48 protein-coding genes, 1 tRNA gene, 2 pseudogenes and 1 riboswitch (2 of these 52 only partly in view) are annotated in these 57,671 nt (G+C 34.1%); of the genes and pseudogenes, 16 read left to right on the forward strand and 35 right to left on the reverse strand.

Going from position 1 to position 57,671, the window contains the following annotated elements:
* The 3 genes in view from B6C99_RS03235 to B6C99_RS03245 are tightly spaced (at most 29 nt apart) and all read left to right on the forward strand, a layout consistent with a single transcriptional unit that may run on beyond the window.
* Positions 1-202: the 3' portion of a hypothetical protein gene (locus tag B6C99_RS03235; protein WP_086358508.1), read on the forward strand. The gene continues 5 nt to the left of window position 1, outside the view; 202 of the gene's 207 nt are visible here — the last part of the coding sequence; the start codon falls outside the window, past its left edge; the stop codon is at positions 200-202.
* Positions 203-231: 29 nt separating this feature from the next.
* Positions 232-579 carry a hypothetical protein gene (locus B6C99_RS03240; protein ID WP_086358509.1) on the forward strand — a complete coding sequence of 116 codons (348 nt, stop codon included), beginning with the start codon at positions 232-234 and terminating at the stop codon, positions 577-579.
* On the forward strand, positions 576-1,133 hold the full coding sequence (locus B6C99_RS03245; RefSeq protein ID WP_086358510.1) for a MucR family transcriptional regulator: 558 nt from the start codon (positions 576-578) through the stop codon (positions 1,131-1,133). The genes B6C99_RS03240 and B6C99_RS03245 overlap by 4 nt, the downstream gene beginning before the upstream one ends.
* A gap of 130 nt (positions 1,134-1,263) precedes the next feature.
* Here the strand turns inward: B6C99_RS03245 and B6C99_RS03250 are convergent.
* The 3 genes from B6C99_RS03250 to B6C99_RS03260 all read right to left on the reverse strand — a co-directional run bounded on the left by B6C99_RS03250 (position 1,264) and on the right by B6C99_RS03260 (position 2,098).
* Positions 1,264-1,339: transfer RNA gene (locus B6C99_RS03250), tRNA-Lys, on the reverse strand.
* A 97-nt stretch (positions 1,340-1,436) separates the two neighbouring features.
* Positions 1,437-1,751, reverse strand: coding sequence for a multidrug efflux SMR transporter (locus B6C99_RS03255; protein ID WP_086358511.1), 315 nt, complete (start codon positions 1,749-1,751; stop codon positions 1,437-1,439).
* Between the two features lie 23 nt (positions 1,752-1,774).
* Complete coding sequence (locus tag B6C99_RS03260; RefSeq protein WP_086358512.1) at positions 1,775-2,098, reverse strand: multidrug efflux SMR transporter; 324 nt, start codon at positions 2,096-2,098, stop codon at positions 1,775-1,777.
* 617 nt (positions 2,099-2,715) lie between these two features.
* Here B6C99_RS03260 and B6C99_RS03265 point away from each other — a divergent pair.
* The 3 genes from B6C99_RS03265 to B6C99_RS03275 are packed head-to-tail and all read left to right on the forward strand — an operon-like array spanning position 2,716 to position 4,953.
* A complete protein-coding gene (locus tag B6C99_RS03265) occupies positions 2,716-3,372 on the forward strand; it encodes a nucleoside recognition domain-containing protein (RefSeq protein ID WP_086358513.1) in 657 nt (218 codons plus the stop codon).
* Positions 3,365-3,838, forward strand: coding sequence for a YjiG family protein (locus B6C99_RS03270; RefSeq protein WP_086358514.1), 474 nt, complete (start codon positions 3,365-3,367; stop codon positions 3,836-3,838). The genes B6C99_RS03265 and B6C99_RS03270 overlap by 8 nt, the downstream gene beginning before the upstream one ends.
* A 14-nt stretch (positions 3,839-3,852) precedes the next feature.
* Positions 3,853-4,953 carry a M20 peptidase aminoacylase family protein gene (locus B6C99_RS03275; protein ID WP_086358515.1) on the forward strand — a complete coding sequence of 367 codons (1,101 nt, stop codon included), beginning with the start codon at positions 3,853-3,855 and terminating at the stop codon, positions 4,951-4,953.
* Between the two features lie 41 nt (positions 4,954-4,994).
* Here B6C99_RS03275 and ribB read toward each other — a convergent pair whose 3' ends face one another.
* The 6 genes and pseudogenes from ribB to eco all read right to left on the reverse strand — a co-directional run bounded on the left by ribB (position 4,995) and on the right by eco (position 11,384).
* Entirely contained in the window at positions 4,995-5,633 is a 639-nt protein-coding gene (ribB, locus tag B6C99_RS03280) for a 3,4-dihydroxy-2-butanone-4-phosphate synthase (RefSeq protein ID WP_086358516.1), read from the reverse strand.
* Between the two features lie 150 nt (positions 5,634-5,783).
* Positions 5,784-5,922, reverse strand: a riboswitch (FMN riboswitch).
* Positions 5,923-6,030: 108 nt separating this feature from the next.
* Positions 6,031-6,789, reverse strand: coding sequence for an ABC transporter permease subunit (locus tag B6C99_RS03285; RefSeq protein ID WP_086358579.1), 759 nt, complete (start codon positions 6,787-6,789; stop codon positions 6,031-6,033).
* 243 nt (positions 6,790-7,032) lie between these two features.
* Positions 7,033-7,905: pseudogene (gene potH / locus B6C99_RS03290) on the reverse strand (putrescine ABC transporter permease PotH); the annotation flags it as partial.
* Positions 7,906-8,229: 324 nt separating this feature from the next.
* Entirely contained in the window at positions 8,230-9,366 is a 1,137-nt protein-coding gene (gene potG / locus B6C99_RS03295) for a putrescine ABC transporter ATP-binding subunit PotG (protein ID WP_216819367.1), read from the reverse strand.
* Between the two features lie 101 nt (positions 9,367-9,467).
* Positions 9,468-10,577 (reverse strand): extracellular solute-binding protein, encoded by a 1,110-nt coding sequence (locus tag B6C99_RS03300; protein WP_086358517.1) that lies wholly within the window; start codon positions 10,575-10,577, stop codon positions 9,468-9,470.
* 312 nt (positions 10,578-10,889) lie between these two features.
* Positions 10,890-11,384 carry a serine protease inhibitor ecotin gene (gene eco / locus B6C99_RS03305; RefSeq protein WP_086358518.1) on the reverse strand — a complete coding sequence of 165 codons (495 nt, stop codon included), beginning with the start codon at positions 11,382-11,384 and terminating at the stop codon, positions 10,890-10,892.
* A gap of 104 nt (positions 11,385-11,488) precedes the next feature.
* Here eco and ydiK point away from each other — a divergent pair, with 104 nt between their 5' ends.
* Complete coding sequence (ydiK, locus tag B6C99_RS03310; RefSeq protein WP_086358519.1) at positions 11,489-12,541, forward strand: AI-2E family transporter YdiK; 1,053 nt, start codon at positions 11,489-11,491, stop codon at positions 12,539-12,541.
* 132 nt (positions 12,542-12,673) lie between these two features.
* Positions 12,674-14,029, forward strand: a complete 1,356-nt coding sequence (gene pssA / locus B6C99_RS03315) for a CDP-diacylglycerol--serine O-phosphatidyltransferase (protein ID WP_086358520.1) — start codon at positions 12,674-12,676, stop codon at positions 14,027-14,029.
* A 68-nt stretch (positions 14,030-14,097) separates the two neighbouring features.
* Here the strand turns inward: pssA and B6C99_RS03320 are convergent, their stop codons facing one another.
* The 3 genes from B6C99_RS03320 to B6C99_RS03330 all read right to left on the reverse strand — a co-directional run bounded on the left by B6C99_RS03320 (position 14,098) and on the right by B6C99_RS03330 (position 17,828).
* Positions 14,098-15,069: a sugar-binding transcriptional regulator gene (locus B6C99_RS03320; RefSeq protein WP_086358521.1), complete on the reverse strand. Its 972-nt coding sequence runs from the start codon at positions 15,067-15,069 to the stop codon at positions 14,098-14,100.
* A gap of 288 nt (positions 15,070-15,357) precedes the next feature.
* Positions 15,358-15,699 carry a hypothetical protein gene (locus B6C99_RS03325; protein WP_086358522.1) on the reverse strand — a complete coding sequence of 114 codons (342 nt, stop codon included), beginning with the start codon at positions 15,697-15,699 and terminating at the stop codon, positions 15,358-15,360.
* Between the two features lie 140 nt (positions 15,700-15,839).
* The gene (locus tag B6C99_RS03330) at positions 15,840-17,828 is read right to left on the reverse strand and encodes a TonB-dependent receptor domain-containing protein (RefSeq protein WP_086358523.1); all 1,989 of its coding nucleotides are present in this window, start codon (positions 17,826-17,828) and stop codon (positions 15,840-15,842) included.
* A 162-nt stretch (positions 17,829-17,990) separates the two neighbouring features.
* Between B6C99_RS03330 and B6C99_RS03335 the strand changes: the two genes are divergently transcribed.
* From B6C99_RS03335 to B6C99_RS03350, 4 genes are all read left to right on the forward strand, one after another.
* Complete coding sequence (locus tag B6C99_RS03335) at positions 17,991-18,911, forward strand: siderophore ABC transporter substrate-binding protein (protein WP_086358524.1); 921 nt, start codon at positions 17,991-17,993, stop codon at positions 18,909-18,911.
* Between the two features lie 229 nt (positions 18,912-19,140).
* Positions 19,141-20,457 (forward strand): 30S ribosomal protein S12 methylthiotransferase RimO, encoded by a 1,317-nt coding sequence (gene rimO / locus B6C99_RS03340; RefSeq protein ID WP_371265812.1) that lies wholly within the window; start codon positions 19,141-19,143, stop codon positions 20,455-20,457.
* 9 nt (positions 20,458-20,466) lie between these two features.
* Positions 20,467-21,855 (forward strand): MATE family efflux transporter, encoded by a 1,389-nt coding sequence (locus tag B6C99_RS03345; protein ID WP_086358526.1) that lies wholly within the window; start codon positions 20,467-20,469, stop codon positions 21,853-21,855.
* Between the two features lie 214 nt (positions 21,856-22,069).
* Positions 22,070-23,635, forward strand: coding sequence for a phosphoethanolamine transferase (locus tag B6C99_RS03350; RefSeq protein WP_086358527.1), 1,566 nt, complete (start codon positions 22,070-22,072; stop codon positions 23,633-23,635).
* 107 nt (positions 23,636-23,742) lie between these two features.
* Here B6C99_RS03350 and B6C99_RS03355 read toward each other — a convergent pair whose 3' ends face one another.
* The 8 genes and pseudogenes from B6C99_RS03355 to B6C99_RS03390 all read right to left on the reverse strand — a co-directional run bounded on the left by B6C99_RS03355 (position 23,743) and on the right by B6C99_RS03390 (position 32,491).
* On the reverse strand, positions 23,743-24,009 hold the full coding sequence (locus B6C99_RS03355) for a PTS glucitol/sorbitol transporter subunit IIA (protein ID WP_086358528.1): 267 nt from the start codon (positions 24,007-24,009) through the stop codon (positions 23,743-23,745).
* A gap of 45 nt (positions 24,010-24,054) precedes the next feature.
* Positions 24,055-24,912: pseudogene (locus tag B6C99_RS03360) on the reverse strand (transaldolase family protein).
* A gap of 607 nt (positions 24,913-25,519) precedes the next feature.
* On the reverse strand, positions 25,520-27,526 hold the full coding sequence (tkt, locus tag B6C99_RS03365; RefSeq protein ID WP_086358529.1) for a transketolase: 2,007 nt from the start codon (positions 27,524-27,526) through the stop codon (positions 25,520-25,522).
* 116 nt (positions 27,527-27,642) lie between these two features.
* A complete protein-coding gene (gene tal, locus B6C99_RS03370; protein WP_086358530.1) occupies positions 27,643-28,593 on the reverse strand; it encodes a transaldolase in 951 nt (316 codons plus the stop codon).
* A gap of 510 nt (positions 28,594-29,103) precedes the next feature.
* The gene (locus B6C99_RS03375; protein WP_086358531.1) at positions 29,104-29,340 is read right to left on the reverse strand and encodes a FeoC-like transcriptional regulator; all 237 of its coding nucleotides are present in this window, start codon (positions 29,338-29,340) and stop codon (positions 29,104-29,106) included.
* Positions 29,341-29,358: 18 nt separating this feature from the next.
* Positions 29,359-31,677, reverse strand: a complete 2,319-nt coding sequence (gene feoB, locus B6C99_RS03380) for a Fe(2+) transporter permease subunit FeoB (RefSeq protein ID WP_086358532.1) — start codon at positions 31,675-31,677, stop codon at positions 29,359-29,361.
* Positions 31,674-31,913 carry a FeoA family protein gene (locus B6C99_RS03385; RefSeq protein ID WP_086358533.1) on the reverse strand — a complete coding sequence of 80 codons (240 nt, stop codon included), beginning with the start codon at positions 31,911-31,913 and terminating at the stop codon, positions 31,674-31,676. The genes feoB and B6C99_RS03385 overlap by 4 nt, the downstream gene beginning before the upstream one ends.
* 203 nt (positions 31,914-32,116) lie before the next feature.
* A complete protein-coding gene (locus B6C99_RS03390) occupies positions 32,117-32,491 on the reverse strand; it encodes a nitrous oxide-stimulated promoter family protein (RefSeq protein WP_086358534.1) in 375 nt (124 codons plus the stop codon).
* A gap of 72 nt (positions 32,492-32,563) precedes the next feature.
* On the opposite strand from B6C99_RS03390, the gene B6C99_RS03395 reads away from it, so the two are divergent.
* Positions 32,564-33,394, forward strand: a complete 831-nt coding sequence (locus B6C99_RS03395) for a shikimate 5-dehydrogenase (RefSeq protein ID WP_086358535.1) — start codon at positions 32,564-32,566, stop codon at positions 33,392-33,394.
* A gap of 227 nt (positions 33,395-33,621) precedes the next feature.
* Here B6C99_RS03395 and B6C99_RS03400 read toward each other — a convergent pair whose 3' ends face one another.
* The 6 genes from B6C99_RS03400 to coaE all read right to left on the reverse strand — a co-directional run bounded on the left by B6C99_RS03400 (position 33,622) and on the right by coaE (position 39,441).
* Complete coding sequence (locus B6C99_RS03400; RefSeq protein ID WP_086358536.1) at positions 33,622-34,578, reverse strand: carbohydrate kinase family protein; 957 nt, start codon at positions 34,576-34,578, stop codon at positions 33,622-33,624.
* A 451-nt stretch (positions 34,579-35,029) separates the two neighbouring features.
* Positions 35,030-36,793, reverse strand: coding sequence for a 30S ribosomal protein S12 methylthiotransferase accessory factor YcaO (gene ycaO, locus B6C99_RS03405; protein WP_086358537.1), 1,764 nt, complete (start codon positions 36,791-36,793; stop codon positions 35,030-35,032).
* A 35-nt stretch (positions 36,794-36,828) separates the two neighbouring features.
* A complete protein-coding gene (tsaD, locus tag B6C99_RS03410; RefSeq protein ID WP_086358538.1) occupies positions 36,829-37,854 on the reverse strand; it encodes a tRNA (adenosine(37)-N6)-threonylcarbamoyltransferase complex transferase subunit TsaD in 1,026 nt (341 codons plus the stop codon).
* Positions 37,854-38,072: a DNA gyrase inhibitor YacG gene (gene yacG, locus B6C99_RS03415; RefSeq protein WP_086358539.1), complete on the reverse strand. Its 219-nt coding sequence runs from the start codon at positions 38,070-38,072 to the stop codon at positions 37,854-37,856. The genes tsaD and yacG overlap by 1 nt, the downstream gene beginning before the upstream one ends.
* A 24-nt stretch (positions 38,073-38,096) precedes the next feature.
* Entirely contained in the window at positions 38,097-38,834 is a 738-nt protein-coding gene (gene zapD / locus B6C99_RS03420; RefSeq protein ID WP_158092432.1) for a cell division protein ZapD, read from the reverse strand.
* Entirely contained in the window at positions 38,827-39,441 is a 615-nt protein-coding gene (gene coaE, locus B6C99_RS03425) for a dephospho-CoA kinase (protein WP_086358541.1), read from the reverse strand. The genes zapD and coaE overlap by 8 nt, the downstream gene beginning before the upstream one ends.
* Before the next feature lie 321 nt (positions 39,442-39,762).
* Here coaE and lexA point away from each other — a divergent pair, with 321 nt between their 5' ends.
* Positions 39,763-40,389, forward strand: coding sequence for a transcriptional repressor LexA (lexA, locus tag B6C99_RS03430; protein WP_086358542.1), 627 nt, complete (start codon positions 39,763-39,765; stop codon positions 40,387-40,389).
* A gap of 50 nt (positions 40,390-40,439) precedes the next feature.
* On the forward strand, positions 40,440-40,814 hold the full coding sequence (locus B6C99_RS03435) for a hypothetical protein (RefSeq protein WP_086358543.1): 375 nt from the start codon (positions 40,440-40,442) through the stop codon (positions 40,812-40,814).
* 48 nt (positions 40,815-40,862) lie between these two features.
* Here B6C99_RS03435 and hisM read toward each other — a convergent pair whose 3' ends face one another.
* From hisM to B6C99_RS03450, 3 genes are read right to left on the reverse strand one after another with little or no spacing between them, the layout of a single operon-like run.
* Complete coding sequence (hisM, locus tag B6C99_RS03440; protein ID WP_086358544.1) at positions 40,863-41,585, reverse strand: histidine ABC transporter permease HisM; 723 nt, start codon at positions 41,583-41,585, stop codon at positions 40,863-40,865.
* A gap of 12 nt (positions 41,586-41,597) precedes the next feature.
* The gene (locus B6C99_RS03445) at positions 41,598-42,281 is read right to left on the reverse strand and encodes an ABC transporter permease (RefSeq protein ID WP_086358545.1); all 684 of its coding nucleotides are present in this window, start codon (positions 42,279-42,281) and stop codon (positions 41,598-41,600) included.
* Positions 42,282-42,284: 3 nt separating this feature from the next.
* On the reverse strand, positions 42,285-43,073 hold the full coding sequence (locus tag B6C99_RS03450) for a lysine/arginine/ornithine ABC transporter substrate-binding protein (RefSeq protein WP_086358546.1): 789 nt from the start codon (positions 43,071-43,073) through the stop codon (positions 42,285-42,287).
* Between the two features lie 289 nt (positions 43,074-43,362).
* Between B6C99_RS03450 and yccS the strand changes: the two genes are divergently transcribed.
* On the forward strand, positions 43,363-45,507 hold the full coding sequence (yccS, locus tag B6C99_RS03455; protein WP_086358547.1) for a YccS family putative transporter: 2,145 nt from the start codon (positions 43,363-43,365) through the stop codon (positions 45,505-45,507).
* A 255-nt stretch (positions 45,508-45,762) separates the two neighbouring features.
* Here the strand turns inward: yccS and B6C99_RS03460 are convergent, their stop codons facing one another.
* The 6 genes in view from B6C99_RS03460 to B6C99_RS03485 are tightly spaced (at most 11 nt apart) and all read right to left on the reverse strand, a layout consistent with a single transcriptional unit that may run on beyond the window.
* Complete coding sequence (locus B6C99_RS03460) at positions 45,763-47,877, reverse strand: SWIM zinc finger family protein (protein WP_086358548.1); 2,115 nt, start codon at positions 47,875-47,877, stop codon at positions 45,763-45,765.
* Positions 47,874-49,028: a VWA domain-containing protein gene (locus B6C99_RS03465; RefSeq protein WP_086358549.1), complete on the reverse strand. Its 1,155-nt coding sequence runs from the start codon at positions 49,026-49,028 to the stop codon at positions 47,874-47,876. The genes B6C99_RS03460 and B6C99_RS03465 overlap by 4 nt, the downstream gene beginning before the upstream one ends.
* An 8-nt stretch (positions 49,029-49,036) precedes the next feature.
* Positions 49,037-51,598 (reverse strand): DUF5682 family protein, encoded by a 2,562-nt coding sequence (locus B6C99_RS03470; RefSeq protein ID WP_086358550.1) that lies wholly within the window; start codon positions 51,596-51,598, stop codon positions 49,037-49,039.
* A 9-nt stretch (positions 51,599-51,607) separates the two neighbouring features.
* Positions 51,608-52,705, reverse strand: coding sequence for an AAA family ATPase (locus B6C99_RS03475; RefSeq protein ID WP_086358551.1), 1,098 nt, complete (start codon positions 52,703-52,705; stop codon positions 51,608-51,610).
* 11 nt (positions 52,706-52,716) lie between these two features.
* Positions 52,717-56,457, reverse strand: a complete 3,741-nt coding sequence (locus B6C99_RS03480) for a DUF4132 domain-containing protein (RefSeq protein ID WP_086358552.1) — start codon at positions 56,455-56,457, stop codon at positions 52,717-52,719.
* Positions 56,451-57,671 carry the end of a DUF4132 domain-containing protein gene (locus tag B6C99_RS03485; protein ID WP_086358553.1) on the reverse strand. The gene runs 2,517 nt beyond the window's last position, so 1,221 of the gene's 3,738 nt are visible here — the last part of the coding sequence; the start codon falls outside the window, past its right edge; the stop codon is at positions 56,451-56,453. The genes B6C99_RS03480 and B6C99_RS03485 overlap by 7 nt, the downstream gene beginning before the upstream one ends.

The raw sequence follows: 57,671 nt of genomic DNA on the forward strand, positions 1-57,671 counted from the left end.
TAACTTAAATGAAGTTTTTGGAAGAGTAAATAATGATGGAAATGTTGACATTCTATTCATCAATGATGGTGATAGAGTTACCAGATTGAATGTTGATGGTGTTTATCCAGTCAATAGCGCATTATCAACTAGATATGAGCACGCTAGCGGTATTGTATTAACAGTTGAGCAATGCAAAGCTCTTAATATTGAAATTGAATAAAAAAGCCCGAAGGGCTTTTTAGGTGACATATGAAACAAATATCAAGAAACCCAAGTTTTACACCATCGCCACAGTTGCGAAATGATTTAAATAGCAATCAAAATGGGGTTACAGCTCGTTTAAATCAAATATGGGATAGATACGAATATATTATTAGAACGCAATCATTAGAGTTATCTATTGATGAAATTCATTTATTAAATTCGATCTTAAACGGAACATTTATTGATCCTGTATTAATTGATAATTTATATTCTGAAATCATTGATAGTGATGAATATTTAGCAGGCAATGAAATAGCTAAATCACTAGCCGACAAAGTGAAATCGGCTAACTATATGCAATTATTGGCTACAGTTGAACGAATAAAAAAATGAAAAATTGGTCTAATGAAGATGTCGAAATTTTAACGTTAAATTGTCATTTGCCTATTGCAGATTTGATGAAATTATTGCCACGTAGATCATACAATGCGATATATAGCAAAATTCGCACGCTTGATGATAACAATGTAAAACCTTTGCTGGCAAAATCTTTTTTTAATAAAAAAATAACCTCTCTTACTGATGTTGATGAATATATCAAATATGATTTAATTCAATGTTTAGAGTGCGGAAAATGGTACCCGTTTTTACCCGTTCATTTAAACAGAATTCATCAAATAGATTCTATAGATTATAGAATTAAACATGATTTACCTGCACAAACTCCGTTAGCTGGAGTTAAATATAGAGAGATACATCGAGCTAAAATGAATAAATTAATTGAAGATGGGATTGTTACGCATGAGCATCTTGAAGGTGCGATTGAAAAAGCCAGAAAAACCGATCGGGGTCAAAGAGCTACTTATGAATTAGAAAGGCAACGGGAAATTATAAAAAAAAATCAAATTTGGTTGAAATCACCACGCACAAAAATCGGGCATAAGTGATGCACTAGATAGAATATAAAAGTTAACCATTCGCTTAAAATCAACCGCCATTTTACCGCCACTATGTGTATTTGGAAAATTAGCAAGAAAGAAAAATAACAGGTAAGTTATTGATTTTAATTATTTTATATGGTGGGTTGTGAGGGGATCGAACCCGCGACCAATTGATTAAGAGTCAACTGCTCTACCGACTGAGCTAACAACCCACTGGAAATTCGCATTATTCTATATAACTTTATAGAGTAATGCAATATCTTCTAGTTTGAAATTAATATAATAACTAAATTCAACACGCTTTTCTTGCTACATAGTAACATGCAAACCGACAATACCAATAACAATAACACTTAGACCAAATATTCGCGTGCAATTTTTGGGCTCATTAAATATAAACATATTAGCTAATACGGCGCCGGAAGTACCAAGTCCTACCCAAACAGGGTAAACGATACTTAAATCTAAATATTGAAGTGAAAAATAAAACAGTGTGAACGAAACGAAAAATCCACCCCAATATAGCATTAAGCGAAACAAGCTTTTTTGCTGAGAATAAAGTTTAAGACCAATAGCGCCAACAACTTCAAAAATTGCAGCTATTAAAATAAATAACCATCCCATATCTTAATCCAAATTTGAGTTAATTAGCTATCTGCTCGTTTAAGTTGCACAACACCAATAATAATTAAAGCAACAAAAAATATTTCAATAGGTTTGATTTCTTTACCAAATACAACCATATCAATAACTAATGAACCAATGGCTCCAACGCCAGAAAATATTGCATACACAGTACCAGTTGGAATGGTTTTACATGCATTAGTTAAAAACGTAAAGTCAATTACGATTATGAGTATAACAATAACCCAATGCCACCACTGATTTGCAGTAGTAAAACCAAATACCCAACACAATTCAAAAAAGCAGGTGAGAACAACAAATGCCCACTCTTTATTCCTGCTGTACATAATGACCTCATTATTTTTTTATTTCTAATTTATATTGCTTAATTTTGTCTTTTCATTAATGTGCTTAATGAAAACAAAAGACGGTTCGCAAACTAGAAGGTTTGCCACCTAAAGATTATGATGTTTATGCAGAGAAACAATTCAACTTTATATAAAATATCGATAATTCGGAAACAGATTATTGATATTTTTATTACTATTTCTTGCTATATATCTACAATTTTATAATGACGGTTGCAAAATGGCAAGTCCAGAGTTGTTGTTAATTGCATGCTTTTAAATAACTTTCTCAAATATCAAAAAAAATAGAAAGAATAATAGTGCTTTAACCCATATTTCTTATCCAACATGATCAGCTATTATTGGGTTGATTCCGCCTTTAATACCAACGATAGTTTAGCCTTATTTAGCTTCATTATTAATATGAATTAATAAATATAGGCAATTTGAATTGTAAAAAATTTGCTGAAAGGGGTTTTTTTTCAATTAAATCAATATAGAATACTTCACTTAGTGCTTTAATTCTTTTCGAAAGAAAAATAATTCAAGTACTTTAAACACAACTTATTTAATACTTTTATTAAAGGATAAGTCAGATAAATCAAAAGGAATAGACAATGTCAAAAAAATCGGACGATGAATTTAAAGTCGGCATAAAAGCTTATGTATCACTTATTGTGGCCATACTGTTTTTTTCCGGACTATTTTATAATGTAGATGGAAAGGCTTGGTTGGGGGCATTTGATTTTACCAGTTTAAGTGGTAAATTTGGCACAATGCTCCATCCAGAGAAAAATACCTTCGTTGGTGAGGGTGGAATTAGCGCCAGAGCCGGTTTTATTTTCGCTCTGTCATTAATCCCAACCGTTATGCTAGCATTAGGCGTTTTAGAAATTTTTACCCATTATGGTACGATCCGTGCTGCTCATAAATTATTAACTCCACTACTTAAACCTATCTTAGGCGTTCCGGGTAAAACGGGTTTAGCGTTAATTACGGATTTACAGAGTACTGATGCTGGCGCGGTATTAACCAAGGAATTATATGATGAGAAGCAGATCACTAAAAAAGATCTGGTCATCATTAGCGCATGGCAATATTCTGGAGCCGGGTTAATAAATAACTATTTTTCGATTGGTTCAGCACTATTCGCTTCAATGTCTGTCGCAATATTTACGCCACTCGTCATTATGATTGTATTGAAATTTGTCGGTGCAATTTTAGTCCGCCTTGTTTTAAATTCAGTTTATAAAAAGGATTTTATCAATGAGTAATTCAAGCAATCAAAAACAGACTAACAATCCATTAGACATTTTTGTCATTGGTGCGCGTAAAGGCTTTAATATTGCGATTAACAATTTAATGCCTAATATCATTATGGCATTTGTTATTACCGAAATATTAAAAAGACTTGGCTTAATGCAATTAATTGGTGAAGTATTTGCCCCGGTCATGGGACTATTTGGTTTACCGGGTGAAGCAATTACCGTTTTATTAACAGCTTGGTTATCAGCCTCGGCAGGAACGGGGGTTGCAGTAAATTTAATTAGTACTGGCACTCTTAGTGGTATGGATATCACAATTTTAGCACCAGCTATTTTCTTAATGGGTTCACAATTACAATATATGGGGCGCCTACTAGGGGTTGCTGATGTGCCTAAAAAATATTGGCCACTATTAATGGTTAATAGTATTGTTAATGCATTAATAGCTATGATCATTATGCGATTTATTGTGTGATAAAGGAGATATCTATGTCGAACGTACTCGAACACTACCACTATTTACATCAAATTCCTGAACTTGGATTTGAAGAAGTTAAAACATCCAACTATATAGCCACTAAACTGGAAGAAGCCGGTTATAAAGTCACGCGTAATATAAATAATACTACCGGAATTGTGGCTGAATATGATAGTGGTAAATCAGGCCCCGTACTGGCATTACGTGCAGATATGGACGCTTTAGGACATATTATTGATGGTCAACATTGCGCCAGACACACGTGTGGTCACGATGGCCATTCATCAATGTTATTGACCGCAGCACAAGAGCTTATTAAAGAAGGGAATATCAAAAAAGGCAAACTAAAGCTGATCTTCCAACCAGCTGAAGAGCTAGGTTCTGGTGCATTAGCTATGATTGAGGGTGGTGCAATTGACGATGTTGATATGATTATTGGTTTACATGTTCGACCTAAAGAAGAATGCCCTAAAGGTTTTGCATCTGCCGCTATGTTCTATTCGGCTTCAACCACAGTTGAAGTCAATATTCATGGTGTTCCCGCACATGGAGCGAGACCACATTTGGGTGTAAACGCTTTAGATGCCGCAACTATGGCGATTCAAGCCGTGAATACCATTCATCTAGCACCAAGTTTAACTTATAGCGTCAAAGCAACTCGTTGTATTTGTGATGCCGGTGTAACCAATGCTATTCCGTCCGAGGCTTATGTTTGTTGGGATTTACGTGCACCAACCAACCCAGCTATGGATGAATTAAAAGCCAAAACGCTTAAAGCGATTGAATTAAGTGTGGCATCTATCGGTGCTAAAGCTGATATCAAAGTATCGAAGGAAATCCCTGCTGCGGAAATTGATGATGAAGTCACGCAAATTATTGCTGAATCTATTATCGATGTACTTGGCAAAGAGGGATTGAAAGAACCGATTTTTACACCAGGTGGCGAAGACTTCTTTAATTATCCGCGTGAAAGAGATGTAAAATCTGGTTTTTGGGGATTAGGTGTCGATTTAACACCCGGTCTTCATCATCCTGATATGACTTTTGATATATCTGCATTAGAAAATGGAGTAAAAATTACTAAAACTTGTGCTTTTAAAGTTTTAGGTTAAGCAATAAATCCGCCGAATATTTCGGCGGATTATTAAAAACATTATAATAATTTACGATAAGCCACTATATCTTCAATTGTGACTACCGGTAGCTGATGCTGTTTAGCAAACGCAACAACTTGTGGCGCTCTAGCCATTGAACCATCATCATTCGTTAATTCACATATCACTGCTGCTGGTTTATAGCCCGCTAATGCCACTAAATCAACAGAGGCTTCGGTGTGTCCCCGACGGGTTAATACCCCACCCTCTTTGGCAACTAATGGAAAGACATGTCCAGGATGATTTAAATCACTTGGTTTAGCATCGTCGGCGACCGCTGCTTTTACTGTAGTGACCCTATCCGCTGCTGACACTCCGGTGGTAACACCTTTTGCCGCTTCAATAGTAATGGTAAAAGCGGTATGGTTTTTACTCGTATTATTGGCAACCATCATTGGTAGTTCCAATTTATCACAATAGGATTGCGGCATACATAAACAAACGATACCACTACCATATCGAATAGTTAGTGCCATTTGCTCTGTTGTGATTGTTTCGGCTGCCCAAATAATATCTCCTTCGTTTTCACGATCTTCATCATCTAAAACTAATACGCCAGATCCAGCTTTAATTGACGCGATTGCTCTTTTTACACGCTCAATTGGAGTTCCGAATTCATTTAAATTAAACTGATTCATGGTAGATACCTATCCTGTTTTATTAAACTAAATATATTTATTCTTAATTAACTAAATTAAATTTATTAAGCATTAAATATATTAAATACCAGAATCAGGGCAAGTGCTTGACCATAGTGATTTTGCTACAGCGCAAATATAGAAAAGATAAGCTACTCTCTTTCATCCAGACTTTAACTGTCGGCTTTGGAATCTCACCAAATCTGCTGTCCTTAATAAAATAGAATTTTACTAAGCGCTCGTGGGCTATACCACCGGTGGGGAATTGCGCCCCGCCCTGAGAATTTTGTCAGTAATCTGACTTCGCACACTATAATATAAAATGTCTAAAAAAAACACGTATATTTTTTAAGGATAAAAAAATTGCCGCAACAAGCGGCAATAATTAATAGTTAGATTATCGCATGCGAATTTCTCTTAAATGTCGTTTTTCGGCGCGACGCATCCAAAGCCATGAAATAAAACCGATGATACCCACAATTATTAAAATAATTGTCGCTAAGGCATTAACTTGTGGATCGACACCTAAACGAACTTTAGAAAACACCAGTTTTGGTAATGTCATTGCCCCCGGCCCAGTAACAAAATTAGCAATCACCACATCATCAAGTGATAAAGTAAATGCCAATAACCAACCAGAAACCAGTGCAGGTGCAATCATTGGTAAAGTAATTATGAAAAAAACTTTTAATGGGTTAGCACCGAGATCTAAAGCCGCTTCTTCGATTGACTTGTCTAACTCTCGCAATCTGGCACTGATAACAACCGTGACATACGCAGTACAAAAAGTTGCGTGAGCCATCCAAATGGTCATTGCGCCACGTTCTTTTGGCCAACCAAGCGCTTGTCCCATTCCGACAAATAGCAATAACAAGGCTAAACCAGTAATGACATCAGGCATAACTAACGGTGCCGTAGTCATGAACGAGAACAGATTAGAGCCTCGAAATCGTCTAAATCGAATGATAGTAAAAGCGGCTAAAGTACCTAGTACAATCGCTAATGAAGCAGCACCTGCTGCAATAGTTAAACTTAATCCTACTGCTTTGAGTAAAGTTTCATTATGTATTAATTCAACATACCATTTGGTTGAAAAGTCTGCCCAAACCGTTACTAGCCTTGAACTATTGAATGAATAAACAATTAGAATAATCATAGGAATATATAAAAAAGAAAATACTACTAAGAGAATTAATCCTTTTAAACATCTCACTAATAACGCAATTGTTACAATTGTTGTTAAGATAAGGCTAAATAGCAAGCATCCGACATATAAGCTAGCACTACCTAATAGCGCAAATCCTGATGCAGAGATCAAAACCGATAACACTATTGAACCGAATAATGCAGCAATAAAAACAATCAATGCTGATCGCATGACTAATGGTAAATTATTCATTTATTTACCTCCCATTTCTCGGTTCTGGAACTTATTAAAGTAGTAGATAGGTACAATTAATATCAATAACATCACTGTTGCCACTGCTGACGCGGCTGGCCAATCGTGATTATTGAAGAATTCAGTCCATAGCTGTGTACCAATCATTAGACCATCGGATGGTCCTAGTAATTCTGGGATAACATATTCACCTACCGCAGGAATGAATACCAACATACCTCCGGCAATAACACCATTTTTGGTTAACGGTACAATAATCTTGAAGAAGGTTTTAATTGGTTTACAACCAAGATCTAATGCAGCTTCAATCAGTGTTGTATCTACTTTACTTAATGAGGTATAAATTGGTAATACCACAAATGGTAAATAAGAATAGACAATACCGATATAAACCGCCAGATAGGTTTTCATTATGATTAATGGCTGATCTATAACCCCTAACCACATTAAGAAATTATTTAATAGACCATTAGGATTTAAAATCCCAATCCATGCATAAACCCGAATTAGAAACGAAGTCCATGATGGCAAAATAATTAATAGCAATAAAATATTTCTGGTTGACGGTTTACATTGTGAAATAGCCCAAGCTAAAGGGTAACCGATTAAAATACATAACAATGTGGAAATTGCAGCAACTTTTAATGATTGTAAATAAGAATCTAAATAAATAGTATCTTCGAGTAAATTAAAATAATTACCAAAGTTTAAAACAATATTTACTAGGCCATCTTCATAACTAAACAGTTCAGTATAAGGTGGAACGGCTGTAGCCACTTCGGAAAAACTGATTCGAAATACAATCAAAAACGGTAATAAAAATAGCAATAACATCCAACAATATGGAATAGCTATAACTAATAGACGACCATAGAGTGTCATCAAATCAGAATCATCACGTTGTAGTCGTAACTTACGGTAAGCATAATAGATCGCAATTAAACCTAATCCAGCAGGTATATATAAAATACTGCCGGCTATAATCAACCGATAAGCAAATTTAGATGGTTTATAATGTGCCAAATATGCGCCGACACATGATACTAATAAACTTAATACCATTGACGTAAATAACGCATCTAAAAACAGACTGTCAAATGCATTGATTGTTACAAAACGTAAATAAACACCAAGTAACACTAAGGCATTTAACAACAAACCCCATAAAATGGATCGCATCAATTTATCCTCTTGTGTTTATTCTGTCAGCACAACACAGCTATCAATTTCCCAACTTAAGTTGACAATATCACCCCAAGTTGGCATTCCTTTACGATAACGGTGTTCGTTTTGCAGTTGAGCAATAATAATCTGTCCACTTTGTAATTTAACATGGTAAATCGACAGATCACCTAAATAAGCAATTTCAACTACTTCACCCGTTGCAACATTGTAACCATTAGCAGGAATTTCATCACAAAGTTTAATTTTTTCCGGTCTTAATGCGACTTGAATTGGTACGCCTTCAACCGCCGGTGAATCGTAATCGACTTTTAATGGATGTTTAATCATCGGACAACTGATAATTAATCCATCTTCTAAGGTCTCTTGTAAAATGCCGTCAAAAACATTTACGGAACCAATAAATTCAGCACTATAACGGCTATTTGGATGTTCATAAATCTCTTCAGGCTCACCTATCTGCACAAATTGGCCTTTATTCATAATCGCAATACGGCCAGCCATAGTCATCGCTTCTTCTTGATCATGAGTAACCATTACGCAGGTTGCCCCTACCTGTTCTAGAATGCTAACGACTTCAAGTTGCATTCGATCACGAAGTTGTTTGTCCAATGCGCCCATTGGTTCGTCTAACAATAGTAATTTTGGTCTTTTCGCTAAGCTTCTGGCTAAAGCGACACGTTGTCTTTGACCTCCTGAAAGTTGATGAGGTTTACGTTTGCCAAACTGTTCCATATGCACAAGTGCCAACATCTCTTCAACTCTATGTTTAATTTCATTTTTATCTAATTTATCTTGTTTTAAACCAAAGGCAATATTTTGCTCAACCGTCATGTGAGGAAAAAGAGCATACGATTGAAACATCATATTAATTGGACGATTATAAGGTGGTACTTGTGATAAATCTTTCCCATCTAAAATAATTTGTCCAGAAGTCGGTTGTTCAAAACCGGCAAGCATCCGTAATAATGTTGATTTACCACTACCAGAAGCACCTAATAAGGCAAAAATCTCTCCGGTATAAATGGTTAAATTGACATCATCAACGGCATAATAATCATCATTAAAAACTTTGGTTAAATTTTTGATCTCCAATAATGGAGTTATCATCTTTTTTTTAGGCTGTACCTGATTTGTTGTTTTATCGTTCACGCTTTTTTCCTCATAACAACAAGCCAAAAAAAACAAGACGGAAAGATTTTAAATCTCCCCGTCTAGAATATATAAGTCAATTAATTGACATTTTCAAACGGTTATTTACCCGTTTTCAGTTTTGTCCATGTGCGAGTAATCACACGTTCAAGTTTAGGCTCTTTCACCGTTAAAGTGAATAAATTTGCCATTACTTCTGGTTTTGGATAAACCGCTGGATCGTTTCTCACTTCAGGTTTAACAAACTTATCATTAGCAACTTTATTTGGACTAGCAAAGTTAACATCATTAGTCACCTGAGCTGCAATTTCTGGCTTCAAAATGAAGTTTAAAAATTCATGTGCTTCATCAGGATTAGCTGCATCTTTTGGAATAGCAAGAGTATCAAAGAAAACCAATGCACCTTCTTTCGGGATGTTATAATTAATATGCACACCATTATTAGCTTCGTTAGCTCTGTCGCGTGCTTGTAAAATATCGCCAGCCCAACCTAAAATCACACAAATATCGCCATTTGCTAAGTCAGTAATATATTGAGATGAATGGAAATAACGAATATTAGGTCTGACGTTTGCCAATACACCATAAGCAGCTTCTGTATAATCTTTAGCATCAGTACTGTTTGGATCTTTACCTAAATATTTAAGCGCACTAGCAAAGATTTCAGTTGGTGCATCTAAGAATGCCACACCACAATCTTTAAGTTTTTCCATATTTTCAGGTTTAAAAACTAAATCCCAACTATCAACTGGGGCATTTTCACCAAGACGTTCTTTAACTTTATCAATGTTATAACCAATTCCCGTAGTCATCCATACATATGGGATTGCATACTTATTATCGGGATCATGGTTAGCCATTAACTTCATTAAATTAGGATCAAGGTTATTCCAATTAGGCAATTTACTCTTATCTAATGGTAGATAGATATCAGCTTTGATCTGTCTAGCTAAAAAACTGTCAGAAGGAGAAACCACATCGAAACCTGAATGACCGGCCATTAGTTTACCTTCAAGCGCTTCATTGGAATCATACACATCATAAACTAGTTTGATACCAGTTGATTTTTCAAAATCAGAGATTGTACTATTACCAATTTGACCTGCCCAATTATAAAAATGCACGACACGGTCTTTTGCTATAGCAGATTGAGATAGTGCTAGTGATACACCAGCGATGATTGAAAGAATTGTTTTACGTTGAGTAAACATGCTCACCACTTCTCCTCTAGTTAGGGATATTACATGTTAGACACAAGCCCATTGTGAAATACAACGGACCCCCAAATTTTACCATTATTATTGATTTAATAATATGGCGAAACCGAGGTAATCAGGCAATCACAAGTCATTAATATAATTAATGAACAAGTAGAGCTAACCTTGCATTACGTGGGATAAAATACCTTTTTTTTTACAGATGTCTACTTAAAAAATCAAATATTCAAAGATTAAGGATTGAGTGACTAGATTTTAATCAATCAACCCTTTATTAGCGAGCTATTAACAATTAATTTACTTTTTTTATTCGGCGTTAGCTTGCAAAACTTTTGCTTCCGGTTGCCATATACGATATTTAACAGTCACATCTTTTGGAACATAAAATACTAATGGTAAACGACTGTTATAATTTAATAAACCTAAATTATGATTGATTGTAACAAATTTATTCTCATTAGTACTTTCAGGACAAGCCATCATAGTAGAGATGCTACCTTTAGCTTCTTCAACTACATAGTATGAGTAACCCCAACCTTTAAGCTCTTGTTCTTTAACAATTCCACCTAAACTACGAGTATTACAATCCACATTCATCTCTTTACCAATTAGTATCTCTACTTTAGCGTTAGCTTCATCTTTTAAGTTTGGTAGATGAATGACATAACGAGTAGAGCCTGTTTTTGCATCGGGATATGGAGCAATTTCATTTAGTTTTTGTACAACTTGTGGAGCTTTTTGCGTATTTGCACAAGCTGATAATGCTACCCCCATCAATGCTAATAACATTAATTTTTTCATTTTTATTTCTCCAGTAAAATTGTATAACTTAATACATCAACGTATGATTTTTAGAATATAATGCGTATAATAACATTATTTAGATTAAAGAATTTGAGGTAAAAATGCCAGCAGAAAAAAAAACTGATGACTTACTAAAACTAATTCTAAACTTATTATTAATAGGTTTACTAATAATAGTAACTTATCGGGTAATTGAAGTATTTTTGTTTGGCTTTTTTTGGGCTGTGATGGTAGTTATTGCTACTTGGCCATTAATGATAAAAATCCAACAAAAACTGTTTAATAAACGATGGCTATCACTCTTAATCATGGCATTAATACTGGCATTTGTTTGTGTTATTCCTTTTATTCTTATCATTAGTAGTGTGGCTCAAAATGGGCATTACCTCATAGAATGGGTTAGGACACTTTCTCATAGAGAATTACCCACTCTTGACTGGTTAATAAATATTCCAATGTTTGGTGAAGAACTTCATCAAAAATGGCTTGAAATAATTAAAACAGATGGTTCACAATTAATATCAGATATACAACCTTATATTGGCACAATGATTGGTTGGCTTCTAGAGCAAGTAACTAATATTGGGGTTTTCATTTTTCATGCCTGTGTCATGATTATTTTTAGTCTATTACTATTTCTTAAAGGTGAAACTATCACTAAATATGTTTATGTTTTAGCGAATCGTTTATCTAAAAAATATGGAACAACTACCGTAACATTAGCAGGTCAATCAATACGTGCGGTGGCATTAGGGGTAGTTGTAACAGCTATTACATTAGCATTAATTGGGGGAATAAGTTTTATCTTTACCAAAATGCCATTTCCTGGCATTTTAACGTTAATATTATTTATCAGCTGTGTTGCTCAAATTGGGCCGGTTATTGTAATGTTAGGCTGTATAATTTGGCAATTTTGGTATGGTCATATTATATCGGGTATTGTATTAATTGTTGTTGCTATCATATTGACAACGCTTGATAGCGTAATGAGAGCATATTTAATTAAAAAAGGGGCAGATCTACCTTTCTTACTTATTCTATTTGGAGTAATTGGAGGTATTCTTTCTTTTGGTCTTATGGGATTATTTATTGGTCCTGTCGTACTAGCATTAAGCTATAAAATCATTCAAACTTGGGTTAATGAACAATCTTAAATATACGATTAATTGTTTGAATAAAAATAGATTAATCTAAACATAAGCTAACCTATGAAAAATAGGAGTGTTATGTTCTGACATAATTTATGATATTCTATACTTTGTGTCAGTTTTAATGATATTTAAATCATGCGAATACCATTTATAAAATATAACCATCAAAAACATCTAAATGAATTAGCTAAACTTCAGCAAAAAGCTGAAGAATACCAAATTGTATACGATCCTAAATCTTATAGAAATGCATTGCTTGAGCATATCAAAAAGGCTAAGCATCGCATCTATATTGTTGCACTTTATTTAGAAAAAGATGAAGGAGGTCGTGAAGTGCTTGATGCGCTTTACCAAGCCAAAGCAGCACGCCCCAATTTAGATATCAAGATTTTTGTTGATTGGCATCGAGCTCAGCGCGGGCGAATAGGTGAAGATAAAGCACAAACCAATGCACAATATTATTATGATTTGAAACAACAACATTCAAATGTCAATATCCCTATTTATGGTGTACCAGTTAATCGACGAGAAGTACTTGGAGTACTACACTTAAAAGGATTCATAATTGACGATATAGTAATTTATAGTGGTGCTAGTATTAATAATGTTTATTTACATAAACTTGATAAATATCGTTATGATCGATATCATTTTATCACTAATGAAGTTTTAGCTGATACTATGGTGAATTATGTTAATGACAATTTTCTTCCACTTGAGGGGGTGCAACGCTTAGACGTTAATAAACATAAAACACGAAAAGAAATCAAACAGGAAATTAAAGCATTACGACAACATCTAACCGATGCAAGTTACCAATATGTGGCAAATACAGATAACAATAAACTATCCATTTCTCCAATAGTCGGTTTAGGACGTAATAACCAACTCAATAAGATTATTCACCATTTAATAAATATCACGGAACAAAAAATCACATTTTGTACTCCTTATTTTAATCTACCTAATATATTAGTGCGTGATATTATTCGCCTCTTAAGAAAAGGTAAACAAGTTGAAATCATTATTGGTGATAAAGTAGCTAATGACTTTTATATTCCTGAAGACCAACCTTTTAATATCTCGGGTGGATTACCCTATTTGTATGAAATTAATTTAAGGCGTTTTGTTGAACGTTTACAAAACTATATAGACAAACAACTGTTGACAATTAGGTTATGGAAAGATGAAGATCAAACTTATCATTTAAAAGGTATTTGGGTTGATGATGAGTGGATGATGGTCACTGGTAATAACCTTAATCCAAGAGCTTGGCATTTAGATCTGGAAAATGCCATACTTGTACATGATCCTAAACATGAATTACAACAACAGATAAAACAAGAACTCACAACTATTCGTGAAAAAACGACAATAGTTACCCATTTCCAACAAATTCAAGCTAGCCAATTCTATCCAAAACATGTACATAAATTAATAAAACGTTTAAGTCGCATTAGAGTGGATAGAATTATTAAACGATTATTATAAATAAATTAATGTGATTTAAATAATTGAAAGCTATTTGTGATGTATTTACAAATAACTTATTGGCTAAATTAAATTTTGTTTTGTTGTAAACTTAATATAGTTCTTGCGTTTGATGCACTTGTCGCAATGATATCAATCACCCCTGAACGTAGCGCACCTAAAATTGCCGTTGCTTTACTATTTTCCGAAGCAATAGCAATAACACAAGGAATATTACGTAATTCGTCAATACTTAAGCCGATAACTCGATCATTCATGGTTGTATCGATTGGATTGCCATTTATATCAAAAAATCCATATCCGGCAATATCACCAATCACACCTTGGTTTAATGTTGCATAGGTAACTTCTTGCGGAGTAAACCATCCCAATTGCACCATATAACAGTTTTCATTCATATCACCAATTCCAACTAAAGCAATATCAGCTTTAGCCGCTCTTTCTAATGTATCTTTAATAACCCGATTTTGAATAAACGCACGTTTAAGCTCACTATTTTCCACATAAGCTGGTGCATACAAAGTTTCACTACTTGCACTAAATTTTCTTGCTAAACTTCGGCTAATATGGTCTGCATCAATAATTTCACCAACACGTTGAGTACCACCTATACCACAAATAAATTTACACTGTTTTTCAGGAAAAACACCAATATGACTAGCAATAGCAGCAACATTACGTCCTTGCCCCACAGCAACAGTCATACCATTTTTTAAAGTACTAGAGAGGTAATTCGATACCAGTGCGGCAACTTGTCTACGTTGCTCCTCTTCGTCTTGATGATCCAAAGCAATTAATGCTCGTTTTATACCAAAATGATTAACAAATTGCTGTTCGATTTGAGAACTAAATACGGGATGATATTTAACACTTATTTCAACGATTCCTTCTGCCCTAGCTTTTTTTAGCAAACGACCAACTTTAATGCGTGAAAGACCAAATCGCTGAGCGATTTCTTCTTGTGTTTGTTCATACTCATAGTATGCAACTGCAATTTCTGTAAGTAATTCCGACTCTTGTTTATCTTCAAATAAAACCATCAAGTTTACCTTTCAACACTGTAGTAACTTCTTGAGCGTTATGATAGATAGATAATATATTACAAAATCGTCTAGCATGCCATGGATTAAGACCAATAAATAATTCAATAAGATAAAATATGATATTTTATTAAGTTTGATAAGAATGGAACAAATATAAATGATTGGTTATTTATGATAATAATGAGGAAATTTCAATTTATATTAAGCTAAAAAACCCCCCTTTCCTTAAAGTTTTTATCATTAAAAAATTAGCTGAACGAATTAAATACCGATTAAGAACTGATATTACTTTTCTATTGTTTTTTTCTTCCGTGTTTTTTGTTTAGTTAATTGTTTTTTTAAGCGCATTCTTGCTCTTGACTCAGCAAATAACTGATCTCTTTCAGCTTTCTTCTGCAGCTTCTTTAGCTGTTCTTTTTTTTCCCATTGCTTAACCTTCCATGTTGACCATATTTTAAACACTTGCCATAAAACAAAAAACAAAACTACGACAAATATTGCTGCGTACGAGTCAAAGGCAAATTTAGATCTTGATAGATTAACTAGTACAATATTACTAGCATATACAGGTGAGTACGTTAAAAACAATATAACAATAAATATAATTTTACAGCCAAATTTGTACATAAATTAATTTAAAATCCTTTCTTAAATTATCATTACAAACAAACTATGATATCCTTTCGCAGCTAATTTTCAGTGTTAAAAAAGTGGCTATATTAATAGCCACTCAATGGTTATAATAGTGTTATTATTAATTAAATTAATTAGAAGTTAATTTCAGTACCAACAAAATAGCGACGACCTTCTAACGTTTTACCGAAGTCATCATTAGAAACATCTTTATCAAATAAGTTATAAATCCCACCATAAATTTTAGCATTTTTATTTATTTGGAAAGAAGTACCTACATCCCAAAATGTATAACCGGCATAAGTTACGTATTTAACTATAGTTTCTCTTCCTTGTTTTACTCTTTTAGTCGCATGTTCTTGTCCGTAATATGCCATTTTCATCCATAAATCTAATTGTTGAGTTAGATTCCAATCAAGCTGAGTATTGAATTTTTGTTTAGGTGTACGATTTAGAGCTCTACCTTTGTTTTCACCAGATTTTTGTTCAGTTTTAGTCCAAGAATAGTTAGAACTTAACAAGAAATCAGTAAATAATGGTGTTTTAAATGACAATTCAAAACCTTTTAATTCCGCTTTATCAACATTATCCCGCTCTTTAATAAAATCAAATCTCTTATTATAACTTTCTAATAAACATGATTTTGATCTCGGATCGCCACTACAAATATAAGTTGACTCAATTTTATCCTTATATTTGGTATAAAATGCTGTCGCTGAAGCATCAATACCATAATCATTGGTATAACCAATACCTATCTCAAAATTATCAGATTTTTCTGGTTTTAAATCTGGATTACCAAGAATAACTCCATCATACTCACTTCCTCCAGTTACTTGTCCCCAATCCGTCACAACATAACGTAATTGCGGTGTAGCATAACCTGTTGAATAACCGCCTTTTAAAGTAAAGTTATCATCAATATTCCAGACACTATAGATTCTTGGATTCCAGTTGTTACCATAGTTTTCATCTTTGTTATAACGTAAACCAGCTGTTATACTCCAGTTATCAAAGATTCTAATCTCATCTTCAGCAAACAGTGCATAATTCCAACGATCAATTTTTGTTATAGTTTTATCAAGTTGATTGCCTTTATCGTGTAGCTCTTGATAATTATATTTCCCCCCTACCGTTAACATATTAATGCTAAAAGGGATCGTAATACGAGAATCCACATCGGTATTACGAATTTTCATTTTTCTTTTAGGGTTATTATTTTCTTCATAAGCAACAAATGATGTCGTCGATACATCACCAAATAAGCCATTATGCGTTAAAGCAAATGAATTTCGATGATTATCTCTTAAAAAATCACCTTGTTTTTTTGTTCTAGTTTTATTTGGAGTGGCCTTACTATTTTGTAATGATTTACCAAAATCTAGATCAAAATTTTGTGTTTCAGTTACATTTAAAGATAATTTACCGTTTAAACTTCGCAATTTTTGGCCTGCATGACCATTTAAAAATTTATCTTCATGGCGATTAGAATATTGACCATATAATTGAATACCTAGAATATCATCAATAATCGGTCCCATCGTTGAAAAACTGCCTACATAGGTATTTTTTTCATCTGAACGATAAGGCATTATTGATTCGACTCTTAATCCACTATGCCAATTATTTGAGACCTTTTTAGTAATAATATTAACTACCCCCCCCATAGCATCAGAGCCATATAATGAGGACATCGGCCCACGAATAACTTCAATACGTTCAATAGCTGTTAGCGGAGGTAACCAACCTTGTTCAAAGCCAGAATTATCACCGTTCGGCCTAGTTTCACGAGTACTAACTTTTTTACCATCAATCATTAATAAAGTATATTTTGCATCCATTCCACGAATGCTAATATCTTGACCATCACCACCTCCAGATACAGTAACACCAGGAATATCTTTAAGGGCATCGGTAACATCACGATAAGGTTTTTTACTAATTTCTTCCGGAGTGATCACCGAAATTGTCGCTGGAGCCTCTTTAATTTGTTGTGAAAATCCTGATGCTGTCACCACCATAGTATCAGTATTTTTATCATCAGCCGCCATAGCTAAACCAGATAATGATAATAAAATACTTGTATTTAAGACATGTGTAGCCAACTTAAACTTCGTATTCATTGATTTAACCCTATTAATTATATTGATATTTTGCCAAACAAAGGGTCACAATAAACTATATGAGAATAATTATCAATATCCTTACAAAAAATTATTTATTACTAGACAATCATAATCCTTTAAACAATAATAGTTATCATTTGCATCATACAGGAATTAATTATGAATACTAAGAAAAAACTATTATTAAGTACCTTAGCAGCGTTAATGCTAGGTTTAACTGGCTGTCAATCATCAATTACAGTAAATCCAGATAATAAACAATCAGTTGTTGTACCTAAATCACCAAATAAAGTTGTAGTGATGAATTATGGTGCCTTAGATACATTAGACGCTTTAGGTAAAGGATCAATTGTAACAGCAACACCTCTTTCTGTACTTCCGGCTTATCTTCAACAATATAAAAATGCAACTATTACTGATACAGGTAATATGAAGGAACCAAATCTTGATGCAATCAAACAAGCTAAACCACAATTAATTATCATTGACGGCCGACAAGCAAGCCATACGGAAGAATTTACTAAAATCGCACCAGTAATTAATTTAAGCGTTGATGCAAAAAACTACCTTGAGTCGACCAAAAATCATATCAATGTATTAGCAAGTATTACTGGTACTGAAAAAACAGCTAACAATCTAATTCAATCATTAGATGCTAAAGTAAGCAATGCACAATTAGTTGCTCAAGCAAGTAATAAAAAAGCAATTGTTGCTATTCATAATGACGGTAAAATGATCCTTATCAATGCAAGCTCAAGTGCCGCATTAATTCATGATGTGCTAAAAGTAAAACGTGCGGTACCATTAGCACCACAACCGACCAACGGTATTGGTAAACCAAAACCAACCTTTATTGATAATAGTTTCATCAGTAAAGTCAAACCAGATGTTATTTATGTTGTAGACCGTAGTAAAGCAATTGGTCAGTCAGCGATGAAAGGTAACTTTTTCGACTCAAAAGTGTTAGCGAAAAACCAAACTAAAGTTGTCTACTTAACTCCAGATCTTTGGTACTTATCTGGTGGCGGTGCTGAAAGTTTAGATCTACAAATTGATGAAGTAATAGATGCATTAAAATAAGTTTTTTCTCCTGACTTAACTTCCTATAATAGTAACAGCTCTTATTGTTGTAAGAGCTTTTTTTAGATTTTATCCATATTCATCGTTCTTCATATCAAATTAAAATTTTTTATTTCGACCTGTTTAATTATGTTAGAATGCTCATCTGTTATCTTAATCTAAATTGATTCGATTTTAGATTGTCGAAAAATACCGCAATTAATTTAAAATTACTATAATTATTATGAATATGTCATCCCCTACTATTGGATTTGTGAGCCTTGGTTGTCCTAAAAATTTAGTTGACTCTGAGCGAATTTTAACCGAGCTACGTACTCAAGGTTATCAAGTTGTGCCGAGCTACGATAATGCTGATTTAGTTATTGTTAATACTTGTGGCTTTATTGATAGTGCGGTACAAGAATCATTAGAAGCCATCGGCGAAGCACTAAACGAAAATGGCAAGGTTATTGTGACTGGTTGTCTTGGCGCCAAAGAAGATCAGATCCGTAATGTGCATCCTAAAGTGCTAGAAATATCAGGGCCACACAGTTACGAAGCAGTACTTGAGCATGTAAATAAATATGCACCTAAACCGAGTTATAATCCATTTACTAGTTTAGTTCCCGAACAAGGAGTAAAACTAACACCAAAACATTATGCTTATTTGAAAATCTCAGAAGGCTGTAACCACAACTGTACGTTCTGTATCATACCTTCTTTACGAGGAGAAATGATCAGTCGTCCAATTGGTAATGTACTAGATGAAGCTAAACGTTTAGTGGATAGTGGCGTTAAAGAGCTTTTAGTGATCGCTCAAGATACCTCTGCTTATGGTGTTGATATAAAAAATCGTACCAACTTTTGGAATGGTATGCCGTTAAAAACCGATATTTATACCCTTTGTGAACAACTATCAACCCTTGGAATTTGGGTGCGTCTACATTATATGTACCCGTATCCTAGTGTCGATAATTTAATTCCATTAATGACTGAAGGAAAAATCTTACCTTATTTAGATGTGCCGTTACAGCATGCCAGCCCAACGGTTTTAAAATCAATGAAGCGCCCGGGGACAATCGAAAGAACATTAGAGCGAATTCATCATTGGCGTGAAATTTGCCCAGAAATTACTTTGCGTTCAACCTTTATTGTTGGTTATCCGGGCGAAACTGAACAAGATTTTGAGTTATTACTCGACTTTTTAGAAAAAGCGCAATTAGATCGCGTAGGTTGCTTCCCATATAGTCCTGTTGAAGGTGCCGCGGCAAATCAATTAGCAGATCAGATACCAGAAGCGATAAAACAAGAACGCTTCCATCGTTTTATGCAATTACAACAAACGATTTCGACCCAAAAACTACAAAATAAAATTGGCAAAACTTTATCTGTTTTAATTGATGAGGTTGATGAAGAGGGAGCCATCGGGCGAAGTATGGCTGATGCGCCAGAAATTGATGGTGTTGTCTATTTGAATGAAGAGAAAGATGTTAAAGTCGGCGATATTGTTCAAGTCAACATTGAACATTCAGATGAATATGATTTATGGGGTACTGTAATACAGTAAATATTTCCAATGAAGCTACATTATCGATACGAAATAAAAAACCTAATCACGTTAGCTATACCGGTCATGATTGCCCAAATATCACAAACAGCAATCACGTTTGTCGACACTATTATGGCGGGTAATTACAGCAAAACTGCTCTTTCGGGGGTAGCTATTGCTGTATCAATTTGGTTGCCTACTGTTTTGTTTGGCCAAGGATTATTAACGGTTTTAACCCCTATAATCTCTAACTTAAATGGTGCGGCCAAACGTGAACAAGTAGCCGATCAGACTCGTCAAGGGGTAGTGATTGCGTTAATTTTATCCATCATCATGATGCTAGTTTTGTACAATTCCGACAAAATAATTAGTCTAAGAAGCACAACTGATCATCCCATCGATCCAGAAATGGTTGATGTAGCCGTTTCATTCTTACGCGCAATTATGTGGGGAGTACCAGCCTTCTTATTATTTTTGGTTTATCGTAATCAATGCGAAGGCTTATCTAACACCAAACCTGCTATGGTGATTATATTTATAGCGCTACTTGCCAATATTCCGATTAATTATGTATTAATTTATGGCAAGTTTGGATTGCCTGCTTTTGGTGGTGTTGGTTGTGGTATTACGGCAGCTATAATTTTTTGGTTGATGTTTGCTTTAATTCGTTTGTATACTTTAACTACAGCTAGTCAACGTGATATTCGAAAAACACCACTAACCAAACTCATTGATTTTTCTATCATCAAAAAAATAGTTATCCTCGGCACACCACTAGCTTTAGCCTATTTTTTTGAAATGAGTTTGTTTGCGGTGGTCGCACTACTTATTGCACCACTTGGTCAAATAACCGTTGCTGCACACCAAATAATCTTCACAATCAGTAGTTTAACGTTTGCTATACCATTATCTTTAGGGGTAGCAACCAGTATTCGCGTTGGCTACTTATTGGGTAAAAATAAACCAATTCTAGCCAAGCAAACTGCCTATATAAGTTTAGCAATATCCCTCATGATAGCGGTAATCGTGGCATTAATTCTGATCATTTTTAGATTACCGATAGTAACCATATTTACTCGTGAAATCGATGTCATAACCATCTGTCTACAACTGATTATTTTACTTGCCATCTATCAAGCATCAGATTATTTGCAAGTCGTAGCAAGTAATGTATTACGTGGTTATAAAGATACTAAAAGCATCTTTTTTATTACCCTAATCTCTTATTGGGGAGTGGGATTACCGGTTGGATATATCTTAGGGTTAACCGATCTTGTTATGCAGCCAATTGGTGCTGCCGGTTTTTGGATAGGAATTATATTAGGTTTAGCTGTAGCAGCATTTTTACTTATTGCTAGAATGCTCTACATTCAAAAACTACCGCAAGATGTGATATTAATAAGAGCCTCAAGATGATAAAAGTCAAAATTCCGCGCCAAATTTATCAAAAAATATTGAAAGTTTGGCGATTATTTTATCCAAATATTAATATTTATAACTAATTATAGCTTATTGAATATCAAGATAAAAAATTAGACTTAATTTATAATAATTTCATATTGCTTAAAATTTAATTGCTTATATAATTTTGCAGCTTGTCAACTGATTGTGTTAACATGGATCTGTTCTTGTGATATTTATCAAAAAAGAGTTATTTTCGCATATTGTTTGTATCGGTCTTTCTGTATTATTGGTTTACTTATTAGGTTATCCACAACGATTTGATAGGATATTACTTACATATTTTTCTCTAATTTTTTTAGCCAGATTCACACTATTTCGTATTTTTTCTGGGTTAACATTTATTATTGCTGCATTTTATTTCCCTATAGCATTTTATTACGGATATCCAAATGTTGCTGTTATTAGCGCGGTATCAGAAACTGATTTCGATGAAGTAACAGAATTCTTGTATCAATTACCTATTTATTTTTACTTTATTCCAATTGCTCTGGTAATAGCCTTCATCTACATATTTTATAAAGTTAAATTTCCAACAGTTAACAACAAGTACATTATTATTCTATCTTTATTACTCTGCTGTTATAAACCAATTAAAGTATTTTTTAAAGACCATGCTTACTCGCTTTCAACAATATTAATTGATAATTTTAAATATCCTCCTTTTGAATTTGGTGTTGATTTATATTCAAGCTATAAGTTATATACCACTGAAAAACAAGAGCAATGTGAACAAATTAAAAAAACTAATACAATACCCATTGTTTCGGTCAATCCTCAACATAAAACTTATGTTGTTATCATTGGTGAAAGTGTTCGTAAGGATTATATGAGCGCTTATGGCTTTAAATATAACAATACCCCTTTTACAAATAATAATGCCTCATTAATTTGGGATGGATTAATCGCTCCAGCATCAAATACCCAATCATCAATCCCGCATTTAATTAGTCAGTCTAGTTATTTAGATAATCGTGAAGTCAATGCCCAATTAAATAATAATATTATTGCTATTGCTAATGATGCAGGATTTGAAACCTATTGGCTATCTAATCAAGGAAAATTAGGTAGAATGGAAATAACGGTACCGAGAATTACAGCTTATAGTAAAAATATCTTCTACACCAAAAAAGGAGAATACAATGGTAAATCATCCCGTGGTAAATACGATACTTTACTTTTACCTGAATTAGATTCCATATTAATACAACAGCATGATAAACCGAAACTTATTGTTATGCACTTAATCGGTTCCCATCCTCATTTTTGTAAAAGATTACAGTTTGATGTGCAATTTGATCTTAACAATGAAAACATATCCTGTTATGTCAGTAGCATTAAAGAAACGGATGACTTGCTAAAATCAACAATAGAGATATTAAAAAAACATAATGAAGATTATTCTGTAGTTTATTTTGCTGATCATGGGCTTTCGCACACTGAACAATATCAAGACTTAAGACACAATTGGGAATATCAAAATAGTTTTCAAGTGCCATTGATATTTTTTGATTCAGGTAAAACCAATCAGGTTAAAATTAATAAACAAATTTCAGGTTATCAATTCGTTTATTTATTAAGTCATTGGATGGGGATTCAATTGAATGTCCAACATGATTATATGCAATATGATTTGACTGATATACCTGAACAAAAGAATATTCAAATCAAAGATTGGAAGAATAAACTATATCCATTTAATAATTTGAAAAAAGATCCTAATCCATTTAATTAATCAATTTTTAGTTAAAAATCACTATACCATCACTAAATTAATAGTGATGGTTTTTTAAATTGAGTATTGTTGGAAAATAACAATATCCTTATAAATTAATCCATTAATTACCATCTATCATTCAAAAAAATATCATCACCAATATTTAATTCAGGAAAAACAGCTGGTTCAACTTCTATGGCACCAGGCAAGGTGCCATCATCACTTAATTTAAAATAGATAGAAATAAGCCCTAATTCTTCAAAGTTTCTATTAGCCTCACTACCAACCTTTTTAATAGTATATTTATGTCTACCAAGACTAAATTCTTTACCCGTAACTAATGTTTGATTAGGCTTTTTATGAAACTCATGTATCACATAAATTTCAAGCAAATAAGGGAGTTAATTATCGCCCCAGTTTAATACTAATTAGAGCAATCAGCCAATCATATCTTCAAGTTTATCCTGAGGATCGACGTCAAAAGTACCAATACCTTCAGTTTATTTTTTTAACTGCCATTGCATCACTATTGTGTTGCAATCTAAATTCAGCTTCTGTCATTAATGCTGGTCATTCAACCACAGATTGATTTGGATTTAATTTTCGCTCAATTTTTATATTGGATTGTTGCATTTCTGCCAATAAATTAGGGAAATTTGTTAAACGCTCACAACCTGCCAACGCTAATACTTGATCAACTTTACGGAAGCTTGCTCCAATCACTATCGTTTTATAACCATGTTGCTTATAATAGTTATAAATATTACGAACTGATACCACCCCAGAATCTTGATCGGCAACATAAGGCTCAATCGGTTTCTTCGCTTGCTACCAATCATAAATGCGACCAACAAATGGTGAAATAAGAAACGCATTTACTTCATCACAAGCGCGCTTGAGCAAATGAAAATAGTAAGTTTAAATTGCAGTTAATTCCCTCTTTTTCTAAAACTTCCGCTGCTTTAATTCCTTCCTAGGTGGAAGCAATTTTGATTAAAATCCATGATTTATCAATCCCTTTTTGTTGATATAGTTCAATAATTCTGCGGGCTTTTTCTATACAACCTTGTTTATCAAAAGACAATCGCGCATCGACTTCGGTTGAAATTCGACCAGGTGCGGTTTTTAATATTTCAGCACCGATATTTACTGCCACCAAGTTTTTTCGCAGTTTCAACCACAGAATCAATTAAATAACGATATTGAGGAAGTTGAGCAGCTTTTAAAACAAGAGAAGGATTGGTGGTTGCATCTTCTGGAGAAAACTGTTTAATCGAATCGATTTTTGTTATAATTTTTCATTGTTTGAAACTAACATTAAAATGATTAAACTAATTCGTTCTTTTTCGGAAGGGATATAACGTTGCTTAATTTTTTCTTGTGGTTTAAGAGCTGAAACTAATTGAAATAAAACAGGTTCAACAATAAATTGACCATTGGAACTACGATGTCTTTTTGGATAAATTTACCTCTAACCAGACATTAATTTTATTAATGTCTTCACGTTAAATTTAACCTCGCTTGCAAATCCATGCTGATTATATTGAGATGAGACAAAATCTCTTTCCGTAATTTAGTACTTCGTTCATCTAAATACATGTACGATCTTCCACATATTTGTAATTAAAAATTCTAAGATAGCTTAAAATAAAGTGATAATTGTTTAGGCTCAAATATGTGGTGTTTTGATTGTACTAAGATGGGAAAAATTTATAACCAACTAATAAACAATAGGTTATAAAATGACTTTCATTACTGGGACTAGGATATATAAATGACTATAATAATCGATAAATGCGTTTTAAAACTAAGATTAAAATTCCTAGAAATATAAAATAAACATATAAAAAAAACTTCGCTAAAGTTATTAGCGAAGTTTTATACTATTAAGCAAACTATAATTTATTTCAATAAACTTTTCGCCTGTTCCACAACATTCTCAACAGTAAAACCAAACTTAGCAAACAGTTGTTCGGCTGGGCCTGATTCACCGAAGCTTGTCATACCGATAATTTTACCGTTTAGACCAACATATTTATACCAGAAATCACTAATGCCTGCTTCAATAGCTAAACGAGCCGTTACTGATGATGGTAATACTGATTCCTTATAGGCTTGATCTTGTTTATCAAATGCATCGGTTGATGGCATTGAAACCACTCTCACTTTTCTACTCGCTGCAGTTAGTTCATGATATGCAGCGACGGCAAGTTCAACTTCTGAACCGGTAGCAATAAGGATAAGTTCAGGGGTGCCACTACAATCATTTAAGATATAACCACCACGATAAACATTGGCTAATTGCTCTTCAGTACGTTCTTGTTGTTTAAGATTTTGTCTTGAGAAGATAAGTGCAGAAGGACCATCTTTACGTTCAACCGCGTATTGCCAAGCAATAGCTGATTCAACTTGGTCACAAGGACGCCACGTACTTACATTGGGTGTCACACGTAAGCTTGCCATTTGTTCTACTGGTTGATGCGTTGGACCATCTTCACCTAAACCAATTGAGTCATGAGTATAGACAAATAAAGAACGAATCTTCATTAATGCTGCCATACGTAATGCATTACGCGCATACTCCATAAACATCAAGAAAGTTGCACCATAAGGAATAAAGCCACCATGTAAAGCAATACCATTCATGATTGCAGACATACCAAATTCGCGGACGCCATAATGAATGTAGTTACCATCTGGATTAGCTAAAATCTCTTTAGAGCCTGACCACATAGTTAAATTACTTGGTGCTAAGTCAGCTGAACCACCTAAAAATTCAGTTAACACTGGCGCAAAAGCTTCAATGGCATTTTGCGAAGCTTTACGCGTAGCAATTGTTGCTGGATTTGCTTGTAGCTTGTTAACAAAATCTTTAGCAACTTGTTGCCAATTGCTTGGTAAATCACCATTCATGCGGCGTTTAAATTCTTTGGCTAAATCTGGATAAGCTTTAGCATACGCATCAAAACGTACATTCCATTCGTCTTCACGTTGTTTACCTTTTGCTTTCGCATCCCACGCGTCATAATACTCTTTTGGAATGTCAAATGCAGGATAAGACCAACCTAATGCTTTACGAGTTGCTTCTATTTCAGCATCACCAAGTGGTGCGCCATGGCAATCATGACTTCCTGCTTTGTTTGGTGAACCAAAGCCGATAACTGTTTTACACATTAATAATGATGGTTTATCAGTCACTGCTTGTGCTTGTTCAATAGCTTCAGCTAATGCCTTAGCATCATGGCCATCAATACCACGAATCACATGCCAACCATATGCTTCAAATCGTTTAGCTGTATCGTCGGTAAACCAACCTTCAACTTCACCATCAATTGAAATACCATTATCATCATAAAAAGCAATCAGTTTGCCTAATTTAAGTGTACCTGCTAATGAACATACTTCATGAGAGATTCCTTCCATCATACAACCATCACCCATAAATACGTAAGTATGGTGATCAACAATAGTATGACCTGATTTATTAAATTGCGCAGCTAATGTTCTTTCAGCAATAGCCATACCGACAGCATTAGCAATACCTTGACCTAATGGACCTGTGGTTGTTTCAATGCCCGGAAGGTGGCCATATTCAGGATGACCTGCGGTTTTAGCATTTAATTGACGAAAGTTTTTTATGTCATCAAGTGTTACGTTATAACCGGTCAAATGTAATAAGCTATAAATTAACATTGATGCATGACCATTTGATAATACAAATCTATCCCGATCAGCCCAATTAGGATTGGTTGGATTATGTTTTAAAAATCCACGCCAAAGTACTTCGGCCATATCAGCCATCCCCATCGGTGCACCAGGGTGGCCTGATTTTGCTTTTTGCACGCCATCCATACTTAATGCTCTTATCGCATTTGCTAGTTCGCGGTGGGATAGTGTGGTTGCATTCATGATAATAATCTCCAAAATAAATTAAAAATTCATTGATTGCCTGTTGCCAACAGACGAATAAAACAGGTTATAGTAAAATTAAAAAGGGGAACTATCTCCCCCTCTTTTATTGCTAATTAAAGCAAGGCGCCGATCATATCTTCAAGTTTACCCTGATCGACAGCAAAAGCACGAATTCCTTCAGCTAGTTTTTCCACTGCCATTGCATCACTGTTGTGTTGCCATCTAAATTCAGCTTCTGTCATTAATGCTGGACGTTCAACCACAGTTTGATTTGGATTTAATTTTCGCTCAACTGGTGCATTGGATTGTTGCATTTCTGCCAATAAATTAGGGGAAATTGTTAAACGGTCACAACCCGCCAACGCTAATATTTGATCAACTTTACGGAAGCTTGCTCCCATCACTATCGTTTTATAACCATGTTGCTTATAATAGTTATAAATATTACGAACAGATACCACTCCAGGATCTTGATCGGCAACATAAGGCTCAATCGGTTTCTTCGCTTGATACCAATCATAAATACGACCAACAAATGGTGAAATAAGAAATGCATTTACTTCAGCACAAGCGCGCGCTTGTGCAAATGAAAACAGTAAGGTTAAATTGCAGTTAATTCCCTCTTTTTCTAACACTTCTGCCGCTTTAATTCCTTCCCAAGTGGAAGCAATTTTGATTAAAATCCGTGATTTATCAATCCCTTTTTGTTGATATAGTTCAATAATTCTGCGGGCTTTTTCTATACAACCTTGTTTATCAAACGACAATCGCGCATCGACTTCGGTTGAAATTCGACCCGGTACAGTTTTTAATATTTCAGCACCGATATTTACTGCTACTTGATCACAGGCATTAACTAATTGTTGTTCTTTATTGCCACCAAGTTTTTTCGCAGTTTCAACAGCAGAATCAATTAAATAACGATATTGAGGAAGTTGAGCAGCTTTTAAAACAAGAGAGGGATTGGTGGTTGCATCTTCTGGAGAAAACTGTTTAATTGAATCTATATCACCAGTATCGGCAACCACAACGGTTAACTTTTTAAATTCATCTAATTGACTCATACTTCTAATTCCTCTACTACATGTTTTTTAAACATTGTTATAATAACATCTATTAAATAATAAAACGACAGGACAACGTCGTTTCAGTTAAGACTATTTTTACCAAATAATATAAACAAAATCTTAAATTAATAAGAGCAAACAAGCTAAAATATTTATAAATATCTTTATGATGGGGTATAAATAATGCATTTAATAATACCCTAATTAAGTTAAATGCAGTAATTTCTTTAAGCAATCTACCAAGGTTTATTATCTCTCCATAATTATTTACAAATGAACATAAGTTCATATTAATATCATTTGTTGTTTTGAGGTATAGATAAATTCAATTTTGTGATGTAGATCTCAAAATTTATTCACAATTCATACTAACTAAAATTTTAATCTAGATAATATATACTCATCTAACTATTAAAATTGACAGAGTATAATCAAAAGTTAAAATTAAGTACATTTGATTCAATAAAGGAAACAACTGATTGATTAATGCTATTAAAAGAAGATAACTTATTGAACCCAAACATAATTAGGATAAACGGTCAAATTACAACTAATGCATGCCGAACACTGCTTACCTGCACATGTGAATAAATCATTATTAACTAATTTAATCACTCCTTTTTTCACCCAAAAATTAAGCATAGGTTCCGTGGCGCTTTCCGATAAACGAAAGTGACGAGCCACATCTTGTAAATTGACTCGTCCTTTTAACTGAACATAATCGCGGATAGATATTATTAACATATTAATGAATATTTAACACTACTCACAACAAGCCGATTGTTTATGTGATTTTGGTGTAGGTAGCTGGTAATGATTAAAGCATGACAAACGTCCAAGTTTACGCATAACGATAAATACACAAATAACCAATAAACCAATACCAGTTAGCCAATAGATTGCTGATGACGATTGGCCTAATAAACTAAATTGGTAATATACCGTTGCACATAACCAACCGATTACAAATGTCCAAACCGCAACAAACATCATCCATTTAAACCCGGCCTCACGATAAATTGTGCCCAATGCTGCTGCACACGGAGTATAAAGTAAAACAAAAATAAGATAAGCAATAGCAGATGTCGAAGTAACAAATGAACTGCTTATTTTAGATATCGTATTTGAATCGACGGACAATTGATTTTGTACGCTTTTTACATCTTGATTGACACTAGACAAACCAAGCGGATCACCTATTGAACTGACTAAATCGATAAGATGGTTGGGAATGGTGGCAAAAGCTGACTTAATCCCACCATAAAACGAAAAATCTTCCTGTTCATGATGATCCATTGAATAAAGGGAATTTAACGTAGCAACCACCGATTCTTTAGCAAAAATCCCAGTAAAAATACCAACGGTAGCTGGCCAATTTTGTTTATCGATTCCCATTGGGATAAATGCTGGTGTAACTTTCTGACCAATAGCTGATAACACCGAATCATTGGAGTTTTCATGCCCAAAAGAGCCATCAACACCCCATGAATTTAAGACACTCAATATTGTCACCATTATCACTATCGCTTTTCCTGCTCGTAAAACAAAGCTTTTCAAGCGTTGACAAGTAATTCGCAACATACTGCGTAGAGTTGGAATACGGTAAACAGGCATTTCCATAATAAATGGCGTTAATTCACCTTGAAGTAAGGTATTTTTTAAGATGAATCCCGTGAGCATCGCCACAAAAATCCCTAACAGATACAACATAAAAACCACGGTTGATGCATAATTAGGGAAAAAAACGACAGCAAACAAAGCATAAATCGGTAAGCGTGCGCTGCAAGACATAAAAGGGATTAAACAAATAGATAAAATACGATCACGTGGGCTATCTAATGTTCTCGTTCCCATAATTGCTGGCACGCCACAACCAAACCCCATTAACATCGGCACAAAAGCTTTACCTGGTAATCCAATACATCGCATAAAACGATCAACAATCATCGCAGCACGAGCTAAATAACCTGAATCCTCTAAGAACGACAAAACAAAAAACATCGCCGCAATCACAGGAATAAATGTCGACACTGTCGTAATACCATTGCCCAGTCCGTCTGCTAAAATGGCCGTCAACCATGCCGGTGCATGTAACATATTTAAAAGATAAGCAAAACCATCAACGAAAATGGTACTAAATATACCATCAAAAAAATCGACAAAAACCGTACCAAAATTAATCGCAACTAAAAACATGGTATACATTGCCAACAAAAATAATGGAATTCCAGTTATTCGTCCTAGAGCCAATTTATCTAATTTCTCAGTGATATTAATACTCGCCTCTCGCGGTTTATCGATCACCATTTTGTAAACAACGTCAATTGTATCGTAACGCGCGCTGGCAATAGCGACATCTATTTGATTATCGAAATTGACCGATAACAAACGACGACAAGTATCTAACTTTTCGTTTTCGACTAAATCTAATGAAGAATCAATACTATTAAGCAATGCTTCTATCAATTGCCAACGATTGAATTGACGAATCGCACTTGTCGCAGGTAACTCAGTTAAATAACGATTAAAAATGGCTTGTGAATCAGAACTCAAGGTATCTATTGTTGGTGTTGCGGCTTTTAAATCCTGAGTACTAATTTCGATTTGCTGATAAAACTGAGTTAATCCCATCTTTTGTGTCGATGAAATCGCCACAACCGGACAACCTAATACTTTGGCTAATCTTGTAATATTTAACTTCTCACCCATAGCTTGCAATGCATCAACCATATTAAGCACAATTATCATCGGTACTTGCATATCAATTAACTGAAAAGTTAAATACAAGCTACGTTGCAAATTAGTGGCATCAATAACATTAACAATCAAGCTATTCTTATCAGTTAACAAAAACTGACGAGTAATAAATTCATCTTGCGCAACACCTGTGGGATCTGGCTCAACTGAATAAGTCCCCGGCAAATCCACAATATCATAATGTTTATTTTGATAGTCAAACGTACCAGACTTATGCTCTACCGTCACGCCCGGCCAATTTCCAACACGCTGTTTTGAACCAGTTAACAAATTAAATAATGTGGTTTTACCACAGTTGGGGTTACCAATTAAGGCAATTTTCATGCAGTTACCTCCACTTCAATAGCCGCAGCCTCATGACGACGCAAACAAAGCAAAAAACCACGAAGATTTATTTCAATTGGATCACCCAATGGCGCAATTCGCATAACAGTCAACTGACATCCGGGTGTCATGCCCATAGCTAAAAGTTTACGACGAAAAGGTAACGATTCAGGTAACAAGCGTTTAATAACAGCCTCTCGTCCTGATGAAAGGTGATCAAGCGTAAATACAGACATCATACTTCCTATCAAATACGGTTGTATTTCAATAAATGCGACATTTTAAAAGATAATCATTCGCGTTTTTAGCACTTAACTGCGAATAATGTGCAAAAAAAATCTAAAATAACCGAAAATTATCAAATCAATAGGAAAAATCAAATATAACACTATAGAAAATTAAAAAATGGATAGATTGAGAGACTCAAAAACTCCTTTCTTCAACTTTTTTTATCTTTTGCAAAAGGCTCTTGTCTAAATCTCTTCAAAATAGTTTTAAAATTTTTATTAAGATGTTTAACTGCCATTATTGGATGGTAGATCATCATCCTTGGACCTGAATAGCGCATGACTTCTTTGATTCTTTGTTTGTAATCTTTGCGATAGCAATGTTTTGGACAAAGTTCGCAGGTAGTTTTTTTTTCTCCAAATCGGCACATGGTTAAACGCTGCATGGCATATTGTAATAAATCATTACATTCATCACATAACTGATTTTTCGTGGCATGGTGATTTTGGTGACAATAAAGGTTTATCATCACCTTTACAGTGGCTTTCTCTTGAGTTATTTTGGGTCCAGTATTGTTTGCAACCATAATCAAATATACGTCGATTAAAAAAATGTTAGAATACGAATGTATTTAATATGATCACAAGGATTTTGACTAATGGCAAGAATTATCAATAAAGATACAACCCTTTGTATGTCACTTTCAGCAAGACCAAGTAATTTTGGTACTCGCTTTCATAATTATTTATATGAAAAATTAGACTTAAATTATGTCTATAAAGCATTCACCACCAATAATTTAAAAGATGCAATTTATGGCATCAAAGCACTATCGATTCGTGGTTGTGCAATTTCAATGCCTTATAAACAAGCTTGTATTGAATTTATTGACGAATTGGATGTATCAGTACAATCTATTCAAGCGGTCAATACCATTGTTAATACCGACCACTATCTGAAAGCCTATAACACTGATTATATTGCTGTTGAGAAGCTGATTAAAGCCAATCATATTAGTAACAATACACCATTTGTTTTAAAAGGTAGCGGTGGGATGGCAAATGCTGTAATTGGTGCTTTTTATGATGCTGGTTTTAAGCATGGAATTGTCTGTGCGCGAAATCAGCAGAAAGGCCAAGCTTTAGCTGAGCGTTATCATTACAAATGGCTCAAGGATGAATCAACCATTACTCCTGAACAAGCAAAATTAATTATCAATGTTACCCCAATTGGTATGCAAGGGGGTATTGAGGCTGACCAGCTATCGTTTAGTGAAGCAATGATTAATCAAGCGGATATTATATTTGATGTAGTCGCCCTACCGGTTGAGACACCACTGATAAAATATGCCAAAAAGTTAAATAAAACCATTATTTCTGGGGCTGATGTTGCTATATTACAAGCGGTTGAACAATTTATTTTATACACTGGAGTAATACCTAGTGATGAATTAATCAAGCAAGCAGGTGAATTTGCTAGACAAGGGTAATTCAAATTAGTGATAAATGTCTAATTTACAAAAAGGGTTATTGCGAACCCTTTCGTTAGCACGTTATTTCACGACAAAAAATTAAAATATCCAAACAAACTTGAATAAGTTTAATATCCCAAAAAGTGAGTCAATCTCTTTTTAGTTCAAACCAAATTAAGGAATGTGGTTTTCAACAATTCAAATTACTAAAAAATAATCTAAGCTATTAGATTCTAGTTTATTGATTAAAAATATTGATAAAAATCCTTATTAAAAATTTTACCTGCTCGACTAATATCAACCAAGTTTGGCATTGCGCTTCGCCCTCTTTTTTGCTTATTCTTAGCTGCAACAGATAAGTTGGCAAACAATAAAGTCTTTTGTAATGGCCAACCATAACTAATCCCATAAGCAAAAGCGCCTTGAAAAATATCACTTTCGGTCGTCTTATCAAACGATTGATTTTTAAAATTTGGAATAATGATTAACTGCTTATGATCAAGATATGCACATCCTTTTTCTCTTAAACGGATAATAATGATACCTTTAGTTAAATTGCGTAATTTTTTTATTGCCCTTTTAATTTCTTCGCTGTTAGCAAACTTTTTTAATTTTAAAAAAGCACATGCGAATCGTTCGGTAACAATTAGATAATCTACATGTTGAGCTAGGTATAGGCTAGAATCAGACAAACTATCCATACTCATTATCACCTTAGTTTTAGGTAAATGGTTGATGATGTACTCACTTAATTCAGCTTCGTACTCATCCATTAAAACAACAATATCGTGTTTATAGCCACTAACGGTTTGTATAAAACAATTTAGTTTATTCTTTTCAGTTTCAGTCAACTTTGGCGGTTTTGTTAACTTATGAGATATAACTGTCTGCGCTCCTGTCTGTTCATCAATGGTGATAGCTTCTAAGGGCGTAATCATTTTTTCAGAAAAAATAAATTGCTCAGTATTCACACCTGCATCTGTAAGTTCACACACAATTTGATTAGCATATGTATCGTCGTTTAAATGACTAATGTGATAAATACTTTCACCCCATAGTGCAAGCAAATAGGCTGTATTAGCACAAGAACCACCCCCACAACGGACAATTTTGTCGGACGGGATGGTACCACTTTGCTCAAAGTCAGATGAAGTAAAACAAACTAGATCTAAACAAGTAAAACCAACAGTAAGAATTGTCATCTTTTAGCCTCGATAAATAAATTAACTTAAAAAAACTAAAAATTGAAAAGGAGCAGCTATTTTTGATTTAATTTTGTTCGGTTAGGTTTAATTAATTATGCTAGCGATAAAACTATTAGAGAGAAAATGAATAACAATAAAGGAATTTCGCATATTGCTTTAATTTAAGAAATAATGCCTTCAAAGCCTTTATTATGCTAAAAAGATCTATTATTTGGCTCACTAAATATAGAATAATCCGATTAAAGAATTATTTTATAACAAGTAAATTACTTAATTTTGGTAACAAAGAATTTAAATTCTGCATCATATGCTTCAAATATAGCCCTTTTATTACTAAATATCAAATCCAAATCAGAATTAAAACATCAACAATAATGATTTTATTTCATTACTGATGATGAATATTAACACTTTAAATAATGATTGATCGTAATAAAAAGCAATTATTTTACATAGTTTGTTGTAATTTTTGATAGACTGATAAAAGTTTACTATGCATTACAAATTGATCCATTGGATTTCTGTCATTATGTTCTATGTTTATTAAATCAGATAACCCAAAAAATTGTTTTTTGGTAGTAGCATATAACCACATTTCATCAACACAAGCTTTTCCATACATTTTATTAAATGCAATTTGATAATCATTAAATTTATTATCACCCCGTTCAATAATAAAATTAACTAAAGTTTGTAAACAACGATAAGCGCGATTGCGTTCAGGCGTGAAGATAGATTCATTCATTTCAATCGTCCAATCAATCCATAGTCTTGCTTGTGGTAAATCACCTGCACCTAACGCTAACATGGCTTTTAACTCACCAATTCTTAAAGTTGACCATGCATTATCTTTACCCGTTGCAATACCCAGTAATTCACGTACTCTAGCAAAATCATCCAAACCTTCATCGTCAAATTGTTCAATAATCGCAAGTAATTGTTTTGCCGATCGTTTTTGATTAGGAAGCGATAAGATCAGCTCGCGTAGATGAATAGCCATATTGTTGTTGGCGATCAATAGATCTTCAGGCGGATAGATTTCTGACATTCCAACCGCTAAAATACGGCAAGCATAAACTCCAAGATGCTGATAATCCATGATAAGAACTTCGATTTGATGACGTTTAAAAATGGCCATTAAATTGGCAAATTCATGTTCAGTCGTACCCGAAAAATCCCAATCCACAAATTCATAATCCGATTTTTCATTAAACATATCCCACGAAATTAAGCCACTTGAATCAATAAAATGGGTTTCTAAGTTACTTAAATCCGCTACATCAGCATTATCAAAACTTGGTGGTGAAAACACATCCAAATCTTTCAGGCTTCGGCCTTGTAATAGTTCAGTAACAGTTCGTTCGAGCGCCACACCAAAGTTGGGATGCGCTCCGAACGAAGCATAACTAGTTCCATTTTGTGGATTAAATAATACTACACAAATAACAGGAAATTGACCGCCCAATGACGCATCAAAACAGTAAATCGGAAAACCTTCTTGTTCAAGCGCATCAATTGCTGCTAACACAGATGGGTAGCGATTAAGCACCTCGGGAGGAATAGTTGGCAAACTGATTGCTTCGGCTATAATCTTATTTTTTGTGTAACGCTCGAATATCTCTGACAAAGCTTGCACACGCGCTTCGTTTGGTGTATTCCCTGCTGACATTCCGTTGGAAGCATATAAATTAGCAATTAAGTTAACTGGCACATAAATAGTTTTACCATCGGATTGTTGCACAAATGGTAATGCACAAATTCCACGTTCACCATTACTTGATTGTAGATCGATTAAGTCGGTCGCGGTTAATTCGTTATCAGGATCATAAAACTTCATTAACTTTGGCGATAACAATCCTTTTGGCAAGCTGTTATCTTTCGGTATCGCAAACCATCTTTCAGATGGATAATGAACAAATTCACCATTGGCGACTTTTTCTCCTAAATAAAAATCAGAAAAAAAGTAGTTAGTTGAAAGTCTTTCAAAATACTCACCAAGTGCCGATGCTAATGCAGCTTTTTTGCTGGCACCTTTACCATTCGCAAAACAGAGTGGGCATTTAATATTTTGTATATGTACTGACCATACGTTAGGAACAGGATTAAGCCACGATGCCTCTTTAACAGATAAATCGTATTTATCCAGTTGTTGTTGAAAGTAGTTAATCGAATCTTCAAGTGCTGCATCTTTACCAGGAATGAATGTTTTCATTTAAATAAAACCTTCTTTAATATAATTTGAAAAATTTATTTGCTATTAAGTTCACTTAGTGGCCATCTAGGTTTAACCTCAATAGCTAGATCGACAAATTGGGATGCTTTAAGATGAATCATACCAGCATAAGCTATCATCGCACCATTATCAGTACAAAATTCTAAACGTGGATAATAAACTTGTCCTTTACGTTGAGCCATAAGCTCAGCGAGTTGGCGACGTAAAGTTTTATTAGCACTCACTCCACCAGCAATAACCAATCGATTAAAGCCTGTTTGATCTAAAGCTCGACGTGACTTTATTAATAAAGTATCAACTAAAGCATCTTCAAATGCCTTAGCTATATCGGCTCTGGTTTGATCATCAAGATCCTGACCACAACTCTGTTGATGAATGGTATTTGCTGCAGCTGTTTTAAGCCCTGAAAAGCTAAAATCTAAGCCGGGTCTATCTGTCATCGGTCTAGAAAAACGGAACCGTGTTGCATCACCAAGTTCAGCTAATTTCGATAATTTGGCTCCACCGGGATAATCAAGACCTAACAATTTAGCTGTTTTATCAAATGCTTCCCCAGCAGCATCATCAATTGATTCACCCAGTAATTGATATTGGCCAACACCCGTTACTTTAATTAACTGAGTATGTCCGCCTGACACTAACAAAGCTACAAATGGAAACTCGGGAGGATTATCTTCTAGCATAGGAGCTAATAAGTGACCTTCCATGTGATGCACAGCAATAGCTGGTACGCCCCATGCATAAGCTAGTGAACGTCCAATAGATGCACCAACCATTAAAGCGCCAATCAAACCAGGACCTGCAGTATACGCCACACCATCAATATCACTGGCACGTAAATTAGCCTCTTTTAGTGCAGCTTGTATCAATGGTACAGTTTTACGAATATGATCTCGAGAAGCCAGTTCTGGTACAACCCCACCATAATCAGCGTGTAATTTAATTTGCGAATAGAGCTGATTGGCAATAAGTCCATGCTTATCATCATAAATAGCAATGCCAGTTTCATCGCACGATGTTTCAATACCTAAAATCTTCATTAATGTTTACTCACTAAATCGGCAAGATCATCTTCACTCCAAAGATCTTGTTCACTCAGTTCCTTATCCGCAATGCGATGCTCTTCGGCAGCCCAATCACCTAAATCAATTAATTGACAGCGTTTACTACAAAATGGTCGATATAAACTCTTTTCAGACCATTCAACATTTTTTTGACAGGTTGGACACTTTACGATAGTAACAGTATTTTTATTCATCTAAACACTCTTAAATTAATTGGGCTAACAACAAGCAAGTTCAAATTCAATTGCATCAATATTACTATTATCGCCAGCATAAAGGGGTAAAAAACGAATACTATAACGAGACATATGACCAGAAACTTGTGGGTAAACATTTTTATCGAAAGCAACACGAATTCGAATCAAATTCACATCACCATTAGTTTCTTGAAAAAAATTATTAGTACAGATAAAAGTTTTAAATTCACCTAGTTGCCTAATAAACTGTAAACATGCTTTTAACGTTTCATCAAGTATTGTAATATTCTGCAACCAGTTATCAACTTGCATATTACGTTTTTCTTGCGGTTGATTTAACCACAAATGGAAAGATGGTAAATCAAAACTACAACATCCACCTGGAATCATCAAACGCTGACGAATTGCCATGATAAATCGATCATCTTTTAGGGGCTGTCCTAAACGTAAACTTGAATTAAATTTAGTTAAAAACAATTCATATTTGTTAATCATGTCACCAAGTAATTCTTTATCAACACCATCAATATCAATCCAAGAAAGTAATTTTTGCTTTTGCGATTCAATCTCTTTAATCAAATCTCCTTTAACATCATTTCGTTCAATAATTTCGAGTAATTCAGATAAAGCATGAAAAAACAATAAAGCATTATTTTGCTCGAAATGATGATGCGTTTTTAATTGATTAAGTAAAAATTCAAGTCGTAACCAGGTACGCATTTTTTCATTTAATGGATGTTCAAAAACAATATTATTCATAGCTATTCTTAATTTTAGAGTTATGCAAATATTTTTCATGTAAATCATCTACTTGCATTTTTAATGACACCAAATTACCGTCATTAACAATAATATCATCCGCAAATGCTAAACGATCACTTAATGAAACTTGTGAATCAATCATTCTCTTGGCTAATGACTCACTTATTTTATCACGATCGATTAATCGCTCTAGTTGTAACGTCTCTGGAGTATCAATTATTAACACCTGATCAGCTAATTGATGTAGATTATTTTCAATTAACAATGGTACGACCCAAATAATATAAGGAGCTGTTTGTTTTGCAATCTGCTTTTGGGTTTCTTGTGCAATAATCGGATGCAGTAAATTGTTCAACCATAACCGTTCATGATCATTGTTGAAAATAATTTCTCTTAATTGACTTCGATCTAACTCTCCATTTTCTAACAAGATCTCTTGACTAAAATGCTTTACAATCTGTGTTAGAGCAAAGGAACCTGTAGCAACAACTTTACGAGCAATTACATCAGCGTCAATAATTGGTGTACCTAATTGCGCAAATAGATTGGCAATGGTACTTTTACCACTGGCAATACCACCACTAAGTGCAACAATATAAGACATACACTACTTCCAATAAATAATCATTTTAATAATAATTATATCATACAACTATTAAACAGAATACATGGCAATAAATTGCTAAATTGTCCATTAAATTTACGCTAAGCATTACTTTGTTAACAAAGTAGATTATCTGTAGCATAAAATTTTTTTTTAAATAGTTTTATGAAAATTTTCCATACTATTATGTGATTTAGATAGAAAATCTAACTTTAGTTACCATTTTTATCCATTATTCTAAAAAAAATAGATAAAACAGTTGTTTTGTTTTTTTAGCTGTATATAATCACATATATCTGTATATAAAAACAGGAATTTGCCATGAGACCATTAACCGAACGACAACAACAAATTTATGATTTGATTAAAGAAAACATTCAAACCACTGGAATGCCACCAACGCGAGCAGAAATTGCCCAAAAATTAGGATTTCGTTCAGCTAACGCAGCTGAAGAACATCTTAAAGCTTTAGCTAAAAAAGGGGCTATTGAAATGATTGCCGGTTCATCACGTGGAATTCGTTTATTATTAGAACAACCTGATGATCCTAATGAACTTGAAGGTTTACCGCTAATTGGTAAGGTCGCTGCCGGATCGCCAATTTTAGCGCAAGAACATATCGAAAGTCATTATCAAGTATCGCCAAGTTTATTTAAACCTCAAGCCGATTTTTTATTAAGAGTTGAGGGTATGTCGATGAAAGATATTGGTATATTAGATGGTGATTTATTAGCAGTTCACAAAACGCAAAATGTTAAAAATGGCCAAGTTGTTGTTGCGCGAATCGATGATGAAGTAACTGTTAAAAGATTATCGCAAAAAGGTCGTCACGTTAAATTATTAGCTGAAAATGCGGAGTTTGCTCCCATTGATGTCGACTTAGAACAACAAAGTTTTGCTATTGAAGGAATTGCTGTTGGTATTATTCGCAATGGTTCATGGATGTAAATTTAAAGATAGTATAGAATACTAAGTACTGTTGCTTAGGAGTTAACCATATGTGGCTATTTTGGTTGTATGAATTTTTGGGATTTGTTGGCGTTATACTATTAATTTTTGCTTATTGCCATTTCAGTAAAAAAGGGTTTTGGTCTTTCTTATGGCGTAATTTGAAATGGGTCGCATGGAGCGTTGTTGGCGTTTGGCTATTAATCGCTATACTTTGTCGAGGCGATTTATATAATGCAGCCCGTTGTTATTTCCGTGGCGAAAGTATGCATGCAAATACAAAATACTCAATCTTTTGGAGTGAATGTCAAATCGAAACAACAAATGGTAGTTATTTACCTATTGATCGTACTCGTGCATTACCTGGTTCAAAAGATCATGACAGCAATGATAATGGAATTCCTGCTGATAATTTAATTAATTAATTTTATTCATATATCTTCAGGCAATATTGAATATTGCCTGTTACTATTTTAACAAATCTTTGAATTACTAACATTCATATAAAGCAAGTAATGTTTTTCAAGTTGTCTAAAACCAAAAATCAAAACAAAACTTATAAATAAATAGATCACCGCTGCAATACCAAAAGCATGGAACGGTTGATAAGTTTCGGCATAGATATCACGTGCAATTTTCATCACATCTTGGACTGTCACCGTAAAAGCTAAAGCTGTCGAATGCAACATAAAAATGACTTCATTACTATAAGCAGGTAATGCAATTCGGAAGGCTCTAGGTAAAATAATGTATCGATATAATTGACAACGGTTAAAACCAAGTGCCGTAGCAGCTTCAATTTCACCATTAGGAACGTTGCGAATAGCACCCGCAAACACCTCTGTAGTATAAGCACAAGTATTTAAAGCAAAGGCTAAAATAGTACAATTTAATCCACTTTGGAAAAAGTCATTTAAAGATTGATGTTGATTAACAAAACTTAATGTATATATACCCGTGTAAATAATTAATAACTGTACATATAATGGTGTTCCACGAAAAATATAAGTAAATAACCAAATAGGCCATTTTATAAAAAAATGTTTTGAATTACGGCCAATCGCTAACACTAATGCAAATAATCCACCTAAAGATACAGATAAAATCAAGATCCACAATGTCATTGCTAATCCAGTAATATGATTGCCATCTGACCATAATAATGCTTTCCAATAATCTTGAAGGATTTCTAACATAACATTGCTCGTTTATAATTTAGCTTTAGTGATACCGATGGAATAATGCTTTTCAAGCCACCATAAAATAATATTTGAAATAGAGGTGAAAAATAGATAAAAAGCGCCAGCTATAAGTGCAAAAAATAGCGGTTGATATGTTGCTTCACCAGCTGTTTTGGTGGCTTTAACAAGGTCAAATAATCCCAACAATGATACTAATGCTGTTGCTTTTAAAATCACTAACCAATTATTAGCAATGCCAGGTAAAGCAAAACGCATCATTAATGGGAACCTGACATATATAAAGGTGTGGCATTTATTCATACCTAATGCTGTTGCAGCGTCAATTAATGTTTTTGGAACAGCTTGAAATGCACCGCGAAACGTCTCAGTAAAATAGGCACCATAAATAAAACCTAACGTAATAATGCCTGCCACAAATGGATCAATTTCCAGCATATCTATATCAAAAAAATCGGTAATATTATTTAATAAAAATTGAAGGCCAAAAAAGATCAACATCATTAAAACCAAATCAGGTACACCGCGAATCAATGATGTATAAGCCTGACAAGCTAGTCGTAATGCCGACCTTTTTGATAATTTACCGAGTGCACAAATAACACCAATAATAATGGCAAGAATTAGCGAAAAAATCGCTAATTCAATAGTGATCAAGGCACCTTGTAATATTAGAGAACGATAACCTTGCATGAACTATTTTTTATTACTATAAACGTTGAAGTCAAAATATTTGTTATTTATTTTTTGATAAGTACCGTCATTTAAAATTTCCACTAGTGCTTTATTGAAAGCTTCACGCAGTTCATCATCTTTTTTACGGAATCCTAAACCGACACCAACATCAAAATAGCCTTTATCGCTTAAGATTTCTCCGGCAAAAGCAAAATCTTTTCCTTGTGGTTGTTTTAAAAATGCGTAACTTCCCGTTACTTCATCTTGTAATGCAGCATCTAAACGACCTGCTACTAAATCTGAGAATACCTGTAATTGATTTTGATATGGCACAATGATAACGCCATTTGGTCGCCATTTGTCATTAACAAAGTGTTCCTGTGAAGTACCTTGTTCTACCCCTACTCTTTTGCCTTTTAATGACTCAACATTTGGTAATAAATTAGCACCTTGTTTAGTAATTAATCGAGAATTGGTAAGAAAAATTTCATCTGAAAAAGCAATTTGTTTTTTGCGTTTTTCAGTCATCATTAATGATGATGAAATCATATCTATTTTACGTGACAATAAAGAAGGAATTAATGCATCGAAATCAGTCGATTGAAATTCACACTTAATATTAGCTTTTTCACAAAGTGCTTTGGTAATTTCAATATTAAAACCAGTAATTTCACCATTTTTATCTATAAAATCAAATGGAGCATAAGATGTATCCGAACCAACTTTGATTGATTCTGGTAATTTAGCATCACTTAGACAAGCACAACTTAGCAATGCTAACCCCGATACCACTTTAAACAAGTTTTTCATGTTTTCATCCCACAATAATTTTTGAAGGCATAATATAACGTTTTCTTAAATTAATTTATAATAAAAAAAAATTATCAGACTATCTGATTTACTTATGCCGTGATTATAATTACAGCAGTTAAATTAATAGATAATATAAAGTTAATTCTATTTTAAATAAGATAGATAGTTAAAACAGTAAACTACTAATTTAAATAATTATTATCGTCATACTTATTTGCTTTCGCTAAAGATAACAATATAGTATCCTTACTATTATTATGACAACTCAATTCAAACACTAAACAACGTGCATTCATTTATCCTATCCTTACGCAAAGTTTTTTATAGCAGTAATTTACTGTTTAGTATTCGTATGCTGGTTAGTTTGACTGGATCTACATTAGTACCATGGTACTTTGATTCAGTACCTTTAGTGATCCCACTCACATTGGGAGTAGTTGCAGCAGGATTGACAGAGATCGATACACGCTTATTAAGTCGTTGTATTAATATATTATTAACACTAATTTGTTTTGCAATTGCGACATTTTCGGTCGAATTTCTATTCCATGATCCACTATTGTTTATTATTGGCTTAGTTACCTCAACGTTTCTATTTATTATGCTCGGTTCATTGGGGCAACGTTATGGTGTTATTGCCTTTGGCTCCTTGTTAATTGCAGCTTATACCATGCTCGGACATAATTTATTTGCTGATAATTACACTCTTCCTTGTTTTTTATTGTTAGGTGCACTTTGGTATAACCTTGTTTCACTAATTGAATCAATTGTGCAACCTATCCGCACTACACAACAAACTTTAGCCAATTGTTTTATAAAATTAAGTTTTTATCTTGATGCAAAAGCAGCAATGTTCGATCCTGATGAAACAGATGGGTTTAAGCGACAAACTCTTGAGCTAACGACCTGTAATACTGAGGTTATTAATGTATTCAATGATGCTAAACGTTCATTATTTAATCGACTAAAAGGTTTTCGTGGACAAGGCTATATTAGAAAGATGCTTAGTTACTATTTTGTCGCTCAAGATATTCATGAACGAGCCAGTTCATCACATGGCGATTATAAAGCGTTAAGCCACCATTTTAAACATAGTGATCTTTTATTTCGCTTTGCCAGAATCTTAAATTTACAAGCTAAAGCCTGTGCTAAATTGGCTCTGTCAATTAAGTTAAATCAAACTTACCAACATGATCCATTATTTGCTCGCTACTTTGCCTATCTTGAAGAAGCAATAGATGAATATCAACAACAAAATAAGGCTAATTTATTACTCATCAAATCATTACAAAATTTATATCAAAATCTGCTAGCGATCGATTTATTATTAGCCCATATCGATACAGAACAACATTTATCGAAAATCCAAGATGATAACCAATTAATTGATGAAGAACTCACCCGTTTTCATGATATTTTTGCCAAAATTAAGCAAAACTTAACCATCAAATCGTCACTCTTTCGACACGCCATTCGTATGAGTATTGTGTTATTTGTTGGATATATGGTGATTTATTTTTCTAACCTTTCACATGGTTATTGGATTATTTTAACCAGCTTATTTGTTTGCCAACCAAACTATTCAACTACGAAATATCGCTTAAAATTGCGTGTTTTTGGTACTATTTTAGGAATAATTGCCGGTATTCCTTTAACTTACTTGTTTCCTAGTATTGAAGCGCAATTAGTATTGATCATTATAACTGGATGGTTATTTTTCCTATTCAAAAACTCACAATATGCTTATGCCACTGCCTTTATTACCTTATTAGTATTTTTCAGTTTTAGTTTAATCGGTGAAAGCAGTATCTCTGTTGCTATTTCACGCATTATAGCTACCTTAATTGGCTGTTTTATTGCTTGGTTTGCTGTAAGTTTTATCTGGCCTGATTGGAAGTTTAGAAATTTACCTAAATTACTTGATAGAGTCTGTCACGAAGATAGCCACTATTTAGCAGTAATAGGTAGTCAATATGTCTCAGGTAAAACTAATGATCCCAAATACCGTGTCGCACGACGCGCAGCTCATGATAGTAATGCAGATTTATCCTCCTTAATCAGCTTAATGACTAAAGAGCCACATGTTAAACAAGATGTGATTGACCAAGGTTTTAGATTATTGACCCTTAATCACACTTTAATCAGTTATCTATCCACTTTGGGAGCGCATCGCGATAAAAGTATTTCACCGCATACTTTGGAAATTTTTGATGATATATCGGTTTATATAATTACTATGCTAAGTGACCAAAAAATCGATTCTGAATATCAACCATTGAAAAAAGTGGTTGCTGATTATATTGAATCACTATCAACCAATGATGACCAAAGCAATAATGATCTGCTGGTTATGCAGCAATTAGCCTTAATCTTAGATATATTGCCTGAAATAATTTCTCTTATTTGTGAATTGAATAATAAAACTGCTTAATATGATTGTTTTAAACGGTTATTATCTTTTGTAATGAAATAAACAACCTTATATTAAGGTAATTTTCCATTATAACTATTAAATCAGATAACTTGTGAAAATATTAAGGAGTCTATACCATCATAATATTATTTGTGAATGATTTTAGATAATTACCTTCTATGTTATTAATTAAAAACTCAATAACAGTATTATTTGCTAAGCTATTTTGTTTGGTTGTAATCATTTTATTAGTTGGCGTTAGTTGATTTTTGTCTATTCCTCATTCTCTGTTATTACAATTGGCAATTGATAGTGGGTTTCATTCATGAAATGACAAAGATAAGCCGTTTGTAGAATATGCTTAATTTTGATTGGTTGGTTTTGCGTTAGTTTGTTTAAAGTGTGGCTTAAAGTATTTAAACCAAGAGTGTCACATTGGTATTGTAATTGGGTTATTTTTTGTTTATCAGCGCTAGATAAGATCAATCGTCCCGAGCTGGTAATTGCTTCAAGTAATGTCATCGTCGGTTTTAAGATAAATGTCGCTATAGGATCTTGTTGGTAAGTAATTTGCGCTATCTGTCTCTTTAAACTTGACTCTGTAGATGTGTCAAAGGCTTTATAAGCTTTTTCTTTTGAATATAACTCTTCATAATCAAAATCCAAATTGCTAATATTAATTTGGTTGGTTTTTGACTCTTTATAAATCAGAGCAAAAGGTTCTAGATCTAAATTACTGTCATTTTTAATACATTTTACCAACACTGTTAACGGTTGATGAGCAGTTTTCAGAATAAAATTTAACATATCAAGGCGTTGAGTATGAATCCCATCCCAAAAAAGGCGTAAGAACAGTTGATTATTTTGATTATCTTTTATACACCAAGTTAAACTCTGTTTAATTTCATCTAATACAGGTTTGTGTGAATTGGTAATATGAATAGCAATTACCTGCTCAAACAAGTTATCACTGGTATCACTATTCTGTAAATAACTACTCAGTTCTTTCCAGTTTCGAAAACCGCTAGATGCTCGAAAATCTTCATAATCCCGCTCATTCCACCCTGTCGATTTTAGCTCCACACTCGGCCCATTGTTGGATAAATTATTGTTTTCGGCAATGAGAAGATTATGAAGAGAGAAACGTCTTTTCATCAACATATTTGGCATTGATTGCCATAATGAAATAGTGTGCCATATGGAATATCTATTAAAGTTATTATCAGCCTTATTGGATCTGGCTAGCGTTGTTTGATAATACTGCTTGTACTGAGGTTGCCAAAAGTAGAAAGTGGCACCTTGCGCACCCGTTTTACTTTGCCACCAATAAGCACCTAATGGCAATAAATCTAACACTTTTTGTTCGGCTTGATATTGACGTTTTTGATTTCCTCTTAAATTGGTAAGTTGTTGACCTTCGCTATTTAATAGTTTTTGCAAATGAACTGTTATGCGAGCTAAAAGCAAGATAATATCTCGTTCCTCAATAGCAAAATGTCGCTTAGCTTGCATTTCAACTAATTGACACAGTTGCCTAAGCATAGCTGCCAACTTTGCTAAACCTTGTGCTCTAGCTGACATATTAAGCAATTGTAATTGATTGGCTTGGCTAGCACTTACATGCGATAACCCATGAGTTATTAAAGTGTTGATTTGACTTTGTATCTGTCTTATCAAGTTACTTTCATCATCAGTAAGTTGATCTTGTTTATTCTTTTGTTGATGTTGTGAAATAATCTGTTCAGGCCATAACCAATTTTTTTGATTTTGTTGGAATAGATAAGCTACAACCGCTAAGTGTACGGCTTGTTTTTGTTTATCCGGCAGTTCTGAGATGATACCAGCAAAACCAGTGCCAGCCGTGTAGATAATAGGTGTAGCACTTTGTGGAACGAGAATACGAAGTTGAACATCCTGCGTTTGCACAGTTACAACATCGTTTTGTAACCAATCAAACAATAATTGATAAGCTAGTCGTATATTGGCTTTGCCCACTATTTTAAATAACTGGCTACTATCAATTGCTAATAGTTCAGCTAACGGATCGCAATGTTGTCTAGAGGATTCAAATGATTGATTGAGTGTGTCACTAATCGATTTAACTTCAACATTCTCAATAATTGCATTTTCATGCAGCCAAAAAACAGCAGCAATTATGTGTTTACAATGATCACTGGCAGGACAACTACAATTTGCCGCTTGAATGCCTTGAGGTGTCAGTTTTACTTTCTGATTATCTACATCAAAAAGTAAATATGACTGATTATGTTCAATTAATTTTACTTTATTAGCTTGAATATCTTTAATTGCACGGCGAACTACGCCAACATTAGCATAAACAGCTAAAGCATCTTGGTCATAATTTAAATAGATTTGAGACCAACTCATTGCATCACCTCTGCTAACCAATTGGCAAAATGTTCCGGTGTTAAAGCAGCAATTTGCATGCCCCGATTAGCGAGTTCTTGAGATGTTTGTAGATCATAAACAGGGGTTGCAGAGTAATCTAAGGCCGCTAAACCGAGCATTTTAACCCTATTAGCATTAAGGCGTGCAACGGTATTATAGAGATTGGTTAAATTCACACCTTCATAAAAATCACTTACCACAACCATGATGGTACGAGTTGGATTGATTATTCTTTGTTCTGCATAATTTAGTGCATAGCCAATATTTGTACCACCACCGAGTTGTACTGTCATGAGTATTTCAACTGGATCACTTACTAAATGGCTTAAATCCACCACTTGAGTATCAAAAACAAATAAATGTAACTTAACTGCAGGCAATTGAGTTATGATACTGGCACACACAGCCGAGTAAATAATAGAGCTATCCATTGAACCACTTTGGTCAACACATAAAATGATATCCCAAGGAAGTTGACGTTTAGCGCGAGAGTTAAATATGGCTTTCTCAATAACGATTCGTTGTTGGTCATGGTCAAAATGTTTTAAATTAGCTTTAATGGTTGTTCGCCAATCAAAATTTTGGCTGTTTTTAAGTAATGACCGTCTAAAGCGATTTTTTTTACCTGTCATGGTATTAATAAAACTGGTTTGAATTTTTTGCAGAATTTCATCCACCACCTTTTTAATAAGCGCTTTTACCTCATCTTGAACACTGTTACTGAGTTTACCTCGTAATCTCATTAAAAGCCGTACAGAATTAAAATTGGGTTGTAATTCTTTCACTGCATTAGGATCATTTAAAATACCTTGGAGATTATAACGTTCAAGCGCTTGGTTCTGCATTCGTTCAAAAGTACTTTTAGGAAACAGTTTTCGTGATTGTCGTAGCCAATTTACCGTATTATAAACTGATCCATCTTTTCCACCTGAACGGTTTTTGCCTTCAGTTAACAAACCACGAGCAAGATATTCATGTTGATAAAGGTAATCTAAAGCTTGATCAATTTGCTGCTCATATGAATCTAACTTATTATTTAGATTGTCATCGGCGTATTGACCTAATATCAAACGCCAACGCTTAACTTGTTGGTCTGTGTTACTATTTTTGGTTTGTTTATTGTTAATCATACCAATGCCTAATATTTGAACCAATCACTAAGATGTTGCTGTTTTATATGTTTCATAATTAACAATTCCAGCGAAAGTGCTTTTTGTAGCTGATTTTCACTAAACTGATGCTGTTGAAAGTGCAAATCAGCATCAACAATATGATACTTTTGGGCAATTTTTTCGCCTAGCGAAGCAATTTGTTTAGGATTTAATTGAGCAAAAACATAACGTAAATCTGGTAGTATTTCGATAAATTGCTCAGGAGACCATTCAAGTAGCAATTGATCTAAACTATCCAATAAAATCGATGAATGTATAACTAATTCAGGTGTACATTGCATGATGCCAATAAAATAGCTAATCGCTTGTTCATTTTGAGTACCTAAACTAAAGTTGATTTTAATATTATCTTCCAATTGTTGTTGGCTTAAATAGGCGTCTAAATAACTCATACTATCAATAGTGCCACGGATCAATGGTGCCTGCGTTAACTCAGGTTGCAAGCGTGATAAATTATGGTAAAAGTCCTGTTTAAGTTGGTGTGCATCAAGTTCATCAGGCAAAGAATTTAATAAATCTCTAAATGAAAGTAATATTTTTAAATTTTGCTGTTGCTGTTCATTTTCATGTTGTTTTAATTTAGTTAGCAAGAAAAAGCTCTGCTTAATGATTTTAGTTAATAAGGTATGCAAAGTCGATGTGACTTTAAGTTGTAAAAAAGTTTGACCTTGCCACAAATAAAGCATACGATGACCACAATGAATGAGTGAATCCAATTCACCATCTGTTTCAATAAAATTAGCAAAGTTATCAACTAAATCGTTAAAATAATCATCCAATCCCATTAATGCAGCTTGTATTAATTGCTCAACAGCAAATAAACTTACTGAATCGTTACTATTTTGTATAAATTGCTTGGCTTCCAATTGCAATTTACTTATAGCAAGTTGTTGCAACTTCATTCCCTGCTGTGATAATTCAATCAATCTCGCCTCAACCATTGGTGTCCAAGCATAACGCCAATCTTCAAACATCACATTCAAACGTTGGCCATGAATATAATCAGGGCCATCAATTCGATTAGCAAAACCGACATTTAAAAAGGTCATTAAGTGTAAAAAACGGCTTCGTTGTCGATGTTCTGGTTTGCGATAAATATCAATATGAGTAAGTTTTGGATTAGTATCATCCAATTTAAAACGATATTGTTTTAAGGTTAAATAAACCTCATTAACTAATGGAGGCTGTGATATTCCAGTTGGCACTTCACCTAGCTGATTACCAGATAAGTAGCTTCGTACTAGTATCCAAAAATCACTACGCGTGGTATCCATGCTCTCTTTAATAAAGCAAGATTGAATAGCATCAAGTAAATCATATCTCCCTGATCCAATATGCCCACGTAAATCAGCCAGTAGCGTTGCTTGTTCAATGGCTGTTTTTAAAGCAACAAATCCTGTTGAATTATCATATTTTGATTGTTGTCGTAATTTATCGACAATTTCCCACAATAAAGTTAAGGTTTGCCATTGACGATATACTTGCCAAGACTGATTTTTATTAGTTGCTTTGTCATAATCCAACATAGTTTGCCAAACTGTTTGATAATAAGCTGGTGATGGCATACCTGATGCATAACCATTTAATGTATCAAGACGATCGAAGCTATAACGCATTAACCATGTTTGATCTTCCACTCTATTTTTTTGTTGACGGTTGAATTGAACAACATCTGATCTTTTAGGTAACATAAGCTGATTTTGCCACAGCCCTTCTAGTAACGCTAAAGTATGAAATCCGCCCGTCACAACAACAATTTTGGCTTGTGGTTTGGATTTTTTTAGTTGACCAATAGCCGTTAACATATACTGTTCACGCTGGACTGATCCTTCGGCAATTAGTGATTCCTTAGTATAGTCAAGCCTTGACATGGCACACCATATAAACGTATCTACAAAAAACGTTTTCCAATTAGCAATATCATCATAATCTTTTAATTCAAACAGATGTTCCCAGACTTCATCGTGATCTCGGCAGTGCAATTTTTGCATTAAACGTTGTATATATTGACTATGTTTTAGATAAGTTTCAGAAAGTAGAGAATAATTGCGTTCTGAATCTGACTCAATACTCTGCTCCGTTTGTAAACTCCAAGGTAAATCAATAAATTGTATATTGGCCTGTCGCTTTTTTGCCATCTGTATTGCTAACCACTCAGGTGAGTAATCACAAAATGGATAAAATGCTGAATAGATATTTGATTTAGGGTTTAAATTGTCGATATTATCTTCTGTTGTGTATGGTAACTCTGTTGGTTGGGTTAGCTTTTTTTCGGTTTGGCATAGTACAGCAATTGGTGGTTTTGTATCGCTATCTAACAATTGTTGCAAAATAGTATCAAAACTAGACGGAGCTTCAATCAATATATGTGTTGGCTCAACTTCCTCTATCAACTGTTTTAACGCATAACTGCATGCTGGACTATGATGACGCACTGGTGCAAAATAGATCTGTTCACGCTGTAACGCTTGCAAACGTTCTACCGCTTTTGATAATCGTTCCGGTAACAATGAATGGCTGATTGTCATAGTTACTTTTTATTTCCAAAAAGTTTTTGATTCTTGATAAAAACTACGCCATATATCGGATTTCTTGGCTCGCTCTCGTACCACATTGTCCATATAAAACCGAATTCTTTTAATATCATCAGCATTGTCTTTCAAAACAACTCCAATCAACTGTTTGGCAATTTGTTCGCCAGTTAATGTTCCATCACCAAAATAATGGGCATCTAATGCTGATGCATAGGCAATATTAACTGCTTCAGCGGTAGACATTACTGCATCGGGTGTTTTTAATTTGGCACCCTCTGTGGTTTGACCTTGTCTGAGCTCTTGAAAAGTAGTCACCAATAGTTCAATGACATCAATAGGGATAATAACTTGTGTCGTTAATTCCCCCAATTCCTGATTAAGTTGTCGTTGAATTAATTCAATCTCAAAATTTTTATCAGCAATTGGATTAACAGTTTCGAAATTAAAACGTCGCTTCAATGCCGCAGACATTTCGTGCACACCACGATCGTGTAAATTGGCGGTACCAATAATATTAAATCCAGGTTTAGCTTTAATAACGCTATTAGGCCCCATTTCGGGAATCATCATTTGTTTTTCAGACATAACCGATACCAGCATATCTTGAATTTCTGGTTGGCAACGGGTTATCTCTTCAAAGCGAACAATCTTTCCTTGCAACATACCTTGATAGATAGGCGAGCCAATTAATGCGCGTTCAGTGGGCCCTTCGGCAAGCAATAATGCATAGTTCCATGAATAACGGATATGATCTTCGCTGGTGCCTGCTGTCCCTTGAACTGTCAAATTTGAATCACCACTTATCGCTGCTGCTAATAATTCTGATAACATAGATTTTGCCGTACCGGGTTGCCCCACTAGCATTAAACCTTGTTTTCCTAATAAGGATACAATTGCACGATCAACTAACGGATCGTCGCCAAAAAACTTACGACTAATACCTAATGATTCGTTACCTAAAATGAATTGACGAACTGATTTGGGTGATAAAAGCCAACCTTGCGGTTTATTATTGTCTTTATCGGCTTTGCTTAATGTTGCCAATTCTTGGTTATAACGCTCTTCAGCAGTTAATCGTATTGCTTGTTTCTGATTTAACATCTTTTATCCTTTCAATCTGAGTCAAATTTGCTTGATACGTTAGCAACCGCCATATAATCAGCAAAACTTTCTGCTAGCAGTACCGGTAAGATGTGGTTAGCATCGACTTTTGATTTTCTATTGCCTTTTATTTGACTAAAAGAGAGAACATAGTGTTCAACCGAAATATTTTCTTCAGAAATGTGATATCCCCTAAATTGGATATTGGCATATAGATTAATATTACTATAGTATTTACTATAACAATCAAAGCCATCATTTTCTTCAATAAAATCACTCTTATAATCAGGCTTATAACCTCGTTTGGTAAGGATATTGCGTATGGTCATTGAATCCGTTAACCAATCTTTGTAATTATTCACTATGCCATCATCAATCCATTGGCTATTCGGTAAGGAGTTAGCAAATTGGTCAAAAATTGGCGTAACTTTATAGTCTTTAAGATGTTCTTGCCACTGTTTTGTATGACTGGCTGGCAATAACACATTATGCGCTAGAGTGATATGATGATTTTGATTTAAAATGATCTCTTCATCATGAAAATTAATCAAACATCCATCTTCTGTTGGCCTAAAACTGTTGCAAATTTTGCCTTGCCCATCAACTGTTAGCCACACTAATCTTTGCAGCAACCGCTTAATAATTGGGTGTGCAAAAAGATATTGTTGCCAATCACTTACTAGCCAACGGCGCTGAGTACACATGGCCTCAAACAAACGTTCAGTTTGCATTGCAATAATTTGTGTTAACTCTTTTTTACTATTTGAAAACTGTTTTTTCACCTCTTTGATCATGGCAGGATCTTCATCTTTACGCGCATCTGGTAATGTTTTTATGATGGTACCTTCTGAATTTTTTAATTGCCATTTAAAGTTATCATCAATATTAGCGGTAAAAATTCGTTTACCATAATCTAGAACAAGTTTACCTGAATCATCTAGTCCAGCAGTTACAATAGTACGATCTGCAAGTTCATCAGTTGTCCACTTTTGTCGCTCAGCTATTTGGTTTACCAACGATTTCGCTTTTTCTTGAGTAACTTTAGTCGAGTAACGGTGAGCAATGGATAACAAAAATTGAATTGTGATGAAATTATCATTGACGGAGATCGCTTCTAACATTGCTTCAATTTGTCCTCGTCTGATGTAATGATTTTTCATATAAGTTTTTATTATTGATACAGCTATATGACCTTCCATTCCACCAATTAGCGCTAACAAACCTTTTGATTTAATTGCCGATCCCATTAAACAAGTTTGCACTTCTAGTTTGATCGATTCAATAACTTGCTCGAGAGTAATATTTCGGTATTCAGGGTATAAATCTGGATGAGTCTTATAGCGATTTTTATAGTCCTGTAGTCGTTGTGGCGCAGTAATATTTGCCTGAGATTCTGCTTCGGCCAAAGTCGGAGTTAATGTGTCTTGTTGGATAAAACTTTGTAATATGAATAGGCCAAGTTGTTGTTGGCTTTTTTCACTTAATAGGCGAGTATAAATAGTTAATAAAGGATTAGATGGCTCTTTTAGTTTCACCGCTAACCATGTCCACCAAGTGATAATTCTGCGATCAACCTGCTCACCATTTTGCCATGTTAAATCAGGAATTGCCTCACTAACTAACCATTCAACATCCGTCGGTTTTTTACTTTTTAACCCTTTTTTTGCATCATTAAGTAATCGAGATGGTGTTAAATATTGGTCAATATTTTCACCTAAATTTTCCAGTGTCGATAATAGTACGGCTTGTACTGCTTCTTTTTTTTCTTGATTTAAAGCTGTATTTAAGGCAACAATTGATGACCGATTTCCCAATATTTCCAATAGCTTTGCGGCTAAAATACGTTGTTCTTGTTTGTTAGATGTTAATGCATTTTCAACTAAACGATGAACATCAGGGCATTTACTCAGTACTTGTTGAGCCAATAAACGCAATGTCTTGCTGTTACCTAACGCCCATTCTAATAAATAATTAATATATTTATCCGGAGGTTTTGGTAAGAAAGTAAGGATTTTTAAGGCCCGCTTTTTATCAAAAGTATTATAACTACCTTGTGGTTCAAGGCTAGGTATTAATCCCAATGCTTCATCAAGATAGATAAGGTTTTCAGCAAAAAAAGGCCAAACATAATTTGCGTCACACTCTAAGGTTAGATCATAATAATAATTCATCAAATATGCTGCGGCAACAATACGTTTAACATCTGGCATATCGGATATGTCATTTAACACCTGAGCGACCAAGCGTAAGTCGGTATGTAGTAATATCTCATGTTTTAAAAAACTTAAAGCTAAACCGAACGATTTGATCTTATTATAAATAATTCTTTCTGCGCGTAATAAATGATACAAATTAAATTCAGGTAATGCCTGCAAACGCCCTTTATGTAAAATAATCTCATTAGTTAGCTTATTTTTAATTTCAGATTGCATTAACTGCCCTTTACCGTTTAGATAACGAAAAATCATATCTAAATCATTGTCAGTGAAAGTAGTTAATTGTTCGCAACGTTCCTGCTCATTGGTATATCGGTAATGATATCTTTGATTATAGAGTTTTTCTTGTTGTGCTCTATTTTGCGATTGTATTAACAACTCTTGATAATTTTGTTGCAATATATCTCGCGCTTTGACAGGTAAATCAACTTCAGTAATTGGCATAAAAGGAGGAATGATAAATTCATCCTCTTGCTGCTTAGCTAACTTATCATTATTAATGGAGAATAAAGCATTTTCGATACTTTTAACTACTATTTTATTCGTTTCTTCAGTCAGTATTTTTTCTAATATTCCTTTATTAACAGACAATTTAACTAATAGCGCAATTTTCTGACAACGCTGCTTTGGCGTACCTTGTTGGAATGAAGCAATTAACTGATTTTGTGCACTTTCTTTAGGCATACTAAGCAATAGCGTTGTCGCTAACTCTCTTATTTTTTTATTGCTACAGACAGATTGTTTGACCAACAATTCCACGACTAGTTCTTTAAGTTCACCATGACTGGCAATATATTGTAATTGCTGTAATTGACCAATTTCGGATAGTTCTTGATCTGGTAAAGATTTAAACCATTCTAAGTTTTCAGTTATATATAATTTTAATCCTCTAATCGCATACACATTATTAAAATATTCATAATAATATCTTGGTATTTGTTGTCGCTCAAAAAGAGCAAACATAAGTTGTTTTCCTAAACCCGTCTGCTCAATTTCGAGTAATTGATGTAGTTGTTCAATCGACCAATTATCACGTTCAGCTATCTTTTCCTCAGCATTGATATTACGATCTAAAAAGGTGGTAATCAATCCATCAATAAACAGATATAAAAACCATAAGGGTAGTTTTGGAGTAATAACAGCAATATTTACTGGCTCATAAAAAATTCGTCCGTGCATATTCGGAATATAAGTTGCTGCTAAAGTTTTACCAAACCTAATGATCTGTTCAGGTGAATATTGACTCGTCCATAATTGATAAAATTTGTCTCGAGCGCTTTGCAGTGGTTTATTATTGTCATCAAAATAAGCAAGAAGAACAAAACCTGGACAACCTAGTAAACTATAAACCTGTTTATCATATTCATTAGAAATATTAGATTTTGTTAATTTATTTAGATCATCAAGAACCATGGGATCTTTGTCATATAAAATATAATGACAAATCCGTTCAGGCATTGATGGTTCTAAATCATGTAAACCAGTAAAACAATCAAGAATGACCTGTTCCATCAGGTCTCGGTTATTTTTTACCATATTAATTTATCCTTCCAATTAGGATCAAAACCATTCGATGCGTCAGCTACCGCCATATAATTAGCGTAACCTTCGGCTAATAACACTTTGGGTAGTTTATCTAGTGCAATTGCACTTTCGATAAAACCTGGTGTTTTGCTGAAATAAAGGTTATAAAGCACGACAGGAATATTTTCCTCTGGTAGCATACTACCACTAAAGTCAATATTGATATAAAGTTTATAATTGGCAAAATATTTATAATAACTATAAAAACTGCCTCCATCTTCGATATCACCATGTCTATAACCTAATTTAGTTAAAATACCTCGTATAGTGAAACTATCTGTTAACCAACCTAGTCGATCATTAATAATACCGTCGTCAATTTTACTAATGTCAGGTAATGGATGGTTAAACTGATCAAATAACTGATTGAGTTTGTGATGTTTAAAATACACTTGCCATTGTGCAATATCCGTACTGGACATTAATGCTGAATGGGCTAGTGTAATAAAGTGATTTTGATCAACGAAGATTTCATCGTTTTGATTAGTCACTAAACGACTATTTTCCGTTGGTCTAAAACTATTAACGATATGGCCACTTTTATCTAATTGTAACCAAACTAAACCTTGAATTAATCGACCTACAACTGGATGATGCTGTAAATATTTTTGCCAATCTTCCACTCGCCATTGCCGCTGGGCACACATGGCTTCGTAAAAACGGCTACTTTGCATAGTCAGCAATTGGCTAAGCTCTTTTTTACTATTACTGAACTGTTTTTTTGCCTCTTTGACAAGTTCAGGATTTTCGCTGTTACGTGCTTCAGGTAATGCTTTAAGCTTATCTCCTTCAGCATTTTTTAATTGCCATTTAAATTTATCATCCAAACTAGCAATAAAGGTACGCTCACCATAATCAAGAATTAACAAGCCATTATCATCTAAACCTGCGGTCGATATGGTACGATCAGCCAGTTCATCAGTACTCCAACCACTACGCTGAGCAATATGTTCTACTAAATTTCTGGCCTTGTCTTGAATTGAAGCTGTACGATAACGACGCGCTAATGATAATAACAGTTGAATGATAAAAGGATCGTTACTGTACGCCATAGGTTCTAGTATCGCTTCGATCTGAGCTCGCCGTTGAGAATGATCTCTCATAAAACGGGTTATTAATGATACAGCAACCTGCCCTTTAATACCGCTTGTTAAAGATAGTATCCC

Origin of the sequence: Gilliamella sp. N-G2 (assembly GCF_002142215.1) — a bacterium.
Lineage (GTDB): Bacteria > Pseudomonadota > Gammaproteobacteria > Enterobacterales > Orbaceae > Gilliamella.

Excerpts from the sequence above, each read along its gene's own strand:
- B6C99_RS03240 (WP_086358509.1), top strand. The coding sequence starts at position 232 with ATGAAACAAATATCAAGAAACCCAAGTTTTACACCATCGCCACAGTTG.
- B6C99_RS03245 (WP_086358510.1), top strand. The coding sequence starts at position 576 with ATGAAAAATTGGTCTAATGAAGATGTCGAAATTTTAACGTTAAATTGT.
- B6C99_RS03255 (WP_086358511.1), bottom strand. The coding sequence starts at position 1,751 with ATGGGATGGTTATTTATTTTAATAGCTGCAATTTTTGAAGTTGTTGGC.
- B6C99_RS03260 (WP_086358512.1), bottom strand. The coding sequence starts at position 2,098 with ATGTACAGCAGGAATAAAGAGTGGGCATTTGTTGTTCTCACCTGCTTT.
- B6C99_RS03265 (WP_086358513.1), top strand. The coding sequence starts at position 2,716 with ATGTCAAAAAAATCGGACGATGAATTTAAAGTCGGCATAAAAGCTTAT.
- B6C99_RS03270 (WP_086358514.1), top strand. The coding sequence starts at position 3,365 with ATGAGTAATTCAAGCAATCAAAAACAGACTAACAATCCATTAGACATT.
- B6C99_RS03275 (WP_086358515.1), top strand. The coding sequence starts at position 3,853 with ATGTCGAACGTACTCGAACACTACCACTATTTACATCAAATTCCTGAA.
- ribB (WP_086358516.1), bottom strand. The coding sequence starts at position 5,633 with ATGAATCAGTTTAATTTAAATGAATTCGGAACTCCAATTGAGCGTGTA.
- B6C99_RS03285 (WP_086358579.1), bottom strand. The coding sequence starts at position 6,789 with ATGATTATTCTAATTGTTTATTCATTCAATAGTTCAAGGCTAGTAACG.
- B6C99_RS03300 (WP_086358517.1), bottom strand. The coding sequence starts at position 10,577 with ATGTTTACTCAACGTAAAACAATTCTTTCAATCATCGCTGGTGTATCA.
- eco (WP_086358518.1), bottom strand. The coding sequence starts at position 11,384 with ATGAAAAAATTAATGTTATTAGCATTGATGGGGGTAGCATTATCAGCT.
- ydiK (WP_086358519.1), top strand. The coding sequence starts at position 11,489 with ATGCCAGCAGAAAAAAAAACTGATGACTTACTAAAACTAATTCTAAAC.
- pssA (WP_086358520.1), top strand. The coding sequence starts at position 12,674 with ATGCGAATACCATTTATAAAATATAACCATCAAAAACATCTAAATGAA.
- B6C99_RS03320 (WP_086358521.1), bottom strand. The coding sequence starts at position 15,069 with ATGGTTTTATTTGAAGATAAACAAGAGTCGGAATTACTTACAGAAATT.
- B6C99_RS03325 (WP_086358522.1), bottom strand. The coding sequence starts at position 15,699 with ATGTACAAATTTGGCTGTAAAATTATATTTATTGTTATATTGTTTTTA.
- B6C99_RS03330 (WP_086358523.1), bottom strand. The coding sequence starts at position 17,828 with ATGAATACGAAGTTTAAGTTGGCTACACATGTCTTAAATACAAGTATT.
- B6C99_RS03335 (WP_086358524.1), top strand. The coding sequence starts at position 17,991 with ATGAATACTAAGAAAAAACTATTATTAAGTACCTTAGCAGCGTTAATG.
- rimO (WP_371265812.1), top strand. The coding sequence starts at position 19,141 with ATGTCATCCCCTACTATTGGATTTGTGAGCCTTGGTTGTCCTAAAAAT.
- B6C99_RS03345 (WP_086358526.1), top strand. The coding sequence starts at position 20,467 with ATGAAGCTACATTATCGATACGAAATAAAAAACCTAATCACGTTAGCT.
- tkt (WP_086358529.1), bottom strand. The coding sequence starts at position 27,526 with ATGAATGCAACCACACTATCCCACCGCGAACTAGCAAATGCGATAAGA.
- tal (WP_086358530.1), bottom strand. The coding sequence starts at position 28,593 with ATGAGTCAATTAGATGAATTTAAAAAGTTAACCGTTGTGGTTGCCGAT.
- B6C99_RS03375 (WP_086358531.1), bottom strand. The coding sequence starts at position 29,340 with ATGTTAATAATATCTATCCGCGATTATGTTCAGTTAAAAGGACGAGTC.
- feoB (WP_086358532.1), bottom strand. The coding sequence starts at position 31,677 with ATGAAAATTGCCTTAATTGGTAACCCCAACTGTGGTAAAACCACATTA.
- B6C99_RS03385 (WP_086358533.1), bottom strand. The coding sequence starts at position 31,913 with ATGTCTGTATTTACGCTTGATCACCTTTCATCAGGACGAGAGGCTGTT.
- B6C99_RS03390 (WP_086358534.1), bottom strand. The coding sequence starts at position 32,491 with ATGGTTGCAAACAATACTGGACCCAAAATAACTCAAGAGAAAGCCACT.
- B6C99_RS03395 (WP_086358535.1), top strand. The coding sequence starts at position 32,564 with ATGGCAAGAATTATCAATAAAGATACAACCCTTTGTATGTCACTTTCA.
- B6C99_RS03400 (WP_086358536.1), bottom strand. The coding sequence starts at position 34,578 with ATGACAATTCTTACTGTTGGTTTTACTTGTTTAGATCTAGTTTGTTTT.
- ycaO (WP_086358537.1), bottom strand. The coding sequence starts at position 36,793 with ATGAAAACATTCATTCCTGGTAAAGATGCAGCACTTGAAGATTCGATT.
- tsaD (WP_086358538.1), bottom strand. The coding sequence starts at position 37,854 with ATGAAGATTTTAGGTATTGAAACATCGTGCGATGAAACTGGCATTGCT.
- yacG (WP_086358539.1), bottom strand. The coding sequence starts at position 38,072 with ATGAATAAAAATACTGTTACTATCGTAAAGTGTCCAACCTGTCAAAAA.
- zapD (WP_158092432.1), bottom strand. The coding sequence starts at position 38,834 with ATGAATAATATTGTTTTTGAACATCCATTAAATGAAAAAATGCGTACC.
- coaE (WP_086358541.1), bottom strand. The coding sequence starts at position 39,441 with ATGTCTTATATTGTTGCACTTAGTGGTGGTATTGCCAGTGGTAAAAGT.
- lexA (WP_086358542.1), top strand. The coding sequence starts at position 39,763 with ATGAGACCATTAACCGAACGACAACAACAAATTTATGATTTGATTAAA.
- B6C99_RS03435 (WP_086358543.1), top strand. The coding sequence starts at position 40,440 with ATGTGGCTATTTTGGTTGTATGAATTTTTGGGATTTGTTGGCGTTATA.
- hisM (WP_086358544.1), bottom strand. The coding sequence starts at position 41,585 with ATGTTAGAAATCCTTCAAGATTATTGGAAAGCATTATTATGGTCAGAT.
- B6C99_RS03445 (WP_086358545.1), bottom strand. The coding sequence starts at position 42,281 with ATGCAAGGTTATCGTTCTCTAATATTACAAGGTGCCTTGATCACTATT.
- B6C99_RS03450 (WP_086358546.1), bottom strand. The coding sequence starts at position 43,073 with ATGAAAAACTTGTTTAAAGTGGTATCGGGGTTAGCATTGCTAAGTTGT.
- B6C99_RS03460 (WP_086358548.1), bottom strand. The coding sequence starts at position 47,877 with ATGAGTTGGTCTCAAATCTATTTAAATTATGACCAAGATGCTTTAGCT.
- B6C99_RS03465 (WP_086358549.1), bottom strand. The coding sequence starts at position 49,028 with ATGATTAACAATAAACAAACCAAAAATAGTAACACAGACCAACAAGTT.
- B6C99_RS03470 (WP_086358550.1), bottom strand. The coding sequence starts at position 51,598 with ATGACAATCAGCCATTCATTGTTACCGGAACGATTATCAAAAGCGGTA.
- B6C99_RS03475 (WP_086358551.1), bottom strand. The coding sequence starts at position 52,705 with ATGTTAAATCAGAAACAAGCAATACGATTAACTGCTGAAGAGCGTTAT.
- B6C99_RS03480 (WP_086358552.1), bottom strand. The coding sequence starts at position 56,457 with ATGGTAAAAAATAACCGAGACCTGATGGAACAGGTCATTCTTGATTGT.